Consider the following 57,671-nt stretch of genomic DNA (forward strand, 5'->3'; position numbering starts at 1 on the left):
CTTGGATACACTTCCCGTCTCGCTTTTGAAATGCCGTTTGTTGGTAGCCTGTTACGCCGAGGTCTTTGACGAAGAGCTGGCAGCGGAGGCACACGCAATAATAGACGGTTGGAAGGAGCGGGAATTGACGAGGGAAGAGTTTGAGATGGTGGAGCACTTAAAGAGTTTGGAGGAAAATCCGTATCCGAATATGGATATGGAATAATATCATTTGTGAAGTATTTATCTCGTTGAATAGTGAAGTCACGTTTTGGCTGAGGCCTCGCCATAAGTGATTTATCTATATAATTATCTTTGTTTCTTAACTATTAAAATTCAGCATTATGAAAAAACAATGGTTTGTATTTACTTCTCTTGAGAATCCACAAGAGACGAAAACAGCTTCTCCGTATCTTGATTATCTGACTTGGAATACTAAAGGCCGTTGGACGGCGGAGTACAAAGATGGCAAGTTCTATCATTATGAAAATGGTGCTAAGGATAAATGCCATACAGATTCCATCTTGAATTACATATCGGATGCGGGTGAGAACTGGCAGATGAAGATAGAGGGTGATCATTTTGTCCATGCTCCCAATGGTGACTATTCACGTGCGCATACAGACACGGTAATGCATTATATTGGTTGGGATGGCCGTAAGTGGCGTGCTGAACTTCTGACTTTGATTGACAATCTTCATCCAGAACTGGCTTCCGACTGTCCGGAAGGCATGCTCCTCAAAGCTGACAATGCGGATGCGGTTTATTTGGTTCAATTCGGTAGCCTCCATCACATTCCCAATCCGGATGTTTATTTTGCCTTATTTCCTGCCTGGGATAAAATCACGGTGAAAAGTCCGGAGGAAGTGAATGCTATTCCTTTGGGTATTCCTCTCTCTTTGGATGCTTGTCTGATTAAAGCCAATGACTCTGATCCGGTGTATCTGAGTACGAATGGTGTGAAAAGTCACATTAAATCTGTAGAAGATTTTAATAAGGTCGGTTTCGATTGGGATAAAATCAAGGTGATGTCTCCGGCAGAAGTGGATGCAATCCCTACTGCTCCGGAATATGAGATCGCTAATTGGTAATTCATTCGGTTGAAAATAAAATCATAAGGGGGAGGATGTTTTCTTTCCCCTTTTGCGGATTCTCGTAACCACTCGAAAAAAAGCTTAGAATTCTAATTTTACCTTTGCTACGAAACATTAAAGTCAATATGTAGTAGTGAAGAGTTTGAAAGATTCTGCTTTCAATGTTAAGTCGAGGCTTTACCTTATGGAACGTCTATTGAGACATTCTGCTTGAGGAAACTGAAATGCATCCTTGACTAAGGATGTCGTTACCAATTGTGATGAGATTTGGTGCAAGGTGCGCTAATATGATAGAAGTAGTTACTGTTGATCACAGCGCCATTAGTAAGGTAAAATTATGAGGTAAACAAATGTGATCTTATCTGGACAAATCTTTTGCGGAAGTTTTTAACGTGTGCAGATTTTTTTTTGGATCTTATGTCACATAATATTGACTTGGCTTTATGCTGAGTGTTAAATTGCAAACTAAATTGTGCGTACTTTCTTAGTGTAGAACCTTTGAGGTGTTCTACAAAAGGAATATGCTTTAAATTGAATGCTTACTCTGGAATACTATTCTATATAACTAAGAATTCTCATAAATAATTAAATAATCAATGAAAAATTTTGCATTAATCGGAGCAGCTGGCTATATTGCTCCTCGTCATTTACGTGCTATTAAAGATACTGGAAACCGTTTGGTTGCAGCTTATGATACTTTTGATAGCGTCGGAATCATGGATAGTTTCTTTCCGGAATCTTCCTTTTTTGTGGAACAAGAACTTTTCGACCGACATTGTACAAAATTAAAAGGTACTGACAAACAGATTGATTTTGTATCTATTTGTACTCCGAATTATTTACATGATGCACACATGCGTTATGGGCTTCGATTGGGTGCTGACGTAATTTGCGAAAAGCCTTTGGTCTTGAATCCATGGAATGTTGATGCACTTCAAGAAGTCGAAAGAGAAACAGGGCGTCATATTTATACTATTCTCCAACTCCGTTTGCATCAATCTATCATAGGTTTAAAGAAGAAGATAGAGAATGGCCCTCAAGATAAGATTTATGATGTAGATCTAACTTATATTACTTCTCGTGGCAATTGGTATTATACAAGTTGGAAAGGGGATGTGCATAAAAGTGGTGGTATTGCTACTAATATCGGTGTTCATTTTTATGATATGCTTTCGTGGGTCTTCGGTCCTGTGAAAAAGAATATAGTTCATGTATATACACATGATCGTGCTGCTGGTTATCTTGAATTGGAAAAAGCACGTGTTCGTTATTTTTTGAGTATCAATTCTGAAAATCTTCCTGAAAATGCAGTACAAGGTGAGAAACTTACCTACCGTACTATTAATATTGATGGAGAAGAGTTTGAGTTTAGTAAGGGATTTACTGAACTACACACAGAAAGTTATAAAGATATTTTGGCAGGTAATGGCTTTGGCATTGAAGATGCACGTAATGCTATTAATATTGTTTACGATATCCGTCATGCTGAGCCAATTGGTTTAAAAGGAGATTATCATCCTTTGGCAAAACTTCCTTTGTCAAAGCATCCGTTTGGCTGGTAATAAAGTACAGATATAATTATGAAACTTCAAATGGTTGATCTTCACGGTCAATATCTTAATATTAAATCGGAAGTGGATGCCGGTATTCGGCAGGTTATTGAAACTTCCGCTTTTATCAATGGTCCGCAGGTCAAGGAGTTTGCGAAGAACCTGAAGGCTTACATGGGTAGCAAGTATGTGATAACTTGTGGTAATGGTACAGATGCACTTCAAATAGCTTTAATGGCATTGGATTTGAAACCCGGTGATGAAGTGATTGTTCCTGCTTTTACCTATGTTGCTTCTGCCGAGGTGATCGGATTATTAGGGCTGATTCCTGTGATGGTGGATGTGGATTATGCTACCTTCAATGTAACGGTTTCCAATCTGGAAAAGGCTTTGAGTCCTAAAACTAAAGCGATTATTCCGGTGCATCTGTTTGGCCAGTCTTGTGATATGGAACCTATTATGCAGTTTGCCAAACAGCATGGTATTTATGTGATTGAAGACAATGCTCAGGCCATTGGAGCAGTATATACTTTCTCTGATGGTAGAAAGAAGCATACGGGAGCTATCGGTCACATAGGCTGTACTTCTTTTTTCCCTTCTAAAAATCTGGGATGTTATGGTGACGGTGGAGCTATTTTTACGGATGACGATGAATTGGCAGAACGTTTGCGCATGATTGCTAATCATGGACAACAAGTGAAGTATCATCATAAAGTCATCGGATGTAATTCCCGTTTGGATACTCTTCAGGCTGCGATACTCAATGTTAAATTGAAACACTTGGATGAATATAGCCATGCCCGTCATGAAGCGGCACAATATTACACTTTCCAGTTGCAGGGGGTGAAAGGGATTATTACTCCCGAGGAACTTCCTTTAAGTACTCATGTCTACCACCAATATACTTTAAAAGTACTGGATGGCAAACGTGACGTGCTAAAGCAGCATCTTGCTGATGCGGGTATTCCGAGTATGATTTATTATCCGTTGCCTTTGCAGCAACAGGAGGCTTTTCAGACTATCGCACGTGCAGCAGAACCATTAGATACTGCTGAAAAACTGGCATATTCAGTTCTTTCTCTCCCCATTCATACCGAACTATCTACTGAACAACAGGATTTAGTCATCAATAGTATAAAAGATTTTTTTAAATAAATATTCCATGCAAGATTATTTTGCTCATGAAACAGCAATTGTCGATGACGATTGCCGGATCGGTGCGGGCACAAAGATATGGCATTACAGCCATATAATGACGGGATGTGTGCTTGGTGAACGATGCAATATCGGTCAGAATGTGGTAATTTCTCCAGATGTGGTTTTAGGAAATAATGTCAAAGTACAGAATAATGTATCGGTTTATACAGGTGTTACTTGTGAAGATGATGTTTTTCTCGGTCCTTCTTGTGTCTTTACCAATGTGATAAATCCCCGTAGTGCTGTCAATCGTAAATCAGAATATGCAAAGACTCGTGTTGGTAAAGGAGCTACAATAGGTGCTAATGCTACTATTGTATGCGGACATGATATAGGTGAGTATGCTTTTATCGGTGCCGGTGCAGTGGTTACTAAAACAGTTCTTCCTTATGCTCTCTTGGTGGGCAATCCTGCCCGTCAGATAGGTTGGATAAGTGAGCATGGTCATCGACTGGAATTTAATGATATGGGTATTGCTGTGTGTGCTGGAAGTAAAGAGCGTTATCAGCTAAAAGACGGTAGGGTCATAAAGATATAGTTTGTAATTCATAATTAGTAATAAATCAATCATGTACAATAAATTAGTAAACAAAAATGCTAAATTGGCTTTGGTAGGTCTAGGTTATGTAGGGCTTCCTATAGCCTTGGAGTTTGCCAAGAAAATATCAGTTATAGGTTTTGATATAAACGAGGACCGCTTGGCGAAAATGCGTGAAGGAATTGATCCATGCGGTGAATTGGATAGTTCTGCTTTTGAGAATGTAGATATCGAATTTACTTCCTCTATTGAAAAGTTGAAAGAAGCTTCTTTCTTCATAGTGGCTGTTCCTACACCAATTGATAAATATAATAAACCGGATTTAACTCCATTGCTGGGTGCTTCCCGTTCTGTAGCCAAAGCTTTGAAGCCGGGAGATTACATAGTTTATGAATCTACAGTTTATCCGGGTTGTACGGAGGAGGATTGCCTTCCTGTTTTAGAAGAGGTTAGTGGCTTGAAAGCTGGTATTGATTTTAAATATGGTTATTCTCCTGAACGTATTAATCCTGGTGAGAAAGTACATACACTTCCTAATACTATTAAAATAGTTTCCGGTTGTGATCCAGAGGCTTTGGATATAGTTGCTAGAGTTTATGAATTAGTTGTAAAACCAGGAGTTCATCGTGCTCCAAATGTAAAAGTTGCTGAAGCTGCTAAAATCATTGAAAATACTCAGCGTGATGTCAATATTGCTTTGATGAACGAACTATCTATTATTTTCAGTCGTATCGGAATTAATACTTACGATGTATTAGAGGCAGCCGGTACTAAATGGAACTTCTTGAAATTTTATCCAGGATTAGTCGGAGGACATTGCATTGGTGTTGATCCTTATTATTTGGTTCAAAAAGCCAGTGAACTGAAATATCATTGTCAGATAATCAGTGCAGGACGGTATATCAATGATAGTATGGGAGGATATATTGCCAAGAAGCTTGTGAAACGTTTGATTTCTTTGGGTAAAGGTATATTAGGTGCTCGTGTTTTAGTGATGGGAGTTACTTTTAAAGAAAATGTAGCAGATATTCGTAATTCTAAGGTTGTAGATATTGTCAATGAATTGAAAGATTTTGGTTGCGATGTGGACGTTGTTGATCCATATGCAGATAGTGATGAAGTACATAGAGAGTATGGATTTCGTTTAGTAGAGAAACCGAGGGATAATTATGATGCGGTAATTGTTGCCGTAGCACATGATGAATATAAAAATTTAGAGGAGAAGTATTTTAAAAATATGACCTATGATCATGCTGTACTTGTAGATATTAAGGGGATGTATCGGGAAAAAATACATGAGTTAAAATATTGGAGCTTATAATATTATTGAGATGGATAGGGGAAAGAAAGGGAGATTGGAATATTTGAAATCATCATTCGTGAAAAATGTCTTTACGCTGGTTTCTGGAACAGCTGTCTCTCAATTAGCACCTATCCTTTTTTCTCCTATTCTGTCAAGAATATTTTCTCCTCAAGAATTTGGCTCATTAGCATTCTTTATAGCATTAGCAACTTTTTGTTCAAATATATCAATGTTTCGATATGAAGTTGCAATTGTATTACCTAAAAGTGATAATGAAGCTGTAAAATTAGTCTCTTTATCTTTTATCTTATTATTTACTACTACTGTATTATTCTCTATAATAATTGGTTGCTTTTGTAACCAAATATGTGTGCTTTTGTCTGCTAATGATTTGATAAATTGGATTTTTCTTATTCCATTTTATATATTGATTCAAGGTATATATGCAATTTTGTATAATTGGAATAATCGGAAAGAGAAGTATAAAATAAGTGCTTTTGGAGGAATTGTTCGTACATATAGCAACTCTATTATATCTTTGTTGGTCGGTTCTTTTAAGATAGTTCAAAATGGTGGATTAATAATAGGAAGTGTTGTCGGGCAATTATTGGAGTCTGTTTATTTGTTGTTTGCAGGAAAGAAAATGCTGCGAGTAGCGTTTAAAAGATTAGATATTGTTACATTAAAAGAATATGCATATAAATATAGAAATTTTTTTCTTGTTAATACTCCACATATTTTAATTGATAGTTTAAGAAATCAAGTCTCCCCTTTAGTTATTGTTTATTATTTTTCGAATGAGATCTTGGGACTTTATTCTTTTGTATTAAGAATAATAACTCTACCTGTTTCAGTGCTGGGATCTGCTATTTCACAAGTTTTTTATAGTAAAATTTCATATAAATATTCTCATGGAGAACCAATAGGGAGTTTTGTTAATAAGATCATTGTGTTAACTACATTAATAGCTTTATTTCCTGCTATCTTACTATATTTATGGGCTCCCCAGTTGTTTGGTTTTGTTTTTGGAGATGAATGGGTTATTGCAGGGCAATATGCTTCAAGCCTTTCATTATATATGTTTTCATACTTTGTTTCATGTAGTATGGCATTTGTTCCCTATGTTTTAAATAAGATGAAGGTTGCACTTGTTTTCAGTGTCTTGTATAATTTTTCATTTATAGCAATAATAATTATAGGTGGATTATATTCTGTTTGTTTTGAACTAGTCCTGTCCTGTATTAATTATATTATTTCTTTTTTGTATATAAGCTTTATTTTTTGGGCAATAGTTGTTTCGAATAAAATTAAATAAAAATAATTTATGGAATATTGCATTTGTAAACGTTGCGTAATGGACAATGCATCAGATAGTACAATAATATTTGATAAAAATGGATATTGTGATTATTGTACTGATGCATTGCAAAGAGCTGCTGCGGTATACTTCCCAAATTCGGAAGGAGAAAAAAAACTGGAATTAATGATTGCTGATCTGAAAGAAAAAGGTAAGAATAAGAGCTATGATTGTTTGATGGGAATTTCTGGAGGACTGGATTCTTCGTATTTGGCGTATTTAGGAGCTATTCAATGGGGATTACGTATTTTGGCAGTACATGTTGATGATGGGTTTGATACCCCATTAGCGGTATCTAATATTGAAAAATTGTGTAAATCGTGTGGAATAAATTTAATAATTGAACGTCCTGATTCTGAACAGTTTTGTGATTTAACGAAGTCTTTTATCTTGGCAGAAGTTCCTAATATAGCTATACCACAAGATAACGTGTTATTTGCTTCTCTTTATAAATATGCGAAGCAGTATCAAGTGTATACCTTTTTATCAGGAGGTAATTTTGCATTAGAGTCTATATTACAACGAGGACATACATATATGGTATATGATATGATACATAATAAAAATATACACAATGTTTTCGGAACTAAACCTGTTGATAATTTGCAGTTCTTATCCATTTATCAACGATATTGGGATTTATATATTCATAAAATTAAAAGTCTACGGCCATTAAACTATCTCAATTATAATCGGGATAATGCGATAAAGCAATTGTCAGATTTTTGTGGATATGAATATTACGAAGCTAAACACTTGGAGAATTATTTAACAAAAGTGGCTCAATTATATTGGTTCTATAATAAATTCAAAGTAGATAAACGTAGATCTCATCTTTCTAGTATGATTGTTTCTGGTCAAATGACTCGTGATGAAGCTATAACATTATTGGAAAAACCTATTTATGATGAAGTGTCAATTCAGGATGATCTGAAATTAGTTTTAAATAAGTTGGATCTGGATATGAACGTTTTTGAAGAGATAGTGAGAAGGCCAGGGAGGGAGCATTCTTATTATAAACAGGATAGATTAATTCCAATTTTGTTAAGGCTAAAGAAAATGCTAAGTTTTTAGAAAAATGAAAAAAATATATTTATTTTCTGATGTGTGTGACAATTTTATTGAAAATGAAATACCGTATTTATCTGAATACTTTGATTCGGTAATTATTGTTCCTTTTTGGAGTATTTCTTTTAATAAAAAGTTTGTGTTACCATCAAATTGTGAGTTATTATTGCCTGTTTGTAAGTCCAAGATTGCATTTGTAGCAAATAGCTTTTTCGTGTGGAATACGTTACCTGGCTTTTTGAAAGAATTTTTTTCTAATAGATTGTGGCTGAACAAAAATAGGTTAAAGCGTTTTTTAATATCCTGTTTAACTATAAATTATTATTGTAATTCGTCAGTTGTTAGAACGATAGTTCGCAATGTATCTGATGAAGATATTTTTTATTCTTATTGGGGAATGGGGGCAGCAGAGTGGTTTCCATTTGTTAAATATTTGAATGTGAAAAAAATAGTAAGATTTCATAGAGGAGACTTGTATGAAGAGTACAATTATGGCTATTTACCATTTAGAAAGCGTATTTTTATTTCAATTGATTTAGCTGTTTTTATATCTCTAAATGGAAAGCAATATTTAAATAATAAATATATTGAATTAAAAAACAAATCTATTGTTAGTAGGTTGGGAACCTTTGATCATGGACTGGCTTTACAACGAGGTAATGGAGATATTTTCCATTTGCTGAGTTGTTCTTATGTACACAGTATCAAAAGAGTCCATTTGATATTTGAAGCATTACAATGTGAGCATGTCAGAGTAATTAAGTGGACTCATATTGGTGGTGGAGAAGATTTTGAAGATCTGAAACATTTAGTAAAACAAGCGAATAGTAATTTACAAATTAGTTTACTTGGTGATTTATCCAATGAAGAAGTTTATGAATTTTATAAAACAAATTATGTGACTGCTTTCTTGAATGTTAGTTCTTCAGAAGGAGTTCCAGTTTCGATTATGGAGGCTATCTCTTTTAATATTCCTGTAGTTGCAACTAATGTTGGTGGTACTTCTGAAATTGTAACAGATGAAACTGGTATATTGCTTTCTTCTGATCCAACAGCTGAAGAAATTTTGAATGCATTATATTCTATTGAAAGTATCAACGTACAACCTAGAGAGTTCTGGAAACAAAAATATAATGCTGATACTAACTATAAAGAATTTGTGAAAGTGCTAAACTCTTTGTAATGAGGTGTAAACTGGATGTGATTCTTACTCGGGTGAGTATCTTTTATTTTATTTCATTATGTTTTGGTAGTGCTTTTTATTTAGGAGTACCTACATTCTCTTTAATGAACTTATTACTTCCATTCTCTTTGATTATTAATTTTTATTATGCGGCAAATGGGATTCCTAAAAAGATTGGGTATTTATTGTGCCTTTGTCTATTCTTTATAATAGGATTGGTTCTTCCTTTTTTAATGTTACAAACATCTGAAGAGCAAATTAAAGACTTTGTTTATTTAGTGCATTTTATGAATGTAATTCTTTTATCTGCAAATTTCTCAAAGAATCAATTGAGTTATATTCAAATTATAAAATTTATATTTTTTGCATGGGCAATACTAGCTATTTTGCAATTTGCTTTTATTATAGGTGCTTTACCAACATTTTTTGAATTTCTTTTCTACCAAAAAACAGATTCTGTATCTTTTTATCAGGTAAATGGTATATTTGCTAACTCTAATGATTTTTCATGTGTATTTTTTTTGTTTTACTTTGTGATTGTGTATTATAATGAAAAGTCTTTTAAATTATACTCTTTGATTACAGCTGTTGTTTTGTTGTTATCTTTGTCTAGGAGTGCTATTGTCTTTTTTATAATATTTCTTTTTTATAGAAAAGCAATAATTGAGAAAAAACTGAGTAAAGTATTGAGAGGGTGCATTTGTATGTTTATAGTAATAGGAATCACATTACTTTCTAAAATAGATTTTATAGAATATAGTAGTTCGAATTCTGAATTTGTCATAAGAAATGTAAATCGTTTAATTTCAATTATTAATATTGCACAGGAAGGTTTTGAGAGTGACAATTCATCTTCAATGAGGATTGATTCATATTTATATGCTGCAAAGAATCTTCCTTGTCATTGGCTGGGTACAGGTGCTAAAAATTATGCTTCATTTTATAATAATGCTTCTGTTGATTTAGGAGTATTGAAAGAGAATCCACATTCTTTTATAATTGAGATTGGTATTTCTTATGGTATATTTGCTATTATAATTTTCAATTTTCTTTTTGGCTATTTATTGTTTGCAAAAAAAAGAAATCTAGCTACTGTTGAAAAGAAGTTATTCTTTTTTTTATTATTTACTACTATATTATTTAGTAATATTCCCTCATCTGTTATACGCTTACCTGTTTTATGGATGCCTGTCTTTTTTTTATTTGTCAGTGATAGGCGAATTATTAGAACATTTAATAGTTGATATATTTTAATGTATGAAAAAAAGGAAAATTTGTCATATTACAAGTGTGCATTCGGTATTTGATGTTAGAATATTTTATAAGGAGTGTGGCTCTTTAAGCAATGCTGGTTACGAAGTTTATCTTGTAGCTCCTGAGATATTGAGTCAGATTAAAAATGGAATTCAAATTATAGGAGTACCTAATAAGCCTGCAAATCGATTTTATCGTATTTTGTTCTATACTAAACATATCTATAAGAATGCTTTATTGGTTAATGCTGATATATATCATTTACATGATCCAGAATTAATTCCTTTTGGCTTAATGTTAAAAAAAAAGGGTAAAATTGTAGTTTTTGATTCTCATGAGGATGTTCCAAATCAAATATTGAGTAAGAAATGGATTCCTCTGTTTTTACGTAAATCAGTTTCATTTTTGTATACAATGTTTGAGCATAGCGCACTGAGTAAATTCGATGCTTTGGTTTCTGTGACTCCTATTCTGACAAAACGTTTATTAAGAATAAATTTGAATACATATCAAATTACAAATTATCCCATTATAAATGAATACATTGATAATAGAATATGGAATAGGAGTTTATGTTTTGCAGGAGGAATAACAAGACAATGGTTACATGAAAATGTAATTTCAAGTTTTAATTATTTACCTAAAGATATTTCTTATAATTTAGCAGGTAATATAGATCCTATTTATATGTCCCATTTATCAATGAATCCTAATTGGAGATATGTTTCTTATAAGGGATGTTTGCCTCAAAAGGAAGTGAATGCTTTTTTGCAAAAATCGTCAATAGGTATGGCTTTAAATGAATATTCTCCTAATGTTGGGTATAAAACAGGATCTATTGGAAATACAAAATTGTTTGAATATATGAGTGCAGGTATACCTGTTGTCTGTACGGATTTCGTGTTGTGGAAGGAGATTGTATACAGGTATAAGTGTGGAATTTGTGTTAATCCTTATAATACTTTTGAAATAGCAAATGCTATTAAGTATTTATTAGATAATCCGTCAGTCGCTCGTGAAATGGGAAATAATGGGCGTAAAGCTGTGGAGAAAGAGTTTAATTGGAAAATGCAAGAAGAAGTTCTTTTGCAAATGTATAAGGATTTATGAATATACTTCTTATTAATCATTATGCTGGATATCCAAATTTAGGAATGGAATATCGTCCTTATTATCTTTCTAAAGAATGGGTAAGGATGGGACATCAGGTTAGAGTTTTGGCCGCTAATTATTCTCATTTAAGGATTAAGCAACCTTTAGATAGCTTTAGTGTAATAGATGGCATACATTATCGTTGGATATCAGCAGGAAGGTATAGCGGAAATGGTGTTAAGCGTGTATGTTCAATGTTTTGTTTTGTTCTTAAATTAAGGTTGTATTTCCGGAACTATCTCGATGGCTTTATTCCAGATCTTGTAATTGCATCATCTACTTATCCATTAGATATCTATCCAGCTCATAAAATAGCCCAATATTATCATGCAAAACTTATTTATGAGGTACATGACTTGTGGCCATTATCTCCAATTGAAATAGGAGGATATTCTAAATATCATCCTTTCATTGCACTGTTGCAAAAGGCAGAAAATGATGCATATAAATTTAGTGATAAAGTTATATCGTTACTTCCAAATGCATGTTCACATATGGTCTCTCATGGAATGGATGCAAATAAATTTGTTTATATCCCCAATGGGTATGATCCGGAAGAGTGGACATCTCAATGTGATCTTTCGCCTTTACATATGCAATTTATATCCGAATTGAAAAATAAGGGGAAAAAGGTTATTGGTTATGCAGGTGGCCATGCGAAATCGAATGCATTGGATTATTTGTTGGATGCAATGAAAATAGTCTTTGATAAAAACCAGAATATAGTATGTCTTTTGGTTGGTAATGGGCAAGAAAAGGCACGTTTAGTAGAACGTGTTCAAAAAGAATGTATTAAGAATGTTTATTTTCTGGATCCAGTACCTAAAAAAGAAATACCTGAATTATTAAATCAGATGGATATATTATATATTGGTTGGGAGAAAAACCCATTATATCGTTTTGGTATATCTCCTAATAAGTTAATTGATTATATGATGTCTAGGAAACCGATATTGCATTCGGTTTGTGCCGCAAATGATTGGGTGAAGGAAGCTGACTGTGGAATTACAGTGGATGCAGAGTCGCCACGAGAAATAGCAGCAGGTATTATAAAAATGTTTTCATTTACAAATGCAGAGTTAATTAGTAAAGGGTGTAGAGGGAGAAAATTTGCAGAAGAAAATTTAAGTTATCCTTTTCTTGCAAAAAAAATTGTAGAAGAATATATAAATAATAGAGTATGAAAATAGTGACAATTATAGGGGCTCGTCCTCAATTTATAAAAGCAGCTGTTGTTAGCCGGATGTTTTTGGTGTCTAAAAATGTGGAAGAAATTATTATACATACAGGTCAGCATTTTGATGCTAATATGAGCGATATCTTTTTTTGTGAAATGTGTATTCCTAAGCCACATTATAATCTAAATATAAATAGTTTGAGTCACGGGGCAATGACTGGCCAGATGTTGGAGAAAATAGAAAAAATTTTAGAAAAAGAGCAACCTGATTGGGTGTTGGTATATGGTGATACAAATTCTACTATTGCTGGTGCATTAGCTGCGAAGAAATTACATATAAAAGTTGCTCATGTAGAAGCAGGACTTCGTTCTTTTAATATGAATATGCCTGAAGAAATAAATCGTATTTTGACAGATCGCATCAGTGATATTCTTTTTTGTCCTACAGATAAAGCAATGGAAAATTTGTTGAGCGAAGGGTATGCTAATATAAAATGTAAAATGATAAATAATGGAGATGTAATGCAAGATGCAGCAATATTCTATGCGAGCAAATGCAAAAAACCTTCAATAGGTTTGCTGGATAGGTTTATATTATGTACCGTTCATCGTGCTGAAAATACAGATAGCCCTGAGCGTTTAAAAAGCATTTTTGCTGCTTTAGAAAATATATCTCAGAAGTGCGAGGTCGTTTTACCACTTCATCCGCGTACCAAGAGTAAATTGATTAAAATAGGGTATGATTTCTCTCATTCTAATATATGCTTTATTCAACCTGTCGGATATTTGGAGATGGTATGGCTATTGAAGAATTGTGAAATAGTAATGACTGATAGTGGAGGACTTCAGAAAGAAGCTTATTTCTTTGGGAAGTATTGCGTTACAATGCGTGATGAAACTGAATGGATAGAGTTGGTAGATAATGGTTTTAATTGTTTGGTAGGCAGTGATAAGAAACAAATAGAAGAAAGTTGCTTTTTATTGATGACTACACCTAAAAAAGGATTTGAAAATCGCTTATATGGAAATGGTGATGCTGGGAATAAGATATTAGAAGCCTTGTTGTTAGCGTAAATGATAAGAATCCTATAAATGATTATGTGTTTGTAGTATAATATCTTTATAATAACTTAGATGAATTTTCAAAATTTACATATACTCGGTGAACTAAAAGAAGAGTTGCTTTATCGCATTCTTTATTCAACTGATGCCTCTGCTTACAGAGAGATGCCTATTGCCGTTGCATATCCTAAGGATTCTTCTGATGTGCAGAAGATTAGTGATTTTGCCAGGAAAAATCAAATTAATTTGATTCCTCGTGCTGGAGGAACTTCTTTGGCGGGACAAGTCGTTGGCAAAGGACTTGTTGTTGATATTTCCAAATATATGAACCATATATTGGAAATCAATCAGGAGGAACGTTGGGTAAGAGTACAACCGGGAGTTGTATTGGATGAGCTAAATCTTTATTGTAAGCCTTATGGGTTGTTTTTCGGGCCGGAAACTTCTACTTCTAATCGTTGTTGCTTAGGAGGAATGGTTGGCAATAATTCGTGCGGTTCTCACTCTTTAGTATATGGTAGTACACGTGATCATTTGCTTGAAGCTAACGTCGTTTTAAGTGATGGTTCTGAAGTAGTATTGAAAGGAATGACTTCTAAGGAGATAAACGAGAAATGTAAATTAGACTCATTGGAAGGACGTATTTATAGCCAAATTATTACGTTATTATCGAATTTTGAAAACCAAAAAGAAATCGTCGATAATTATCCTGATGTATCTTTACGAAGACGTAACTCAGGATATGCTATTGACGAATTATTGCGTAGTAACTATTTTGATAAGAATTGTTCTGAGCCTTTTAATCTTTGCAAATTGTTAGCGGGTTCGGAAGGTACATTAGCTTTAATCACAGAGTTAAAACTAAAATTAGTTCCTCTTCCTCCTACGGAAAAAGCCGTGATATGTGTACATTGTTCTACATTGGAAGAATCTTTTGCTGCAAATCTTGTGGCTTTGCGACATGCTCCGGTTGCAATTGAGTTAATGGATAGTACAATACTGGAGTTGAGCAAACAGAATATTTCACAAAATAAGAATCGCTTTTTTATTCAGGGAGATCCTGCTGCTATCCTCATTATTGAGTTAGCTGAGCAAACAAGGGGTGAGGTTGATAAAAAGGCTAATGAAATAATTGATGATTTAAAAATACATCATTATGGAACTCATTATCCTCTTGTATATGGGAAAGATATTAGTCGTGTATGGGCTTTAAGAAAATCTGGATTGGGGTTGCTTTCTGGTATGCCCGGAAGTGCTAAGCCCGTTTCATTGATTGAGGATACTGCCATTGCTCCTGAGCGTTTAGCTGCTTTTATCGCTGATTTGAAAGTTATGTTAAGTAAATATGGTCTGGACTGTATTTATCATGGACATATTAGTACTGGGGAGTTGCATTTACGCCCGGTACTCAATTTGAAAAAGGAGAAAGATAAGAAACTATTCCGTTTAGTTGCTACGGAAACGGCTGAGTTGGTGAGGAAGCACAGAGGCTCATTAAGTGGTGAACATGGGGATGGTCGTTTGAGAGGCGAGTTTATCCCTTTGTTGTTGGGTGATAAAATTTATAGTTTTCTGCGAGACATAAAGGAGACATGGGATTTACCTCATATATTTAATATTGGTAAGATTGTAGATACACCTTTTATGGATATTAATTTACGTTATGAACAGCACAATCTTGGGGTTAAGACATATTTTGACTTTTCTAAACAAAAGGGTTGGTTGTGCGCCATAGAACAATGTAATGGTTCTGGAGATTGCCGGAAATCAAATCTCTTTGGTGGTACAATGTGCCCTACTTATCGGGCTACCAGAGAAGAAAAGAATACGACACGGGCACGTGCCAATACTTTGAGAGAGTTGTTGATACATCCTGCACATGATCGAATATTTAGTCAACCGGAAATTTTGGAAGTATTGGATACATGCGTTTCGTGTAAAGCTTGCAAATCGGAGTGTCCATCGAATGTGGATATGGCTCGTTATAAGGCTGAATATTTGCAGCATCACTATGATGAAACATTTGTTTCTTTACGTTCCAGATTAATAGCTAATTTGACTAAGGTGCAAAAATTGGGGATGGTTGCTCCTTGGCTGTATAATGCTTTTGTTACTGCCCAATTTACTTCCTCATTACTAAAACGTATATTAAAGTTTGCACCTCAACGTTCTATTCCCAGACTTTATAAAATAACATTGAAGAGTTGGTTATACAATAATCCAGATATGAACAAATGTAATAGAAAAGTGTATTTGTTTGCAGATGAATTTACCAATTATATGGATGTAGAGATTGGTGTAAAGTTCATCAAATTATTGCGTACATTGGGCTATGAGGTTATTATACCAAAGCACTTGGAAAGTGGGCGTACTGAAATATCGAAAGGACTTTTGAAGAAAGCTAAGAAAATAGCAGAAAAGAATATATTATTTTTAAAAGATATAGTGACAGAAGAAATTCCTTTAGTTGGAATTGAACCTTCATGCATACTTTCGTTTCGTGATGAGTATCCGGATTTGGTGGATGAGGAATTACAAGGATATGCTCGTAAATTATCGGTAAACTGTCTGTTGTATGATGAGTTTATTGTTCGTGAGATGCGTAAGGGTAATATTAAACAGGAACAATTTACTCAATCATATCTTTATATAAAATTACATGGGCATTGCCATCAGAAGTCGTTAGCGTCTATAGAGCCTTCTAAAGAGATGCTTTCACTCCCTAAAAACTATCAAGTGGATATTATACCGTCAGGGTGTTGTGGTATGGCAGGAGCTTTTGGATATGAAAAAGAGCATTATGACTTATCAATGCAAATAGGTGAGCAGGTCTTGTTTCCAGCAATTCGTCAAGCTAAAGAAGATATATGTATTTCTGCTCCAGGAACCAGTTGTAGGCAGCAGATAAAAGATGGTACGGGAAGGCGAGCTTACCATCCAATTGAAGTATTATATAATGCTTTAATTTAAAATAGATTAGTTGCTATTTTCTTTTTATTTAAATATTTGTGGAAGGAATATGAACAGGGAAATAAAAAAGACAAGTCATAAAAATGTTATCGACTGTTTATTCTGTATATCACAAATCAAAAATATAATTAATTTTTAAACAATAAATCTACTCAAAGTGGAATACAAGCCTCTAAAAGGTTGGGTAATTTCATTATGAGTCTTTTGATAGATTTTCATGTTTTTCAAAAATTTGTTTGACCGCAGTGTATCTTTTCTCGGTCTCCTTTTTCTTTCTCCAATTTTATTAGTAACAGCTATTCTTATTCGTGTTAAGATGCCTGGAGGTCCTGTTATATTCAGACAGAAAAGAGTTGGGCGGTATGGTAGATTATTTACCATGTATAAATTTCGTTCTATGACGGTTGGGCATTCCGGTAGTTCTGTTTCTGTAAAGGGAGAAAGCCGGATCACGCCATTGGGGGCCAAATTGAGAAAATATAAGATTGATGAACTTCCGGAACTGTGGAATGTGCTGATAGGAGATATGAGTTTGGTCGGTCCTCGTCCTGATGTCCCGGGATATGCTGACAATCTGCTGGGAGACGATAGGAGAATGTTGCTTTTAAAACCGGGTATTACCGGACCTGCCAGTTTGAAATATCGTAATGAAGAAGAATTGCTGGCGGGGCAGGATAATCCTCAAAAATATAATGATGAGGTTTTGTTTCCTGACAAAGTGCGAATAAATATAGAGTATTTGGATAACTGGTCATTTGGGAATGATATTAAAATCATCGTTTATACCGTTTTGGGAAAAGATATATAGAATTTTACTTTTCCTCTTGATTCCTTACTACGTAAGAAAATGAAATTATAATAAAGTTTATTATGAACAAACGAATCTGGCTTTCGCTTGCTCACATGGGTGGCCGTGAGCAAGACTTTATAAAAGAGGCCTTTGATACGAACTGGGTTGTGCCTTTGGGACCTAACGTGGATGCTTTTGAGCAATCTTTGACCGAATATTTGCATGAAGATCGCCATGTGGTGGCCTTGAGTGCGGGAACGGCTGCACTTCACTTGGGCTTGATTCTTCTGGATGTAAATCCCGGCGATGAAGTGATCTGCCAAAGCTTTACTTTTGCCGCCTCTGCCAATCCGATTTCTTATCTGGAGGCCAAACCTGTTTTTGTGGACAGTGAGAAGGATACGTGGAATATGGATCCGGTATTGCTTGAGGAGGCTATAAAGGACCGTTTGCGCAAGACGGGTAAGCTTCCGAAGGCTATTATCCCTGTTCACCTTTACGGTATGCCTGCCAAGATGGACGAGATCATGGATATTGCGGGTCGTTATGGTATTCCCGTATTGGAGGATGCCGCGGAGGCTTTGGGTTCGGAACTGAACGGACGGAAGTGTGGCACATTCGGTGAGTTGGCCGCTCTCTCTTTCAATGGCAACAAGATGATCACGACTTCCGGTGGAGGTGCTCTGATCTGTCGTACGTCTGAGGAGGCCCGACAGACAAAGTTCTATGCGACGCAGGCTCGTGATGCCGCTCCGCATTACCAGCATACCCATATCGGCTACAATTACCGTATGAGCAACATCTGTGCGGGTATCGGCCGTGGGCAGATGTACGTTCTGGAAGAGCATATTGCCCGTCGCCGTGCTATTCACTCTTTGTATGTTGATTTGCTGAAAGATGTGGCAGGTATTATGGTTATGGAGAACCCTGATTTGCGGTTTGCTTCCAACTTTTGGCTGACTTGTATCCTGGTTGATCCGAATCTTGCGGGCAAGAGTCGTGAAGATATCCGTTTGAAGCTGGATGTCGAAAATATAGAGACTCGTCCTTTGTGGAAGCCGATGCATCTTCAGCCTGTGTTTACAGATGCTCCGTTTTACGGGAACGGTACGAGTGAGAGGTTGTTCGATATTGGTCTTTGCCTGCCTTCGGGACCTACATTGACAGATGAAGATATCAGGAGGGTGGTAGATACTATTCAATCGGTATAGTTTACGTTAATCTACTTGCTGGTAAAAGGTTGTTTTTGTTAATTGAGATTCTGTTTTGGGGAACTATTCTTTTCTATCTTTGTTTTTAAAGAAAAACGTATAGAACACAATTTCCTCAATATCTATGTTGACATTTACCGATAACTTTGAGAATGATAAAGAGTTGATACTCCGTGATCATTTGGCACTTGAAAGAACAAAGTTGGCCAATGAAAGAACTTTGTTTGCATATATTCGCATGGCACTTTATCTCCTGACTGTAGGAATAGGGATCTTTCAAGTTGAAAGTATCTCACGTTTGCATGGGCTGGCGTGGGTGTGTATTATGGCCGGGATCATTTTATTCTTTTTAGGCTTTGTCCGCTTCGGGCAGATGAGAAAGCATCTGAAACAGTATACGAAAACATGTCGTGAGGCTGAGAGTAAGTCATTGCAGGAGAAGTAATCCCTGTTCTCAATCATCCAATCCGATTGGTTTGTTTTCGTGTATTTCTATGGTTTTGGTGGCTACCGCATATTCATCGGGAAAAATCTTACCACCCATTTCGTTTGCCCATGCTTTGGTGAACTCTGCGCCTGTATATATGATGATGGAAGAATAATAAATCCACGTAACGAAAACGACCATGAATGCTGCTGCTCCGTAAACGGTTCCTACGTTTGCAATCCCTATATAAAATGAGATTCCCCATTGACCTACCAGTAGCAGTAATGTGGTCACAATCGCTCCAATAAAAACATCTCTGCTTTTTATTTTGGCATCGGGCAATATTTTGAAAATCAATGTGAAAATGATGGCCGTTACACCTATATTTATAATGATTCCTACTACCTGAACCAATGACCCGGCTATTTCGGGATAATTAACCATAAACTTTTTACTCAATTCTCCGATGATGCTGGTGATGGTAAATGTAATCAGAAGGATGAAAGCAAATACAAGTATTATGGAAAAAGAGAGTATTCTGTTTTTGATAAACTTGAGCCAGCTTTTTTTAGGAACAGCTTTTATTCCCCAAATTGTGTTCAATGAACTTTGTATCTCTGCAAAAATAGTGGTAGCACCGAAAATAGAAATGCCTAAGCTGACAATGGCAGCAGATCTGGAAGAATCTGTATTTTCTGCATTTTCTATAATGGAGCGAAGTGCTTCGGTGATTTCCGGTCCTACAATGGGTTGTAACTGGACATAAAGCTGGTTGGCCAAATCCATGTGGAAAAAGACTCCGACAGTGACCAGGAGAGAAAGAAAAGGGATAATTGAAAACAATGTCGCATAAGCCAATGAAGCGCTCAGCCTCATAACGCTGTCGTCTATAAATCCCCAAACTGTATCTTTTATTATTTTGAACAGTAGGGGTAAGCTAAGCTTTTTCTTTCTCTCCGAATGAATTTCCATTTTAACTTTTCTTTATCCAAACGGCAATATTACGGGCATTAACAGAGAATTTTCCGTTTCCTTTCTCATCTAAAGTGACCTCTTCGGGAATGCTTCCGGTGATTTCATGCCATACTTCCCCTTTATGTTCCTCACCCGGATTCATCATTTTGCTACCGGCTTCATCATTTGACATTAAGAAGACCAGACCGGAACCAGTGTGTTCTTTATCTCCCGTACGGATGAAACCAATGGTAGAAGGATGATCGAAATATTCGATCTGATCACCGTAGGCATATTTTCGCCTTGCATTCAGTAAAGTATCAATGATCGGGGCATGGGGAGACTTTTCGCCTTTTACACCATAATAGTCTCCATAGAACAGGCAGGGATAACCGTTTTTCATCAATAATATCAAACCATAGGCCAGTGGCTTGAACCAGTCCTCTATTTGTGATTCTAACGAACTGCCCAATTGTGAATCGTGATTGTCGACAAAGGTGACTGCTAAATCGCAATGATGTTCGACCAATGTGCCCTTCAAGATATTCTGCAAATCATAATTTTTGCCTTCTTGTGAAGCCTGAAACATATTGTAATGTAACGGAACATCAAATAAGTTGACTTTATGGTCCACAGATTCTATGTATGCATCGAGTGTTTTCAGATCTCCGTTCCAGTATTCACCTACAGCGTAAAAGTTGTTTCCTCTTTCACTCCTTACCGCATCCAGAAATTGTGCGATGAACTTATCCTTCATGTGCTTGATGGCATCCAAACGCATTCCGTCAAGGTTCAGTTCTTTGGAAACCCATTTTCCCCAGCGATTCAGTTCGGCAATTACTTCCGGATGATCCAGGTCGATATCGTTACATAACAGGAAATCATAGTTTCCATTTTCGCTATCTACACCCTCGCTCCATGCTTTACCTTCTCCTTGTATCTGGAAGATGCCGCTCCGCTTTTTGGCATCGTCAAAACCGGTTCCGGAGAAGTGATACCAATGCCAATTGAAATCAGAATATTTATCCTTGCGTCCATGGAAACTATATCCGGTCCAGCTTTGTATCTCGAACGGCTTTCCCAATCCTTGGGTTCTGTCATGGGGATCGACTTCCACAACCATAAATTTTTCAGTGAAATCACCTCCGGCTTTATGGTTGAGTACTACATCCAGATATACTGAAATATGGTTTTTATGTAACTCGTCGATCGCTTCTTTCAATTCATCTTTTGTGCCATACTTCGTTCTTACGGTTCCTTTTTGTTCGAACTCGCCAAGATCATACAAGTCATAGGTTGCATAACCTTCATCTTGCTGCTCGTCGGCTTTATAAGCAGGCGGAATCCAAACTGCTGTCACACCGATTTTATGTAGATGTGATGCGTCTTCTTTTAATTGTTTCCACAACTTTCCATCGTTTGGCAGATTCCATTCAAAATACTGCATCATTACGCCATTTTCCATCATCTTAATGCATTTAATTATCAGCAAATAACAAAAAAAGCGGCATAAGGTTCCTTTGTATTTGCCAAAAAGCACTTTGGGCTATTTTGCTTTAAAAAGCTATCTGATGTTGACGGTGGCGTGATTATGACTTTCTGTGGCTAAGCTTGTGTGCTGGTGGCGTTATTTATCTTTCCGTCATATCCCCATTTCACGTAGACGGCTCCCCAGGCAAATCCGGCTCCGAAAGCGGTAAAGATCAAATTATCACCTTTTTTGAGCTTATCTTCGAAATCCCATATACATAACGGAAGTGTGCCGGCACTGGTGTTGCCATAGTGTTCGATATTGATCATGACTTTTTCTAATGGCATATCCAGGCGTTGGGCGACAGCATTGATAATGCGTTGATTGGCTTGGTGGGGAATAACCCAGTCGATTTGGTCTTTCGTTAGCTGATTTCTTTCGATAATCGATTCACAAGCATCTGACATATTGGCTACAGCATATTTGAATACTGTACGGCCTTCCTGATAAAGATAGTGCATGTGATTGTCTATCGTAAAATAAGAAGGAGAACATACGGAGCCGCCGGCTTTCATATGTAAAAAAGGGAGTCCTTTGCCGTCTGTTCTTAAAACAGAATCTATAATGCCTAAATGATCCGTAGTAGGTTCCAGTAAGAAAGCTGCTGCACCATCACCAAAAATAGGACAAGTGGCGCGATCGGTGTAATCTATCACCGATGACATCTTATCGGCACCAACTATGATGACCTTTTTGTATCTTCCCGAACGAATAAAGTTGGCTCCGGTCTCCAGAGCATATAAGAAACCACTGCATACTGCCTGCATATCAAAGGCGAATGCATTTTTCAATCCCACTCTTTCACACAGAATGGAAGCTGTTGAAGGAAGCCGATAATCGGGAGTGGTTGTAGCGACAATTACCAGATCGATGTCATCCGGATGGCTTTTTGTACGTTGCATCAATTGCTTCACAGCCTTACGTGCCATGTATGAAGTGCCAAGACCTTCTTCATTCAGAATACGTCTTTCCTTGATGCCGATACGCCCCATGATCCATTCATCGGTGGTATCTACAATTCTGGATATCTCATCATTAGTCAGGATGTAATCGGGTACATATCCTCCAACTCCTGTAATTACTGCATTGATTTGTTTCATTAACTTTGTCTAAATAAGTAAGTTCTTAAGTGGGGGAAGTATAAAATGACTCCGAAAACTTACGACTTTTCGGAATTGCATCTAAAATACCGGGCGCAAATATACAGAAAAGAAAGACTTATTCTATATTTTGTAATCTAAATGCATTGATTTTCGTAGTGAGATTAGGATAAGTTATAATACTGAAAATAGAATTAGGGAAATGATAGAGAAAAGGAGAGGTGTTTTTTGTTTAAAAAAGGAAGAAATAATCTATTCTGATTTATACAATAAAAAACTCCTGCAATCATATGACTGCAGGAGTTTGTCAATATAGAATGGCTTAATTTACTTTGCCAAAGCCTGAGCTACGTCAACTGCACAAGCTACTGTACAACCTACCATCGGGTTGTTACCAATTCCCAGGAATCCCATCATTTCTACGTGAGCAGGAACTGAGGATGAACCGGCGAACTGAGCGTCTGAGTGCATACGACCCATTGTGTCGGTCATACCATAAGAAGCAGGACCAGCAGCCATGTTGTCCGGGTGAAGAGTACGACCTGTACCACCACCTGAAGCTACTGAGAAGTATGGCTTACCGGCCAATACACGTTCTTTCTTGTAAGTACCTGCAACCGGGTGCTGGAAACGAGTCGGGTTAGTAGAGTTACCTGTGATAGATACGTCCACGCCTTCTTTCCACATGATGGCTACACCTTCACGTACATCATCTGCACCATAGCATTTTACTTTTGCACGAGGACCGTCAGAGTAAGCAATTTCACGTACTACTTTCAGTTCGCCTGTGAAATAGTCAAACTGTGTCTGAACATAAGTAAAGCCGTTGATACGAGAGATGATCTGAGCAGCGTCTTTTCCAAGACCGTTCAAGATACAACGCAGAGGTTCTTTACGTACTTTGTCTGCTTTTGCAGCGATTTTGATAGCACCTTCGGCAGCAGCGAAAGATTCGTGACCTGCCAGGAAAGCGAAACATTTAGTTTCTTCACGCAACAACATAGCAGCCAGGTTACCATGACCGATACCAACCTTACGGTCGTCGGCTACAGAACCCGGGATACAGAATGCCTGCAGACCGATGCCGATAGCTTCGGCAGCGTCAGCTGCATTTTTGCAACCTTTCTTGATAGCGATAGCAGCACCTACTACGTAAGCCCACTTAGCATTTTCAAAACAGATCGGTTGAGTTTCTTCACACGTTTTATAAGGATCAACTCCAGCAGCTTCGCAGATAGCGTTAGCTTCTTCGATGTCTTTGATACCGTTAGCGTTCAAGGCTTCGATGATGCCTTTGATACGGCGGTCCTGACTTTCAAATTTTACTTCTCTAATCATAATTTCTTTTCCTCCTTATATTATTCGTGACGTGGATCAATGTGTTTAACAGCTCCCTGTTCTGCAGTGAAGCGTCCGTAAGTACCGGTAACTTTCTTCAATGCTTCATTCGCATCAGTACCCTTCTTGATTTCGTCCATGAATTTACCCATGTGGACGAATTCGTATCCGCAGATTTCATCGTTTTTGTCAAGAGCAATTGTCTTGATGTAACCTTCAGCCATTTCAAGGTAACGCGGACCTTTAGCCAAAGTACCGTACAATGTACCTACCTGGCTACGCAGACCTTTACCCAAGTCTTCCAGACCTGCACCGATGATCAGACCACCTTCTGAGAAAGCTGACTGAGTACGTCCGTAAACGATCTGCAGGAAGAGTTCGCGCATAGCAGTGTTGATGGCATCACAAACTAAGTCTGTGTTCAATGCTTCGAGGATAGTTTTTCCCGGGAGGATTTCAGCAGCCATAGCAGCTGAGTGAGTCATACCTGAACAGCCGATAGTTTCAACCAGAGCTTCCTGGATGATACCTTCTTTTACGTTCAGAGTCAGCTTACATGCACCCTGCTGAGGAGCACACCAACCCACACCGTGTGTCAGACCTGAAATATCAACAATTTCTTTTGATTTTACCCATTTTCCTTCTTCGGGTATGGGAGCCGGTCCATGGTTAGGACCCTTCTTTACAACACACATGTGTTCCACTTCGTGTGAATAAGTCATAATTAGCTCTTTTTTTAAGTGATATAATTAAAAATACGTAGTCACGATTCTCAAATCGCTCACAAAGGTAGTCGTTTTATTTGTTTTTGCAAATCGGGTTTTATTACTTTTTTATGAAAAGGGAAAAATAGAAATTTCAGTTTCGTTAGATTGTAATGTGGAGATGACATTTTAGATAATCTTTATTTTGTTGAACTATTACTCTGATTCTTTGTTTCTTTTGAGAAAAATTGATCGGTTATGAATTTGAATGAAGTAGATATACATTATTTAATAGCAGCCATTTGTGTGATAACTTCTGCATTGGTGTTTTACACAATAGGAGTGTGGGGAGAGCGGTTGCAGGAGAAACTGAAATTTTGGCATCTGGTCTTTTTCTTATTGGGGCTATTGGCCGATTCTGTGGGAACAGCTTTAATGGAGAATATTGCGCGACTCACACACCTGCATGATGAAATACATACTGTGACCGGCATTATCGCTATCTTGTTGATGTTTGTTCACGCTATGTGGGCTATCTGGACGTATGTAAAAGGGAGTGAAAAGGCTAAAGAACATTTCAATCGTTTCAGTATTGTTGTGTGGTGCATTTGGTTGATACCCTACTGTATAGGCGTATATCTTGGTATGTCGTTGCATCATTGAAAATAACCTTATTTGAGAAAGTAATAAAGCTTCATCTCAGCCGCTAAGATGAAGAATTATCCCGTAAGAGAACCATTGAAGAACTCAGGAGATATATTCCAAAGCGATTGGGGAATTTTTAATTATGGGCTTTAAAAATAGGACAGTTTCTAAAAAACTCTTCAAAAAGCCTTTCTGAACCATATATTTCCGTATTTTTGTTTCCTGATATTTATAAATGTAGAATTTACCTTATTATATATAGTGGAAATGATAGAAGTTACGGATGCCTCCTTGCAAAAAGCTGCGGGCGAGGGAATGGATGAATTTATCCAGGTGTTTACAGATAAGTATAAAGAAGTGATTGGCGGGGAGCTTACTGCCGAAACAATGCCACTATTGACAGGAGAGCAGCACTCTTTGTTGGCCTATCAGATTTTTCGGGATGAAGTCATGTTTGGTGGTTTTTGTCAATTGATTCAGAATGGGTATGGAGGTTATATCTTTGATAATCCTTTTGCAAAAGTGATGCGTTTGTGGGGAGCCGAGGATTTCTCGAAGTTGGTTTATAAAGCTAAGAAGATATACGATGCCCATCGCCAGGATCTGGAGAAAGAGCGTACGGAGGATGAATTTATGGCGATGTACGAGCAATACGAGGCCTTTGATGATCTTGAAGAAGAATATCTGGATATTGAGGAGGAGGTTACAGCACTGGTAGCAAGCTATGTAGACGATCATTTGGAGTTGTTTGCAAAAATAGTTAAGTGATGGATGCAGTATTTTTTAAGTCTCTGCATTTACTTATTGTGAATTAGAATTTATATCTTTGCAAACTCTAAAAAATAGATTTATGAAACAATTGAAATTAATGGTGTTGGCCTTAACCCTGTTGATGGGTACTATGTTTACTTCATGTATGGATTCCGGAGAAAACGGTCCTCAGCAGTGGGCTGGTGTGGTGAAAGTTAATGATAGAATGGGTTATGTTACGTTTACAGATGCCGCCGGTACGGAACTTATCCCCACTAACACAGTTCCTGTTACTTTGAGTGCAAGAATGGCCTATATTTATTGTCAGGTTGATGAAGGTCAGGACCTCTCGACAAATCCTAAACAGATTAAGGTTACACTTTTAGCAGATCCGACTGGAATCGATGCTCCTGCAGTTACTACTACGGCTGTCGGTGGTTCGGGAGATGTGACTACTAATGCACCAATTGGTTCATTGAGTTTTGCATCAGGATATTCAACGGTAGCTCCATTCCAGTTTAGTGAAAATACAATTGTATTGCCGGTACTTTACCGTGTGAAAAATGTAAGTACTCCGGAAGATATTAAGAATGAACTCGCTAAACATTCTTTTACTCTGGTTTGCTATACAGATGATATTACTTCAGGTGCTACAGAACTGAAACTCCATTTGCGTTATGCTGTTAATGATGAAACTACTGCTATAGTAGAACGTGCGACACGTACTTCCAGCTTTAAAGCTTATGATATCACTGAATTTTTGAGAGAATATAAGCAGAAGAGTGGACAAGATAAACCAGCCAAAATTATTGTGGTGGCACAGCAGAATGAATACAACAATAAAATAGAAGATTCTTCTACTACAGAGAAGGCGTATGAAATAGAATATAAAACCGCTAAATAATTTGAATTACAAAGCATTATTTCAAATAGCAATGTCATTGATTTCCTCTCCGGCCAAGGCCTGGGAGGAAATTCGTTTAGAGGATAGACGGGCAGTTCTTACTGTTTTTGTCTATCCTATGATTGGTTTATGCGGTTTATCCGTATTCATTGGTGCTTTGTGGACCAATGGATGGGGAGGACCGCAAAGTTTTCAATTGGCCATGACGCAGTGTTGTGCAGTGGCGGTAGCTTTGTTCGGAGGCTATTTTCTGGCAGCTTATGCCATCAATCAGATGGGGATAAAAATGTTTGGCATGTCCAATGATATCCCTTTGGCACAGCAGTTTGCAGGCTATGCATTAGTTGTCACCTTTTTGTTGCATATAGTGACCGGATTGCTTCCGGATTTCAGTATTATCGGTTGGTTGCTCCAGTTTTATATCGTTTATGTGGTATGGGAAGGAGCAAGAGTCGTGATGCTGGTGGAAGAAAAGAATCGGTTGCGTTACACCATTTTCTCGTCGATTTTGTTAATACTATGTCCGGCGGTAATACAAGTTGTGTTCAACAAGCTAACAGCTATATTAAATTAAGAAGATAAAATGAAACTGGCTCCTATAAATATAAAGAATAAACGTGCTACTTTCGACTATGAGTTGATCGATACTTATACAGCAGGTATTGTGCTGACAGGAACGGAGATTAAGTCCATCCGTTTGGGAAAAGCAAGTCTTGTAGATACGTTTTGTTATTTTGCGAAAGGTGAATTGTGGGTGAAGAACATGCACATTGCCGAATATTTTTATGGTTCGTATAATAACCATGCGGCCCGACGTGACCGTAAATTGTTATTGAGCAAAAAGGAGCTGAATAAGTTGGAACGAGGGACGAAAGACGCCGGATTTACCATTGTCCCGGTTCGTTTGTTTATTAATGAAAGAGGTCTGGCCAAAGTAGTTGTGGCTTTGGCAAAAGGTAAAAAGCAATATGACAAGCGGGAGGCTTTGAAAGAAAAAGACGACCGCCGCGATATGGACAGAATGTTTAAACGATGATAGGTTTGTACCTTTAGCAATGAAAAGAACTATTCAACAGCTGGTACCCGAACGTATCCTTATATTGGATGGCGCTATGGGTACTATGATTCAGCAATATAATCTTAGAGAAGAGGATTTCCGCAGTGAGCGCTTTGCGCATATTCCCGGTCAACTGAAAGGGAATAATGATTTACTTTGTCTCACACGCCCTGACGTGGTTCAGGATATACACCGTAAATATCTGGAAGCCGGTGCCGATATCATTGAGACGAATACATTTAGTTCCACCACAATTTCTATGGCCGATTATCATGTACAGGAGTATGTGCGTGAAATCAATCAGACGGCCGTGAAGCTGGCACGAGAAGTAGCCGATGAATATACGGCACTCAATCCCGATAAACCTCGTTTTGTGGCCGGTTCGGTTGGTCCTACCAATAAAACATGTTCCATGTCTCCGGATGTGAATAATCCGGCCTATCGTGCCGTGACTTATGATGAAATGGCCGATGCTTATCAACAGCAAATGGAAGCGATGCTTGAAAGTGGGGTAGATGCTTTGTTGATAGAAACTATTTTTGATACGCTGAATGCAAAAGCTGCTATTCTGGCAGCGGAGCGTGCTATGCAGGCAACCGGGCTTAAAGTACCGGTTATGTTGTCGGTGACGGTTTCTGATACAGGGGGGCGTACCCTTTCCGGCCAGACACTGGAAGCTTTTCTGGCTTCGGTACAACATGCCGATATTTTTTCTGTCGGTCTGAACTGTTCATTTGGTGCAAAGCAATTGAAGCCGTTTTTGGAGCAACTGGCCGCACGTGCTCCTTACTATATCAGTGCATATCCGAATGCAGGTTTGCCTAACAGTCTGGGAAAATATGACCAGACCCCGGCGGATATGGCACATGAAGTAAAAGAATATATCCATGAAGGTTTGATTAATATCATTGGCGGATGCTGTGGTACTACCGATGCTTATATTGCCGAATATCCCGCGTTGATTGCCGGTGCCAAACCGCATGTTCCGGCTCGTAGGCCGGATTGTATGTGGCTTTCGGGATTGGAACTGCTGGAAGTAAAGCCTGAAATTAATTTTGTCAACGTTGGTGAACGTTGCAATGTAGCGGGTTCCCGTAAGTTCCTCCGTCTTATAAATGAAAAGAAATACGATGAAGCATTGTCTATAGCCCGGCAGCAGGTGGAAGACGGGGCGCTGATTATCGATGTCAATATGGATGACGGACTGCTGGATGCGAAAGAAGAGATGACAACTTTCCTGAATCTGGTGGCTTCGGAACCTGAAATAGCTCGTGTCCCTGTGATGATCGATTCTTCAAAATGGGAGGTTATCGAGGCCGGCTTGAAGTGTCTCCAGGGAAAATCAATTGTGAATTCCATTTCGTTGAAAGAAGGAGAGGAAAAATTCCTTGAACACGCTCAAACAGTTCGCCAGTATGGCGCGGCTGTAGTAGTGATGGCTTTTGACGAAAAAGGACAGGCTGATACGGCTGCCCGTAAAATAGAAGTTTGTGAACGTGCTTATCGTTTACTTGTAGATAAGATTGGGTTTAACCCGCACGATATCATTTTCGATCCGAACGTGCTGGCTGTAGCAACAGGTATTGAGGAACATAATAATTATGCGGTAGACTTTATAGAAGCAACTGCCTGGATTAAAAAGAATCTTCCCGGAGCACATATCAGCGGAGGAGTAAGTAACTTATCGTTCTCATTCCGTGGAAATAATTATATTCGTGAAGCTATGCATGCCGTATTCCTTTACCATGCCATTCAGAAAGGTATGGATATGGGGATTGTAAACCCTGGTACTTCTGTGCTGTATACGGATATTCCGGCGGATGTGCTTGATAGAATAGAGGATGTGGTATTGAACCGGCGTCCTGATGCTGCCGAACGACTGATTGAACTGGCTGATAAATTGAAGGAGGCTTCGGCAGGTAATACTTCAGCAGGACAACCGGTGAAGCATGATGCGTGGCGGGACGGGACGGTAGAAGAACGGTTGCAATATGCTTTGGTAAAGGGGATCGGAGATTTTCTGGAAGAAGATCTTGCAGAAGCCTTGCCCCAATATGATAAGGCGGTAGATGTGATTGAGGGACCGTTGATGGATGGAATGAATCATGTAGGCGAGTTGTTCGGTGAAGGTAAAATGTTCCTTCCGCAAGTGGTGAAAACAGCCCGTACGATGAAGAAAGCCGTTGCAATCTTACAACCGGTCATAGAGTCGGAAAAGGTGGAAGGAACCTCTTCTGCCGGAAAGGTTCTGTTGGCTACAGTGAAGGGAGATGTGCATGATATCGGTAAAAATATTGTTTCGGTTGTGATGGCTTGTAACGGCTATGATATCATTGACCTGGGAGTGATGGTGCCGGCTGAATCGATTGTTCAAAAAGCCATAGAGGAAAAGGTAGATATGATAGGCCTTAGTGGATTGATTACTCCTTCGTTGGAGGAGATGGTGCATGTGGCTATGGAGTTGGAGAAAGCCGGACTGGATATTCCATTATTAATAGGTGGAGCAACCACATCCAAACTACATACTGCGCTGAAGATCGCTCCGGTATATCATGCACCGGTGGTTCATCTGAAAGATGCTTCACAGAATGCCGGTGTCGCTGCCCGGTTGATGAGTCCGAAATTGAAAGAAGAACTGGCGCAGGAGCTGTCTGGTGAATATCAGGTACTCCGTGATAAGAGTGGTCTGATGAAGCGGGAAACTGTTTCATTGAAAGAAGCTCAAGAAAAAAGGTTGAAACTATTTTGATAAAAAAGAATCTATGGGAACAAAGAAAGTGATTTATGCATGGGCGATTGGATTGCTTTGGATGATTTCATTCACTGCTTGTTCATCTTCTTCCCCAAAAGAAGTCCCGTCAACATCCAATGCTGCTTTGGATAATATTTTTGCGCGTAAGAGTGTACGTGCTTATCTGGATAAGGAAGTAGAGAAAGAGAAAATAGACTTGATGTTATGTGCCGGTATGGCTGCTCCGTCAGGAAAAGACCTTCGTCCCTGGGAGTTTGTGCTGGTCACTGATCGGGTTGCTCTCGATTCTATGGCTTCTGCATTGCCTTATGCAAAGATGTTGACTCAGGCTCGTTATGCCATTGTTGTATGTGGTGATGTAGCCCGTTCTTCTTATTGGTATCTGGATTGTTCGGCTGCTGCGCAGAATATTCTGTTAGCTGCTGAGGCTCAGGGATTGGGTGCAGTATGGACAGCTGCTTATCCTTATGAAGACCGCATCCGGGTTGTCCGCAAGTATACGGAGCTTCCGGGAAACATAGTGCCCTTATGTGTGATTCCTTTCGGGTATCCGGCTGCTCTGCAGGAACCTAAGCAGAAATACGATGAGAAGAAGGTTCATTACGAGAAATATTAAACCGTAAATTGATTTTTCTGAAAGCTGCCCTGATAAAAAGAGGCGGCTTTTTTATTTTTGTTCCTTTTCTTTTTTTATAAATTCTGCCTTTTGTTTTTTCATTTCAATAAATTCCTTACATTTGCACCAATATTAATCGAAATCTAATACAAGAATGTTTGGAATAAGCGACTCTCTTATCATTTTGCCATATCTGCTTTCGGTAGTATGTGTGCTTTTTGCTGCCTGGTTTGGTCTTAAATATTGGAATAAAGACGACGAAAAAGATAAAACACGATGAATACATTTACACTTGGACTGATTGTGATAGCTTATCTGCTATCATTGGCTTATCTTGGTTTTTTAGGTTATAAAAAGACAACTTCCGCCAGTGATTATCTGGTAGGGGGACGACAGATGAATCCATTTGTCATGGCACTTTCTTATGGTGCTACTTTCATATCTGCTTCTGCCATTGTCGGTTTTGGTGGGGTGGCTGCTGCCTTCGGTATGGGTATTCAGTGGCTTTGTTTTCTGAATATGTTTATCGGGGTGGTGATTGCGTTTATCTTTTTCGGCCTCCGGACACGCAGGATGGGAGCCAGACTGAATGTCAGTACATTTCCACAATTGTTGGGCAGGCATTATCGTTCACGGGGGATACAGGTGTTTGTGGCCGCAGTTATTTTTCTTGGAATGCCTTTGTATGCGGCAGTGGTAATGAAGGGAGGAGCAGTTTTTATCGAACAGATTTTTCAGATTGATTTTAATGTCTCGCTTTTGATATTCACCCTGGTGATAGCAGCCTATGTGATAGCTGGAGGTATGAAGGGGGTGATGTATACGGATGCTTTGCAGGCGGTTATTATGTTTGGCTGTATGCTGTTCTTGCTTTTTTCATTGTATCGGGTACTGGATATGGGCTTTACGGAAGCTAATCAGGCGCTGACAGATATTGCTCCTTTGGTTCCGGAGAAATTCAAGGCGTTAGGACATCAGGGATGGACTGCCATGCCTGTTACCGGTTCACCTCAATGGTATACATTGGTCACTTCTTTGATTCTGGGAGTTGGGATCGGTTGTCTTGCTCAACCTCAACTGGTGGTTCGTTTTATGACTGTAGAGAGTAGTAAACAACTGAACCGGGGAGTCTTTATCGGATGTTTTTTCCTGATTATCACCGTAGGTGCTATTTATCATGCAGGGGCACTAAGTAATCTTTTCTTTCTTAAAACCGAAGGTGTAGTGGCTACAGAAGCAGTCAAAGATATGGATAAAATTATTCCATACTTTATAAATAAAGCAATGCCGGACTGGTTTGCCGCACTTTTCATGCTTTGCATTCTTTCTGCCAGTATGTCTACACTGAGTTCACAGTTCCATACGATGGGTGCCTCGGTCGGTTCTGATATTTATGGTACTTACAAGCCTCGTTCACGTGGCAAACTGACTAATGTAATTCGTCTGGGAGTGCTGTTCTCAATATTAGTGAGTTATATCATTTGTTATATGTTGCCTAATGATATTATTGCCCGTGGAACTTCTATTTTTATGGGTATCTGTGCAGCAGCTTTCCTTCCTGCATATTTTTGTGCCTTATATTGGAAACGCGCTACTCGGCAGGGAGTGATGGCAAGCCTTTGGATAGGAACTATAGGAAGTTTATTTGCTTTAGCCTTTCTTCATCAGAAAGAAGCGGCAGCTATGGGGGTATGCAGATGGCTTTTCGGTAAGGATGTGTTGATTGAAACCTATCCTTTTCCGATGATAGATCCTATATTGTTTGCATTACCATTGTCAGTGGCAGCTGTTATCATTATAAGTTTGCTGACAGGAAAAGGAAAAAAATAAAAATGCGTTGTCAAGAGTCTGCAATTTTTTTGATTGCAGACTTTAGAAGCATTTCAGCTTTTTATTTTTTTCTTGTACGATTCGTACCTCGAATTGATATCTCTCACAAAATTATATGTTTCTATTCCACGAAAATATCCGTTTTTACACACCGGATCGGTGAAGTACTCTTCATTGCTTTTCAGTAGGATGTAATTTTCTACATTATCGGTCCATACCGTTTTATTTTTGCCATATTTATCTGCCAGTGCAATAGCGTCAAAAATATGTCCCAATCCGGCATTATATGAAGCGAGGATAAATTTAATCCGCTCCTGTTTATCCGGAACTATACTCAGACTACGGTCTGTGGCTGCAATATATTTTACGGCAGCTTTGATACTTTCTTCCGGATTTTGTTCTTTTCCCGGTGGGACTCCCATTGCACGTGCGGTAGCAGGCATTAATTGCATCAATCCCTTTGCTCCCGCCCATGATACGGCAGTAGTATCGAAATTGGATTCTGTATAAGCTAAAGATGCCAGCAGGCGCCAGTCCCAGCCAATCTCTTTGGCGTATTTTTTGAATAAGTTATCGTAGTGAGAGATTTTGCCTTCTTTTAAGGACAAGATGGGAGAGTGGGGCATTGCCTTGCTGATTTCGAAATATCTTTTCATACTGGCTGTATACGCAGGTGAGGTCATATTTTCTTTATGCCATTTGTTTGCTGCTTCTGCCAGTTGCGGGCAATCTTTACGCACTGCCCATGCAGCCCGTTGGTCAAAACTGATAGAAAGGCCGGTATTCAGATTGGGATAATAAGTAGCATTCAGTTTGGCTACATCATTATCCGCAACTGTATAGGGGATTTTACCTTGTGCAACCTGAGTTATCAGATCTTCAGCGGTAATGCTGTCATTGGTTACTTTATGAATATGAATACCTCCGCCAAGCTCTTTATCCAGATTGACCAACCGCTCGTAATATTTGCCAGGTTTCACGTATATATCTTTGCCGATCAATTCGGTTACATCCTTCAGTGGTTTTATTTTTCCGGTGTTTCGTTGAACAATCACCTGGTGGGTGATCACTTCTTCACCGCAATAAATCAGACTGTCTTTTAATTCTTTGGTAATTGGAATATTATATGCGATAAGATCTCCTTCACCATTCAGCAATTTCCGGATTAATTCCGGTACATTCTTGGCAACCTCTATGCGTAATTTTACGCCTAAATTTTTAGCGAATTGTTCACTGAGCTCATACTGGAAACCCATGTCTTGCCCACGGTAAATGAAATAAGATGTTGAACTGTAAAGAGTGAGAACGACGAGTTCGCCACTATCTTTGATTTGCTCCAGATCGTGTGCAGAAGTATCTTCTGTAATGATTACCTGCTTATTACGGCAGGACAGTATACAGAAGAGCAGGAAAAAGAGAGAGTAAACTACGAGGTGCCGTTTCATGACTAACCGATGTGTTTTTTGATGTACATGGTCAATATATCGATAGCTACTTGATTGCTTCCCCCTTCAGGGACAATCAGGTCGGCATAACGCTTACAAGGTTCGATGAACTGCAAATGCATGGGTTTCAGGACGCGTGTGTATCGCTCCATTACAGCTTCTGCCGTACGGCCCCGTTCCACTACATCACGTTGGATGACGCGTATCAGCCGTTCATCCGGATCGGCATCGACGAATATTTTCAGGTCCATCATATTACGCAGTTTTTTGTCGCATAGGGCCAGGATACCTTCGATAATGACAACTTCACGTGGCTTAATATGTATTGTTTCGGGCTGACGGGTACAGGTCAGATAGGAATAGGTGGGCTGCTCAATGCACTTGCCTTCTTTCAGCATGGAAACATGTTTAGACAAAAGGCTCCACTCAAAAGCGTCCGGATGATCAAAATTGATGTTCTGCCGTTCCTCCACCGGCACATGACTGCTGTCTTTATAGTATGAATCCTGTGGCAGTAATACTACTTCGCCAGCCGGCAGACTCTCAATGATTTTCCGTACGACGGTGGTCTTTCCTGAGCCTGTTCCGCCTGCTATTCCTATTATTAACATCCTTTTATAGTGTATATTTGAAACAAATAGAGTAATTTTGCAACTGTAAAAAACAACTTTGGCTGACAAATATAAAAACAAATAATTAAAATAACAACGTAATGGTAAAACACATTGTATTATTTAAGTTAAGAGACGATGTTTCTGTAGAAAAGAAACTCGTTGTGATGAATAGTTTTAAAGAGGCTATCGAAGCATTGCCTGCTAAAATCTCTGTGATCCGTAAGATTGAGGTGGGGCTGAATATGAACCCGGGGGAAACTTGGAATATTGCGTTGTATAGTGAATTTGATAATCTGGATGATGTAAAGTTCTACGCTACCCATCCCGAACATGTGGCTGCCGGTAAAATTCTGGCGGAAACGAAAGAGAGCCGGGCGTGTGTAGATTATGAATTTTAGTTATAAAAAATGATAGCTATTTAAGATTTGCCGAAAACTCAAACCCGGAAATTTGGATAGCTGTTATATTTTTAGAAACATCATAAACAATTTAAAGAATGAAGAAATTATCCTCTTTTCTGCTTTTACTGCTGGTTGTGTTTACGGCACAGGCGCAGATACAAGAGCCTGTAAAGTTTAAAACAGAGCTGAAAACCCTGTCGGGAGCTGAAGCGGAAATCGTTTTTACTGGTACGATTGATGCCGGTTGGCACGTATATTCTACCGATCTGGGTGATGGCGGCCCTATCTCTGCAACTTTTAATGTAGAGAAGATATCAGGTGCCGAAGTGGTTGGTAAATTGGCCCCGAGGGGAAAAGAAGTTTCGAGCTTTGACAAACTGTTCGAAATGAAAGTGCGTTATTTTGAAAAGACGGCCCAGTTCGTACAAAAGATAAAGTTTACCGGCAGTGATTATTCGATTGAAGGTTATCTGGAGTACGGAGCTTGTAACGATGAGAATTGCCTGCCTCCTACACAAGTCCCTTTCAAACTTTCGGGTAAGGCGGTTGCGACTTCTGCAGCTTCGGTAAAAGAGACTCCTGCAGCACCGGTTGAAGAGCCTGTCGCATCAGTTTCTGATAGTATTATAGAACCGGTAGCTACTGCTGTAACTTCTGCTGTAGGCAGCATTGATTTATGGAAGCCGGTTATTAATGATTTGAAGAAGTTCGGAGAAGCAAATTCTCAGGAAGATATGTCCTGGATCTATATCTTTATTACAGGATTCCTGGGAGGTTTGCTGGCCTTGTTTACTCCTTGTGTATGGCCTATTATACCGATGACGGTAAGCTTCTTTTTAAAAAGGAGCAAAGATAAAAAGAAAGGTATCCGTGATGCATGGACTTATGGTGCATCTATCGTTGTGATCTATGTGGCATTGGGACTTGCCATTACTTTGATATTCGGTGCCAGTGCGTTGAATGCTCTTTCTACCAATGCGGTCTTCAATATTCTGTTCTGTCTGATGTTGATCGTATTTGCCGCCTCTTTCTTTGGAGCTTTCGAACTGACACTTCCTGCAAAATGGAGTACGGCTGTAGATAGTAAAGCAGAAGCTACCAGCGGATTACTGAGTATTTTCTTGATGGCATTTACATTATCGCTTGTATCTTTCTCTTGTACAGGCCCTATTATCGGATTCCTGTTAGTACAGGTTTCTACTACCGGCAGCGTAGTTGCTCCTGCGATTGGTATGCTCGGTTTTGCCATTGCGCTGGCTCTGCCGTTCACTTTATTCGCCTTATTCCCGTCTTGGCTGAAATCAATGCCTAAGTCAGGAGGCTGGATGAATGTGATTAAAGTAACATTGGGCTTTTTGGAATTGGCTTTTGCTCTAAAATTCCTGTCTGTTGCCGATTTGGCATATGGATGGAGAATTCTGGATCGTGAAACTTTCCTTGCTTTGTGGATTGTGATTTTTGCTTTGCTTGGTTTTTATCTGTTAGGCAAGATCAAGTTTCCACACGATGACGATGATACGAAAGTGAGCGTTCCTCGTTTTTTCATGGCACTGATCTCTTTGGCTTTTGCCATTTATATGATTCCGGGCCTGTGGGGAGCACCTTTGAAGGCTGTCAGTGCGTTTGCACCACCTATGAAGACTCAGGACTTTAATCTTTATACCAATGAGGTACATGCTAAGTTCGACGATTATGACTTGGGTATGGAATATGCCCGCCAGCATAACAAACCGGTGATGCTCGATTTTACAGGATATGGTTGTGTGAACTGTCGTAAGATGGAGCTTGCCGTATGGACTGATCCGAAGGTAAGTAGCATTATCAATAATGATTATGTATTGATTACCCTTTATGTTGATAACAAGACTCCACTTACCGAACCGGTGAAGATTACAGAGAATGGAACAGAACGTACTCTGCGTACGGTAGGTGATAAGTGGAGTTATCTGCAGCGTGTGAAATTTGGTGCCAATGCCCAGCCTTTTTATGTTCTGATTGATAATGAAGGTAAGCCGCTGAACAAGTCATATGCTTATGATGAAGATATATCCAAGTATATAGACTTCTTGCAGACCGGACTTGAGAACTACCGGAAAGAAAAATAAATAATGTGTTCAATAAATGAAAAGAAAGGCTGCCTTCGCATAAAGCGGGGTAGCCTTTCTTATGTTTTATTATTGCTTTATCGCATTGGTACTTCCATTAACAATAAAGTTGCTTCTTGGATTACCTCCACTTTAAAGTTCTTCGTATCCCAGAGTCCGATACCGTCACGCTTTGATAACAGATTATCTGCAACCTTCACATCCCCTTCGATGATGAAGATATAAACTCCGTTGCCTTCTTGGTGCAATTTGTATTCAAAGCTTTTTCCGGCATCAAATGTTCCCATGGAAAACCAGGCATCTTGTTTGATGGAAGCAGGTACCTTACCGTCAGGCGAGATAATCAAGACCGGTTCGTTTCTTTTCAGTAAGGGGCGGATATCGTAGTTGTTATATTCCGGTTCTGTATTCTCGATTCTCGGAAATATCCATATTTGTAGGAATTCTAACTGTTCTTTATCGCTGCCATTATATTCGCTGTGAAAGATACCTTTACCCGTACTCATTACTTGGATATCGCCGGGAGTGATGGTTTGGGTGTTTTTTACACTGTCACCATGTCTCAGATAACCTTTCAAGGGAATAGAAATCACTTCCATATTCTGGTGAGGATGTGTATCAAATCCCATTGATGGAGCTACACTGTCATCATTCAGCACCCTCAATGCGCCAAAATGCATTCTCGATGGGTTGTAATAGTTTGCAAAGCTAAATGTATGGTAGGTTTTAAGCCAGCCATGATTGAAATAACCTCTGGAGGAGGCTTTGTCTACTACTGTTTTCATATTTTTCCTTTCTTCAATAGAATATTCGTATAACAAATGAATGATAGATAAAGTTCTGGTAGCGAGAATTGTGCATTTTACAAAAAGATTTATATCTTTGAGCAATTTAAAATAGGAAAGTATGAAAAAGATTATTAATCCTTGGAAGGGAATGGAAGGATATAATTGCTTTGGTTGTGCTCCCAACAATGAAGCCGGTGTGAAAATGGAATTTTATGAAGAGGATGATGAAGTGATAAGTATCTGGCGTCCGCGTCCCGAATACCAAGGATGGATTGATACGTTGCATGGAGGCATTCAGGCGGTACTTCTCGATGAAATCTGTGCCTGGGTGGTTCTCCGGAAGTTACAGACGACAGGAGTGACATCGAAAATGGAAACTCGCTATCGTAAGTCGATCAATACTAATGATTCGCATGTAGTACTCAAGGCACATATTAAAGAGGTGAAACGCAATATTGTACTGATAGAGGCACGTCTTTATAACAAAAATGGAGAATTGTGTACGGAAGCGATCTGCACTTATTTCACTTTTCCGAAGGAAAAAGCTAAAGAAGAGATGCACTTTTTATCATGTGGAGTAGAAGATGAAGAGATACTCCCTTTGATTTGAAAGAAAAACGGAAGTTTTTCTGATAATTGTTTGGTGATTCGGAACTAATAGTTTATTTTTGTCGCATAAAGAATGAAGATATGAACATTACTATTACACATCGCCATCATCATTACTCGATCGAATAACTCGGTGGGCAGGATGATATTGTGTATATATATGATAGAATACGAGGCTTACCGATAAGGTGGGCCTTTTTTATTTTCCGGATATTGAATTTAAATTGTAAATTAAGATATTGTAATTATGTTAAGAATCGCAGTACAAGCCAAGGGGCGCCTTTTTGAAGAAACTATGGCCCTTCTTGAAGAATCAGACATCAAACTGAGCACAACTAAACGTACTTTACTCGTACAGTCGTCCAATTTTCCAATTGAGGTGCTTTTCCTCCGTGATGACGATATTCCACAATCTGTGGCTACGGGAGTTGCTGATCTTGGTATAGTGGGAGAAAATGAATTCGTAGAAAAACAAGAAGACGCAGAAATTATTAAGCGTCTTGGATTCAGCAAATGTCGTTTATCTCTGGCTATGCCCAAAGATATTGAATATCCCGGTCTAAGTTGGTTTAATGGAAAGAAAATTGCTACTTCATATCCGGGAATTCTGGATAATTTCATGAAAAGTAATGGAGTTAAAGCCGAGGTTCATGTCATTACCGGATCTGTAGAGGTTGCTCCAGGCATCGGACTGGCGGATGCCATTTTTGATATTGTCAGTTCCGGTTCTACGTTGGTCAGCAATCGTCTGAAAGAAGTGGAGGTTGTGATGAAGTCGGAAGCTCTGCTGATAGGCAATAAGAATATGAGTAAAGAGAAGAAAGAGGTATTGGACGAATTGCTTTTCCGTATGGATGCCGTGAAAACAGCCGAAGATAAAAAATATGTATTGATGAATGCACCTAAAGATAAGCTGGACGATATTATTGCCGTATTGCCGGGGATGAAGAGTCCTACCGTAATGCCATTGGCACAGGAAGGCTGGTGCTCTGTGCATACAGTACTTGATGAAAAACGATTTTGGGAGATTATAGGTAAACTGAAAGCACTGGGAGCAGAGGGAATTTTAGTATTGCCTATTGAAAAGATGATTATTTAGGCGAGTCTGTTTGTTGAACTTTTAATTAGAAAAATAATGAAACTGATTAAATACCCCGATAGATCGCAGTGGGATGAAATTCTGAAGCGGCCCGTACTCAACACAGAAAGCCTTTTTGATACTGTACGTGATATTATTAATCGTGTAAGAGTTGGTGGAGACCGGACGGTGATGGAGTATGAAGCTATGTTTGATAAAGCCGAACTCACTTCACTGGCCGTTACACTCGAAGAGATTGAAGAAGCTGAAAAAGAGGTTCCTATAGAATTGAAAGCTGCCATTTATCTGGCTAAACGCAATATTGAAGCTTTCCATGCTGCACAGCGTTTTGAGGGAAAAAAGGTAGATACTATGGAAGGGGTTACTTGTTGGCAGAAGGCAGTAGCCATTGAAAAGGTCGGCTTATATATCCCCGGAGGAACGGCCCCTTTATTCTCTACCGTGCTTATGCTTGCAATTCCTGCCAAGATTGCCGGCTGCAAAGAGATCGTACTTTGCACACCACCTGACAAAAATGGGAAAGTGCATCCGGCAATCCTTTTTGCTGCCCATCTGGCCGGAGTCAGCAAAATATTTAAGGCGGGTGGAGTACAGGCCATTGCTTCCATGGCATACGGAACAGAGAGTATTCCTAAGGTTTATAAGATATTTGGTCCGGGAAACCAGTATGTTACAGCAGCCAAACAACTTGTCAGCTTGAGGGATGTAGCCATTGATATGCCGGCCGGACCTTCAGAAGTAGAAGTGCTGGCTGACGAATCTGCTAATCCAGTGTTTGTTGCCGCTGATCTTCTGTCTCAGGCGGAACATGGAGTGGATAGTCAGGCTGTGTTGATTACGACGTCTGAAAAATTGCAAACGGAAGTCGTATATGAAGTTGAGCGACAGTTGGGCTATCTGAACCGTCGCGACATTGCCGAGAAATCTTTGGCCAACAGTAAGTTGATATTAGTGAAGGATATGGATGAGGCGCTGGAATTGACTAATGCTTATGCGCCAGAACATCTGATTATTGAGACTAAGAATTACATGGAAGTATCCGGACGGATCATTAATGCCGGTTCTGTATTCTTGGGAGCCTTCTCTCCCGAAAGTGCAGGTGATTATGCTTCGGGAACTAATCATACCCTGCCAACGAATGGTTATGCCAAAGCTTATAGTGGGGTAAGTCTCGACAGTTTCATCCGTAAAATTACCTTTCAGGAGATACTTCCTGATGGAATGGCTGCTATTGGTCCGGCTATCGAAGTAATGGCTGCAAATGAACATTTGGATGCACACAAAAATGCAGTAACCGTTAGATTAAAGGAGATAAGAAAATGAGAACATTGCAAGAATTAACCCGGTCGAATATCTGGAGGCTAAAACCTTATTCTTCGGCTCGTGACGAATATAACGGAGCGGCTGCATCCGTCTTTTTGGATGCTAACGAGAATCCCTATAACTTACCGCACAATCGTTATCCCGATCCGATGCAGCGGGATCTGAAATCGGAGTTATCCAAAATCAAAAAAGTACCTCCCGCCCATATATTTCTCGGGAATGGCAGTGATGAAGCTATCGACCTGGTATTCCGTGCTTTCTGTGAACCGGGTGAAGATAACGTAGTAGCCATTGATCCTACATACGGCATGTATCAGGTTTGTGCCGATGTCAATGATGTGGAATATCGCAAAGTGTTACTCCACGATGATTTCCAGTTTTCGGCTGAAGAGTTGTTGGCGGCGGCGGATGAACGGACAAAGATGATTTTTATTTGTTCTCCTAATAATCCCACGGGAAACGATCTGCTTCGTTCTGAGATAGTAAAGGTCATTGGCGGATTCGAAGGATTGGTTATTTTGGATGAAGCTTACAATGACTTCTCTGACCAACCGTCATTCTTATCCGAGTTGGATAAATATCCGAATCTGGTTGTTTTACAGACCTTTTCCAAGGCATTTGGGTGCGCAGCCATTCGTTTGGGAATGGCCTTTGCTTCCGAAGGGATTATCGCAATCCTGAACAAAATTAAATATCCGTATAATGTGAATCAGTTGACCCAGCAGCAAGCTATAGAGATGCTTCACAAATATTACGAGATAGAACGTTGGGTAAAAACGTTGAAAGAGGAGAGGGGATATCTGGAAGAAGCTTTTATTGAGCTGCCTTGCGTGTTACAGGTGTTTCCGTCGAATGCGAATTTTTTCCTGGCGCGTGTAACCGATGCGGTGAAGATTTATAACTATCTGGTGGGAGAGGGAATTATTGTACGTAACAGAAATTCCATTTCATTGTGTGGTAATTGCCTTCGCGTAACTGTAGGTACACGGGCTGAGAATGCCAGACTGATTGGAGCACTGAAAAAATATCAATAGGAAAAATGAAAAAAAAAGTACTGTTTATAGACCGTGATGGCACCCTTGTCATCGAACCTCCCATCGACTATCAACTCGATTCTTTGGAGAAGCTTGAGTTTTATCCTAAAGTCTTTCGTAATCTGGGCTTTATCCATAGTAAACTCGACTTTGAGTTTGTTATGGTGACTAACCAGGATGGACTGGGTACTTCTTCTTTTCCGGAGGAGACATTCTGGCCGGCCCACAATCTGATGCTGAAAACTTTAGAGGGAGAAGGTATTACGTTCGATGATATATTGATAGACCGTAGTATGCCGGCAGATCATGCACCTACGAGGAAGCCGCGTACCGGTATGCTGACTAAATACATTTCTAATCCGGAATATGATCTGGAAGGCAGTTTTGTCATAGGTGACCGTCCGACAGATGTCGAACTTGCCAAAAATTTAGGTTGCCGTGCTATCTATCTTCAGGAGAACACTGACTTATTGAAAGAAAAGGGGTTAGAATCCTACTGTGTCCTTGCTACTACAGACTGGGATCGGATAACTGAATTTCTTTTTGCAGGAGAACGAAAAGCAGAAGTGCATCGTACGACAAAGGAAACGGATATTTGGGTAGCTCTCAACTTGGATGGTAATGGTGCCTGTGAAATTTCTACCGGATTGGGCTTTTTCGACCACATGCTTGAGCAGATCGGTAAGCACTCTGGCATGGATCTGAGCATTCGGGTGAAGGGTGATCTGGAGGTAGACGAGCATCATACCATAGAGGATACGGCCATAGCTTTGGGCGATTGTATTTATCAGGCGCTGGGCAGTAAACGTGGAATTGAACGTTATGGCTATGCTTTACCCATGGATGATTGTCTTTGCCAGGTATGCCTTGATTTCGGAGGTCGTCCTTGGTTAGTATGGGATGCCGAATTCAAACGTGAAAAAATAGGAGAGATGCCCACTGAGATGTTTCTACACTTTTTTAAGTCGTTGAGCGATGCTGCCAAGATGAATTTGAATGTCAAAGCCGAGGGACAGAATGAACATCATAAGATAGAAGGCATTTTCAAAGCTTTGGCCCGTGCACTGAAAATGGCATTGAAACGGGATATTTATCATTTTGAATTGCCATCCAGTAAAGGGGTACTGTAAAGAATCAAGGATTATCTTTGCTTTTTTAATTATAAATCCCCCTTTTGTAATAAATGCACGTTTATTATAAAAGGGGGATTTATGAATAACTCTGTAACTTTCCTTATAGAACGTTTTGTGTAAGCTGAAAAAGAAGGATCTCTATTTCTTTTTCACGAACGAGTCCGGATAGGTGCAGACATTTAGCTTTTCCGTATTTTCTTTCTCACGAAGCCAAGTGTCGAATTCCCGTTTACCTTCTTTAAGAACGATCATACGGCTGCCGGGTGTTTTGTCACCATAAGTGTTTTTACCGCCCGAAGCGCGTCCGTACCCCAAAGCGATATTATAAAGTGTAGCGATGTAGTCGTTCACATGGTCATGACCGGCAAAAATTCCCATCACATCACCGCATTCCAGCATCTGGGTAAACATTCCGCTATTTATGTTTGGGCTGCATTCTTTCTCGTTGCGGTCGCCGTATCGTTTGGTATCAAATGACTCCCATGCCTGAGTATATTCCGGCAATGGAATATGGAGGAAAGCTAATGCGGGCAGAGGTTGTCCTCCGTTCTGCTCGGTATACTTTTGGCTTTCATGGGTATACCAGTTGATTTGTGATTGTCCGATCCAATCATATCCTTTCACTGTTTTGAGTTTTGAGTAGGCATTCGTGTCCAGACAGTAGAGCAGTGCAGCTACTTTTTTGTTATCTGCCGAACCATAGATTGGGATAATGTGATTACCTTCTCCCTTAATACCTTCAGCGATGTTTTTTATCATACAATAAGGTTGTTGCTGGATGATACGTATAATCTCATCCCGTTTTACTGCATATTCATCATCGTGGTTACCCAAGACGGCAGTCCAGGGGAGCCGGCGAGTGGCGAGTTCGCCGGCTATGGCTTCCCATGCCTGGCTGACCTCGTCCATCGTGGTAATGTCTCCTGTGAAAACCACAAGATCCGGCTTTTCAGAGTCAAGTACTTCTTTTATCATGTCTGCTACAATCATGTTTTTTTCCTGGTCGTGTCCCAGGTGCATATCGGTAAACTGTGCAATCTTGAATTCTCCGTTCTTATTGAAGTTTATTTTTTCTGGAGCCTGTTGTGCCTGTCCGCATAAGCTTGCCAGTAGCAGTGCACTGCTTAGAATTATTTTTTTCATTGTTATAACTTTTTTGAATTTGGGTTAGTCTTTTTTTTGCCACCAGGTGGTTTGATTGATTTTATCATTTCCTGTACCAAACTGCCGTGTGATGGCCGCTTCTACGTTAGCTCCATTGTTGTCGTACTCACCTTGCGGATACATCCAACGTTTGGGGATCTCTGTTCCGGCAGGCCGGCGGAAGTCCGGGTAACCGGTGCGCAATTGTTCGTAGAAAGAATCCCAGTTGCCTTGATAGAAGGTTACAAGGTACTTTTGCATAATGATGCGCTCTATCTGTTCGTCTACGTTGGCAGCTTTGCCGAAGGCGACCAAAGGTTCCTGTAAGTATCGGTTGACCGCATCGGCATTGAGATAAGAGGCGTAGGCTTTGGCATGTGTTTCATAAAAGGAGAAAGAGGCACGGATACCATTCTCATAATATGTTTGCGCATTGCCATTGATCCATCCTCGTACGACAGCTTCGGCGAGAATCTGTTGCAGTTCTGCATACCCCATTAACATGGTTGGTTCTACAATAGGGTCTGTGCGGAAACGGTCATTGATAGGTGATATGGTTCCTTCACTTACTTTAATGATAGCATCACTGTAAGGAGCTGCCGGGTCACCTCCTTCGTAAGAGCTGAAATCGTCGATGGCCTTTCCTTCAGTCTTTCCTTTATTGGTTTGTGCGCTGAAGATAAAAAGCCGTGGATCCCGACGTTCACGCATTCGTTGGATAAAAGTATCATCCATGTAATAGCCAGACCATTGTGCGTTAAACTGGGGGTATCGATTCCCTTGTTGATCCAGATAAACCAGCTGCCCGTTGTCGGTCAGGCTTTCCATTAGTGGGCTGCCTGTTGCAATGGCCTTGAATTCGGAGGGAATATTAAGATTCCCCACAGTCGTATGGTTCGAAAGAGTCATCAGTACTTTCAACCGGAAAGAGTTGATCAGCTTTCTCCATTGATTGCCATTACCATTGTAAATAATATCACCATCAATTACAGAGGCGTCATTTGCCAGTATTTCATCTGCCTCTTTCAGCTCTTGAAGGATGCCTGTGAAAACATCTTCCTGAGTATCGTATTCAGGAGTATAGATCTCTTCTTTTTCTCCTTTTAAGGCTTGGCTGTAAGGAATGTCCCCAAAGCGTAAGGTCAGTTCGTAGAAGTAATAGGCACGGAAGAATTTGGTAAGCGCCGTATATACCGGAGCGTTCACACGTTCGGCTTCTTCACCCATTTTTTGTACATTTCTCAGGTTATCGTAGTAGCCAAAGCTTCCCCGTGTCCATTTGTAGTATTGGTCGGCACTTTCCCCGTCAGTTTGAATCACTTTTTTAGTGGCATACATTCCGTCGGTTCCTCTTTTGAATGCATTCATACTGATTTGTGTCAGCAAAAGTTTGGGATGGGTTTGAGTGGCGTTGTCCGGATCTATATTCATCTTTTCCAGGTTTCCGCAGGATACGCACATCCATATGGATGCCATAAATAATAATATATTTTTCATTTTATAAATTCTTATTGGTTTCATAACATGTTTAGAATTTTATGTTGACTCCCATACCGATATAGCGTGCAGTAGGATCGTTGGCCCCTCCGTCATTGCTGTCTCCCGTATAGTCAGGATCGACGAAAGGAACTTTCTTCCATACAGCAAGATTGTTGCCGAAGACTGTGGCAGTCAGTCCTTTCACGGGACTTTGTTTTGAAAGTAATTTAGTGAAGTTGTAGGTCAGGGCTACCCGGCGCAATTTAATGTAACTACGGTCGAATACATTGGCAAACTTCGCATTCTCTTTGGATGACACATAAGCCTGATAAGGGTAATTCTGACACCATTGCTGCCAATCGACGGCTGTTGTATTACGTCTGTATGTACGAGTATCCGAGATGACATTTCCGTCAATGTCACGTTTCAGTTCACCTCCGGTTACCACTACACCGTTGGGCACATATACCGGATGTCCGGCTGCGTATTGTGCATCTCTGTATTCAACAGACTCCGGATGTTTACCACCCCACCATAACTTTTCGCTCAGTACGGAATAGATAACTCCTTTGTACGCACCATCCAGATCGACAGACAGGGTGAAGTCTTTATAACGGAACGTATTTTGCATACCCATGCGGAAGTTGGGGTCCAGATGTCCCAGATATTGCTTGTAGGCATCTTTGGTCGGCATGCCATTTTCATCGAGAATCAGTTCTCCATCAGCACTTTTTTGCCATTGTGAACCGTAGAATGCGTCGGCACGGTCGCCTACTTTCAAGTCACCGAATTTTTTTTGTCCACCATATATTTCTGTCAGCTTCTTTACGCTTTTGCTCCAGTTCAGGGCAAATTCCCATTGGAAATCTCTATTTTGGATTGCCTGTACGTTTGCCATGATTTCCCATCCGTTAGTGGTATATTGATTACCGTTCACTTTACGGCTGGTGAAACCCGAAGCATTCGATATGTTCAGGTCGATGATCTGGTTCTCGTCAATCGTGTGATAATATGTCAGGTCGAAGGAGAGACGGTTCCGGAAAAAAGAAGTTGATAAACCTGCTTCCCAAGAGGTCGTTTTCTGGGGTTTGATGTAATAGTTCACCAGAGACGAGGGATAGGAGATAGATGGGTTTGAACCATAGTTGGTATCTTTAGTGTAGGTAGATATAATCTGGTATGGAGACAAGTCGGTAGAAACGACTGCCCATGAGCCATACATTTTAAGATAATCCATGAGTGTAGGTAGTTTGACATATTCAGACACCATTGTACTGATTGCTACGGAAGGATAAAAGTAAGAATTGCTGCCTTTTGCGAGAGTGGATGACCAGTCATTACGTCCCGTCAGGGTCAGGTAAGCATATTTATAAAGGTCGAGGTTGACAGAGCCATAAATACTGCGGATGGATTTCTCGTTCCGGTTGGCATCGGTAATGGATGGTCCTTGGGTGTTTTTGATACTGTATACGAAAGGAACGATCAAACCGTCGGTAGACTGGTACTCTTGACGGTAATTTCGGTAAAATACAGAGCTACCCGCATTCAGTGTAAAAAGAATATCGGGAGTAAGGTCTTGTGTATAGGTAGCCAGTACATCAGCATCCACATTGGTCTGGTGGTCATTCCAGACTTTGTAGTCGCCTTCACGTGAGTCACCATAGTTCATGTAAGTTTTGGGAACTTTCATTTCCTGTAGAATTGTCTTCTGACGTAAGGCTGCGCGTCCCTGAATGTTCAGGTTGGGCAGGAGTTGATAATTGAGACGTAGCTGACCGTTCACTACATCACGGTTTTCCGACTGCTGAAGCTCTTCGGCGGCAAAATAAGGGTTGTTGTACCATGCGTAGTTATAGCTGGCCTGGCGATATCCCTCCTGTCCCGGAACATATTTATGTTTACGGAGTTCTTTACCGTTCACATCGTCTCCCATCCATACAACAATGGTGTACATATGGTTTTTAGGTCCGTATCCATAGCGTGGATAGCTTGGAGAAACCACCTTGTTATACGCCAGATTGGCGTCAAGTTGCAGGTTTTGAGCAAGATCGAAAGTGGAGTTGAAGTTGACCCCTCCGCTGTGCATTTGTGTAGAGGGTACCTGTCCTTTTTGATAAGCATACTGTCCGGTTACAAAGTAGCGTGCTTTCTCTCCTTTATAGGCGATAGAGATGTTGTTGTTGGTTACTAATCCTGTTTGCAGGAAGTCTTTCAGGTTATCATGAGATACCCAGTCGATAGGAACTCGTTCGTAGCGTGATTTGTCATCATATTGAGTCCCTTTCACATCTCCCCACCAAGGAATTTCTTTCCCGGTCACTTTGTCTCGGATGGGGCTGTTCCATTGGGCTACTTTGGTCCCGACGTTTAGTTTGGGACCCCATGTCATATCACCATCTGAGATACCACCGTCGGCACCGTCCCAAAATTCGTATTTGCCGTTCGAACCACTACCATATTGATGCTGTGTTTCGGGTAGTACGGCAAAACCGGCAGTAATCATATTGTTGGTGGAGAAGTTGATTTCCAACCCTTCTTTCTTGGCTGTTTTGCTGGTAATTAAGATAGCTCCGTTTTTTCCGCGTGAACCATATAACGCCGAAGCTGCTGTACCTTTCAACACGTTGACACTTTCGATGTTTTCACTCGATATATCGAAAAAGTCCGTTTCTACCGGAACACCGTCTAATACAATCAAGGGAGTATTACCGCGTAATTTGAAACTTGGTGCCTGAAAAATACCGGTCGGATTGGCTACCAATAAGCCGGCTACTTGCCCGGAAAGTGCAGAACCGACATTCAGGCTGGGAGTTGCATTCAATACGTCACTGTTGATTTGCTGGGTGGTGTAACCGATCTTTTTCTTTTGTTGTTTGATACCGATAGCAGTTACTACTACTTCATCTATAGCCTGTACATCGTCTGTCAGTTCAACGTTGATCATAGGATTATTGCTTTTCACTTCTTTTTCTACCGTATTGTATCCGACGAAAGAGAAAGTCAGGATATCACCTATGGAGGCCTCGAGACGGTAACGTCCGTCTATGTCGGTGACCGTACCGTTCGTTGAGTTTTTTACCATGATTGTGGCACCGATTACCGGTCCCATTTTGTCTGTTACTGTTCCTGTTACTTTGATTGTCTGTGCAAAAGCAAGTGATGTGCACAAAAACATACAACAAAGAAACAGATAAAATTTACTGTTCATAAGTTATGTACTAATTTAGTGTTTGGGCATAGCAGATGCTGGGACAAGAGATTTACCATTGTCCGAGGCTTGCTACAAGTATAAGTTTACCTATTGAAAAAGTTTAAATATCGGTTAGTTTTACGTTTTGGAAAACGGAAAGAAGGGCGGCTGCATTTTTGCGATTTTGTTGTAAAGCGTCTTCGAATGATTCGGTTTCAGAGTCGAAAGCAGAGATGGCTATTTTGAGTACATTTGTAAATTCGGCAGTTACTTGTTCCTGCCCCATTTTGTTACTTTTGAGTTCTCTGTTCAGTTGTTTTTCGATAGAACGTACGGCATTGTAGATAGTAGGTTTCCGAATGACGGTACGACGGGTAGGATCACCCGGAACTACTTCTTCCCTTACCACATAGATATTCATGAACTGGTTATAGAGATAACCGGCTTCTTGTCCGAATTTGTAATTAGTTACATTGGCCAGTGCTTCTGCCGATGGCTGTTTAATGGCAGAGTAGAACTCCCATGTTGTTTTTACGACTGAGCTTACTTCCGCTTTATTCTTGTTGTCGGATTTGTCATCATCCGGCACTGAATTTGCAGCGTTCAGGGCAATACTGGATACAAATAGTACAAATGCTAAAATAAATTGTCTTTTCATAACTTTACCTCTTTTTAATATGACGTTGCAAAGGTCGCGACATCATATTAAAAAGAGGTATCGTCATTGTTACAATTCGGATACTTCTTTCAGCCATGCAGCCGAACTGGCATCGCTTGGCATACGCCAGTCACCTCTCGGACTGATGGAGACACTTCCTACCTTTGGACCATCGGGCAGACACGAACGTTTGAATTGTTGATTGAAGAACCGGCGGAAAAAGGTTTGCAGCCATTTTTTGATGGTTTCAGCATCGTATATTCCGTTAAATACGGTTTGTGCCAGAAAGTATATTTTCGACGGGCGGAAGCCGAATCGCAGAAAATAGTACAGGAAAAAGTCGTGGAGTTCATAAGGACCTACCAGATCTTCCGTTTTTTGTTTGATTTCTCCATTCTCATCTGCCGGTATCAGTTCAGGACTGATAGGAGTGTCTACAATGTCCAGCAGGGTTATTTTAGATTCCCCGTCAACTTCATTTTCAGCTACCCATTGTACAAGATGTTGTACCAGTGTCTTGGGTATGCTTGCATTGACGCCATACATCGACATGTGGTCACCGTTGTATGTGGCCCATCCCAATGCAAGTTCAGAGAGGTCACCCGTCCCGATTACTAATCCACAGATTTGGTTGGCTACATCCATCAGGATTTGCGTGCGTTCGCGCGCTTGTGAGTTTTCGTATGTTACATCATGTACGTTGAGGTCATGTCCGATGTCCTTGAAGTGCTGGATACATGCTTCCCTAATACTGATTTCGCGAATCGAAATCCCCAACGAGTTCATCAAAGCGATGGCGTTATGGTAAGTGCGGTCGGTCGTTCCGAACCCTGGCATGGTTATACCTAAAATGTCTTTACGGGATAATCCCAGCTTGTCGAATGTTTTGACGCATACTAATAATGCCAGTGTAGAGTCGAGCCCTCCGGAAATTCCCACTACAGCTGTTTTGGCTCCTGTGTGTACTAAGCGTTGTGCCAGTCCGGCGACCTGTATGGAGAAGATTTCTTCGCAACGATTGTTGAGTTCAGCTCCTTGTGGAACAAAAGGGTGTGGGTTGAATGTACGGGTAAGATTCAGATCTTTACTGTTGGTATATTCCGTAGAGACTCTGATTGCTTCTTTACCTGGGCAATTGGCTTTGTTGGCAGCAAAAGTTGTATTAATACGGCGTTCGGCACGGATACATTCTACATCTATTTCGCTGATAACTAATTGTTCTTCCAGGCAGAACCGTTCACTTCGTGCAAGCAGGCCACCGTTTTCGTATATGAGTCCGTTTCCTGCAAAAACCACATCCGTCGTTGATTCGCCGAAACCACTGGATGAAAAAACATAACCGGAGAGGCACCGTGCGGATTGCTGGCTGATCAGAGAACAAAGATAGCTATGCTTGCCGATCCCTTCATCGTCGGCAGAAAGATTAAAAATGATTTCAGCCCCTTGCAGCGCCAGTGAAGAACTTGGAGGAACCGTAGACCAAAGGTCTTCGCATATTTCTATTCCAAAAGTTGTTTCTGCTGTTTCAAACAACAGGTTGTTGCCCATCGGAACAATTTGTCCACACAAACGTACACTGGTTTCCGAGACCTGCAAGGCAGATGTAAACCAACGCTGTTCATAAAACTCTTTATAATTAGGTAGATAGGTTTTAGGTACTACTCCCAGTATTTTGCCTTTTTGGATAGCGACTGCGGCATTGATAATCGTGGAATTGACTACTACCGGCATACCCAATATAGAAATGATGTCCAACTGGCGGGTATTGTTCAGAATCTGCATTAACGCCATTTCTGCTTGTTCAAGCAGAAGTTGCTGGGCGAACAAATCTCCGCAGGTATATCCGGTAATACACATTTCGGGAAAAGTAAGGATCTGCACCCCTTTGCCTTCGGCAATGGCAATAAGACCCTCCAGTCTTTCTGAATTAAATTTGCAATCTGCAACCTTTACGCGGGGAACAGCCGCCGCAACTTTTACGAATCCGTAGTTCATTTTCTATCAGGGTTTATCATTTCTACCGGCAAAAGTAGGCATTTTAATCGAATCTTTGTATTTTTGTCAAATTTGAATTGATACATTATAATATTAAATCGCACAAAAACATGAAGAAGATGCTTATGGCTGCCGGAATGGCTGCCGTGATGACTGCTTGCGGCACAAGTGCACAGAAAGCAGCCACCGATGCCGGAAACCCTTTTCTGGCTGAGTATTCAACTCCTTTTGGTGTTCCACCGTTCGACCGGATCAAAGTAGAGCATTACAAAGAGGCTTTCCTGAAAGGGATGGAAGAGCAGAAAAAAGAAATCGATGCTATTGTAAATCAACGTTCGGTTCCGGATTTTGATAATACTATTGCTGCATTCGATCAGAGTGGAGAGTTGTTAAATAAGGTGAATACAGTATTTTATGGGTTGAACAGTTGTAATACGAACGATGAAATGCAGGCCCTAAACAAAGAGCTTACCCCATTGCTTTCGGCACACCGTGATGATATTAGTCTGAACCCTGCTCTGTTTGCTCGTGTGAAAGAGGTTTATGAACGACGCGAGCAATTGGGTTTAGATAAAGAACAGAATAAATTACTGGAAGAGACTTACAAGAAATTTGTTCGTGGAGGTGCTAATCTCGATTCTGTTGACCAGGCAAAGTTGCGCCAGTTGAATAGCGAGATTTCAATGTTGCAGTTGACTTTTGGGCAGAATCTGCTGAAAGAAACCAATGCCTTCCGGTTGGTTATAGATAAGGAAGAGGACCTTGCCGGATTGCCGGAAAGTCTCGTGGCATCTGCAGCCGAAGCAGCTAAGTCAGAGGGGCTGGAAGGAGAGTGGCTTTTTACTTTACACAATCCGAGTGTGATGCCTTTTTTGCAATATGCAGATAATCGTGAGTTGCGTGAAAAGATATTTAAGGGATACATCAATCGTGGCAATAATGGTAACGAGACAGACAATAATGAAATTGTGAAGAAATTGGTTACTTTACGTCTGGAGAAAGCTAAACTGATGGGATATGCCGATTATGCTTCTTATGTTTTGGAAGACCGTATGGCGAAGAACGAGGAGAATGTGTATCGTTTACTGAATCAGATCTGGACTCCTGCAGTTGCGAAAGCTAAGGAAGAGTTAGCTGACATTCAGGCTGAAATTAAAAAAGAAGGAGCTAACTTCACCCCTGAAGGATGGGACTGGCGCTACTATTTTGAGAAAGCAAAGAAAGCAAAGTTCAGTCTGGACGAAAATGAAATACGTCCCTATCTTGAATTGAATAATGTTCGTGACGGCGCCTTCTATGTGGCTAATAAACTTTATGGTATCACTTTTTCCGAAATAAATGACATACCAAAACCGCATGAAGAAGCACAGGCTTTCGAGTGCAAAGATAAGGACGGTAGTCATCTGGGGGTGCTTTATATGGATTTCTTTCCCCGTTCAAGCAAGCGAGCAGGTGCATGGTGCGGGACTTACCGCTCTCAAACCTATCGTGACGGCAAACGTTTGGCACCGGTAGTAACAATTGTGTGCAACTTCACCAAACCCTCTTCGGGTCAGCCTGCTTTGCTCAGTGCAGATGAAGCCAGCACTTTATTCCACGAGTTTGGGCATGCATTGCACAATTTGTTTAAAGATGTACGTTTTTATGGAGTATCCGGAGTGCCGCGCGATTTTGTAGAGCTACCGTCCCAAGTTATGGAACATTGGGTATTTGAGCCGGAAGTACTGAAGGTATATGCAAAACATTACCAGACCGGTGAGGTGATTCCTTCTGCTTTGATTGAAAAACTTGATAAGAGTGGCAAGTATGGACAAGGATTTGCTACGACCGAATATCTTGCTGCTTCTTTGCTTGATATGGATTATCATGTGCTCAAAGAAATTCCCGGAGATATGGATATCGTTAAATTTGAAACAACTGTACTTAAAGAACGAGGGTTGCCGAATCAGATACCTCCCCGTTATCGTACTACTTATTTTAACCATATTATGAATAGTGGATATACGGCTGGTTATTATAGCTATATTTGGGCTGAAGTGCTTGATAGTGATGCTTTTGAAGCCTATAGGGAGACTGGAGATCTTTTTAATCAGGAAGTAGCATCCAGATTCCGTCGCTATATTCTCACTCCGGGAGGAATTGACGATGCTATGAATATGTATAAGAACTTTCGCGGAAAGGAACCAGGTATAGAACCTTTGTTACGGAACAGAGGATTGTAGATTGGCTTATACAGGGCTTTTACACTGTACTATAGGGGAAGAAACAATCTTCCCCTTTTATTTTTTTGCTAAAAATAAACGCAGAAAATATAAAAAATACAAATAGTAGTTATTATATTTGCAGCAGTTTATTGAAATAAACACAAAATACCAACAATTATTAACTATTAAAAGAATTAGAAAAATGAAAGAGTACATTGATGTTTTGAAGAAGTGGAAAGACTTTGACGGAAGAGCCAGGAGACGTGAATACTGGATGTTTGTCTTGTTTATGGCTATTTTCGCTATTGTTGCAGGTATTATTGATGGCATTTTAGGTACAGTTTGTGTATTTGTAGGGCTTTATTATCTGGCTATGCTCCTGCCAATGATTGCTGTTAGCGTACGTCGTATGCACGATATTGGTAAAAGTGGATGGTGGTTGTTTATCACTTTTGTGCCGGTAATCGGTAGCCTTTGGTATCTCTTCCTGACTATCCAGGATGGACAGCCGGGCAGCAACCAATATGGTGAAAACCCCAAAGGAGTTTAATACGTACATATTATTGTCATAAGAAACGGCATGCAAAAGTCATTTTGTATGCCGTTTTTCTATTTTATCAAAAAAATATCCGTATTTTGTTTGCGAAAATAAAAGAACTCTTTATCTTTGCATCAGATTTAAAATTGTAATGAATACAATTTTGTAAAAGAGGAAGAAGATGGAATCATACAACCGATTATTAGAGCATAACATCAAACCGTCCATGCAGCGTATTGCTATCATGAACTATTTGATGGAACATAGGACACATCCGTCGGCTGATGAAATATACACTGCATTATCTCCCTCTATGCCAACACTTTCGAAGACAACGGTTTATAATACTCTTAGACTGTTTTCGGAACAGGGAGCGGCACAAATGCTTACTATCGACGAACGGAATACCAATTTTGACGGAGATACTTCACAACACGCTCATTTTTTGTGTAAGCGTTGCGGACGTATTTATGATTTGAAGTGCCAGGTTGAAATGAAACAAGTAGAAGGGCTTCAAATGAATGGACATGAAGTAAGTGAAATGCATTACTATTATAAAGGTATTTGTAAGAATTGTTTAAATGATATACGTATTGACTAATTAATTTAAAATTAAGACGAAATGAAAAAGTTTAGATGTACTGTCTGCGGTTATGTTTATGAAGGTGACGCAGCTCCTGAGAAATGTCCTTTGTGTAAAGCTCCTGCAAGCAAATTCGTAGAAGTTGTTGAAGAAGAAGGTGGTGCACTCACTTTTGTTGACGAGCACGTAATCGGTGTGGCTAAGGGTTGTGACGAAGAAATGATCAAAGACTTGAACAATCACTTCATGGGCGAATGTACTGAAGTTGGTATGTATCTGGCTATGAGCCGTCAGGCTGACCGTGAAGGTTATCCTGAAGTAGCTGAGGCTTTCAAACGTTACGCTTGGGAAGAAGCTGAGCATGCTTCTAAGTTTGCCGAACTGCTGGGAGATTGCGTATGGGATACTAAGACAAACCTTGAAAAGAGAATGAATGCTGAAGCCGGTGCTTGCGAAGATAAAAAGCGCATTGCTACACGTGCTAAAGCTTTGAATTTGGATGCTATCCATGATACAGTGCACGAAATGTGTAAAGACGAAGCTCGTCACGGTAAAGGTTTTGAAGGACTTTATAACCGTTATTTCGGTAAGAAATAAATCATATAGATGATTATAGAAAAAGGCTTGTATCTATACGGATACAGGCCTTTTTTGTTAAACTTTCTTTTGAAATGGGGCCGTTAACTGATGATTTTTTTATATTTGTATTTCACTTAAAAGGAAAAGGATTATGAAAAAACTACAGTCTTTAGTGTGCTTTCTTCTTTTGTCAATGACAATTTATGCTGCCGATCAGGTGATTCAGCTGCCCAAGCCCAACATAAATCGTAGCGGACAGTTAATGAAAGCGTTATCCGAACGCCATTCTGTCCGTGAATATGCTTCCCAAGCTCTGAGCAACACCGATTTATCCGACCTGTTGTGGGCCGCCAATGGAATTAGTCGTCCGGCAGAGGGCAAGCGCACTGCTCCGTCGGCCATGAATCGTCAAGATGTCGATATCTACGTAGTCCTTCCGCAAGGTACTTATTTGTATGATGCTAAAGGACATAAGCTTAACTTGATTTCTGAGGGCGATTATCGTTCGGCAGTTGCAGGGGGACAGGCTTTTGTCAATAGTGCTCCGCTATCATTGGTACTGGTCAGTGATTTATCAAAATTGGGAGATGTGAAAAATAATCGCACTCAAATGACAGGAGCTATGGATGCAGGGATTGTTTCTCAGAATATTTCATTATTTTGTTCCGCAGCGCGACTGGCTACGGTTCCACGCGCAACAATGGATACAACCCGGCTCAGAAGTGCCTTGAAATTGAAAGATGGTCAGATTCCGATGATGAATCATCCGGTTGGATACTTTAAGTAATTGATAAAAGGGTATGGTTTGCCAAAGACGACACCATACCCTTTTATCATGTTTTTTATTAAAACTTTATTTCTGTTTCAGCAAAAATTCGTCTATTGCTTTTTTATAAGTGGCTTTATCTGCTGCTCCACGGAACAATTGAGGTTCGCCTTCCATGGGAATAAATACAAAAAGAGGAATGCTTGTTGCATTGAACAGGGCAGCCAATTCTTTTTCTTTATCTACATTCACTTTATATATCACGATCTTCCCGTCATACTCTTTAGCGAGCGATTTCATGATAGGGGCTGTCATGCGGCAAGGACCACACCAATCGGCATATAAGTCGATGATAGCTGGTTTATCACCTTTGTATTTCCACTCTTTTGAGTTTTGGTAATCAAACACATCGTTGATAAACATCTCTTTATTCATCACAATGACTTCACCGCTTTTTGCTTCCTTTTTGTTTTGATTTGTCTTGGCTCCATC

51 protein-coding genes and 1 pseudogene (1 of these 52 running past the window's edge) are annotated in these 57,671 nt (G+C 39.9%); 38 read left to right on the forward strand and 14 right to left on the reverse strand.

Going from position 1 to position 57,671, the window contains the following annotated elements; translation table 11 throughout:
* From JZY04_RS04915 to JZY04_RS04995, 17 genes and pseudogenes are all read left to right on the forward strand, one after another.
* Positions 1–205, forward strand: a pseudogene (locus tag JZY04_RS04915) (UpxZ family transcription anti-terminator antagonist); the annotation flags it as partial.
* A gap of 118 nt (positions 206–323) precedes the next feature.
* Positions 324–1,070, forward strand: a complete 747-nt coding sequence (locus tag JZY04_RS04920; protein ID WP_217737948.1) for a DUF4751 family protein — start codon at positions 324–326, stop codon at positions 1,068–1,070.
* A gap of 599 nt (positions 1,071–1,669) precedes the next feature.
* Entirely contained in the window at positions 1,670–2,635 is a 966-nt protein-coding gene (locus JZY04_RS04925) for a Gfo/Idh/MocA family protein (RefSeq protein WP_122143702.1), read from the forward strand.
* An 18-nt stretch (positions 2,636–2,653) separates the two neighbouring features.
* Positions 2,654–3,778, forward strand: a complete 1,125-nt coding sequence (locus tag JZY04_RS04930) for a DegT/DnrJ/EryC1/StrS aminotransferase family protein (RefSeq protein WP_032540048.1) — start codon at positions 2,654–2,656, stop codon at positions 3,776–3,778.
* Between the two features lie 7 nt (positions 3,779–3,785).
* The gene (locus tag JZY04_RS04935) at positions 3,786–4,358 is read left to right on the forward strand and encodes an acyltransferase (RefSeq protein WP_122143701.1); all 573 of its coding nucleotides are present in this window, start codon (positions 3,786–3,788) and stop codon (positions 4,356–4,358) included.
* 31 nt (positions 4,359–4,389) lie between these two features.
* Complete coding sequence (locus JZY04_RS04940; RefSeq protein ID WP_122143700.1) at positions 4,390–5,679, forward strand: nucleotide sugar dehydrogenase; 1,290 nt, start codon at positions 4,390–4,392, stop codon at positions 5,677–5,679.
* 10 nt (positions 5,680–5,689) lie between these two features.
* On the forward strand, positions 5,690–6,976 hold the full coding sequence (locus tag JZY04_RS04945; protein WP_220575487.1) for a lipopolysaccharide biosynthesis protein: 1,287 nt from the start codon (positions 5,690–5,692) through the stop codon (positions 6,974–6,976).
* A 9-nt stretch (positions 6,977–6,985) separates the two neighbouring features.
* Complete coding sequence (locus tag JZY04_RS04950; RefSeq protein WP_122141829.1) at positions 6,986–8,092, forward strand: N-acetyl sugar amidotransferase; 1,107 nt, start codon at positions 6,986–6,988, stop codon at positions 8,090–8,092.
* A 4-nt stretch (positions 8,093–8,096) separates the two neighbouring features.
* On the forward strand, positions 8,097–9,269 hold the full coding sequence (locus tag JZY04_RS04955; protein WP_122141828.1) for a glycosyltransferase: 1,173 nt from the start codon (positions 8,097–8,099) through the stop codon (positions 9,267–9,269).
* Entirely contained in the window at positions 9,269–10,513 is a 1,245-nt protein-coding gene (locus JZY04_RS04960) for an O-antigen ligase (protein ID WP_122141827.1), read from the forward strand. The genes JZY04_RS04955 and JZY04_RS04960 overlap by 1 nt, the downstream gene beginning before the upstream one ends.
* A 13-nt stretch (positions 10,514–10,526) precedes the next feature.
* The gene (locus JZY04_RS04965) at positions 10,527–11,633 is read left to right on the forward strand and encodes a glycosyltransferase (RefSeq protein ID WP_122141826.1); all 1,107 of its coding nucleotides are present in this window, start codon (positions 10,527–10,529) and stop codon (positions 11,631–11,633) included.
* Positions 11,630–12,859, forward strand: a complete 1,230-nt coding sequence (locus JZY04_RS04970) for a glycosyltransferase family 4 protein (protein WP_122141825.1) — start codon at positions 11,630–11,632, stop codon at positions 12,857–12,859. The genes JZY04_RS04965 and JZY04_RS04970 overlap by 4 nt, the downstream gene beginning before the upstream one ends.
* On the forward strand, positions 12,856–13,926 hold the full coding sequence (wecB, locus tag JZY04_RS04975) for a non-hydrolyzing UDP-N-acetylglucosamine 2-epimerase (protein ID WP_122141824.1): 1,071 nt from the start codon (positions 12,856–12,858) through the stop codon (positions 13,924–13,926). The genes JZY04_RS04970 and wecB overlap by 4 nt, the downstream gene beginning before the upstream one ends.
* Positions 13,927–13,986: 60 nt before the next feature.
* Positions 13,987–16,884 carry an FAD-binding and (Fe-S)-binding domain-containing protein gene (locus JZY04_RS04980; protein ID WP_122141823.1) on the forward strand — a complete coding sequence of 966 codons (2,898 nt, stop codon included), beginning with the start codon at positions 13,987–13,989 and terminating at the stop codon, positions 16,882–16,884.
* Positions 16,885–17,101: 217 nt separating this feature from the next.
* On the forward strand, positions 17,102–17,692 hold the full coding sequence (locus JZY04_RS04985; RefSeq protein WP_122141822.1) for a sugar transferase: 591 nt from the start codon (positions 17,102–17,104) through the stop codon (positions 17,690–17,692).
* A gap of 62 nt (positions 17,693–17,754) precedes the next feature.
* Complete coding sequence (locus JZY04_RS04990; RefSeq protein ID WP_122141821.1) at positions 17,755–18,885, forward strand: DegT/DnrJ/EryC1/StrS aminotransferase family protein; 1,131 nt, start codon at positions 17,755–17,757, stop codon at positions 18,883–18,885.
* 124 nt (positions 18,886–19,009) lie between these two features.
* Positions 19,010–19,330 (forward strand): DUF202 domain-containing protein, encoded by a 321-nt coding sequence (locus JZY04_RS04995; protein ID WP_005780368.1) that lies wholly within the window; start codon positions 19,010–19,012, stop codon positions 19,328–19,330.
* A 9-nt stretch (positions 19,331–19,339) separates the two neighbouring features.
* On the opposite strand, the gene JZY04_RS05000 is transcribed toward JZY04_RS04995, so the two are convergent.
* The 5 genes from JZY04_RS05000 to JZY04_RS05020 form a co-directional block, all read right to left on the reverse strand.
* Positions 19,340–20,284, reverse strand: a complete 945-nt coding sequence (locus tag JZY04_RS05000; RefSeq protein WP_032531334.1) for a YihY/virulence factor BrkB family protein — start codon at positions 20,282–20,284, stop codon at positions 19,340–19,342.
* A gap of 1 nt (position 20,285) precedes the next feature.
* Positions 20,286–21,731: an alpha-amylase gene (locus JZY04_RS05005; protein WP_122141845.1), complete on the reverse strand. Its 1,446-nt coding sequence runs from the start codon at positions 21,729–21,731 to the stop codon at positions 20,286–20,288.
* 140 nt (positions 21,732–21,871) lie between these two features.
* Positions 21,872–22,897: a beta-ketoacyl-ACP synthase III gene (locus JZY04_RS05010; RefSeq protein ID WP_032531336.1), complete on the reverse strand. Its 1,026-nt coding sequence runs from the start codon at positions 22,895–22,897 to the stop codon at positions 21,872–21,874.
* 327 nt (positions 22,898–23,224) lie between these two features.
* Positions 23,225–24,235: a GGGtGRT protein gene (locus JZY04_RS05015; RefSeq protein ID WP_005780364.1), complete on the reverse strand. Its 1,011-nt coding sequence runs from the start codon at positions 24,233–24,235 to the stop codon at positions 23,225–23,227.
* Positions 24,236–24,255: 20 nt separating this feature from the next.
* Positions 24,256–24,957, reverse strand: coding sequence for an iron-sulfur cluster assembly scaffold protein (locus JZY04_RS05020; protein WP_005780363.1), 702 nt, complete (start codon positions 24,955–24,957; stop codon positions 24,256–24,258).
* A 240-nt stretch (positions 24,958–25,197) separates the two neighbouring features.
* On the opposite strand from JZY04_RS05020, the gene JZY04_RS05025 reads away from it, so the two are divergent.
* The 9 genes from JZY04_RS05025 to JZY04_RS05060 all read left to right on the forward strand — a co-directional run bounded on the left by JZY04_RS05025 (position 25,198) and on the right by JZY04_RS05060 (position 33,493).
* Positions 25,198–25,602 carry an HsmA family protein gene (locus JZY04_RS05025; RefSeq protein ID WP_122141820.1) on the forward strand — a complete coding sequence of 135 codons (405 nt, stop codon included), beginning with the start codon at positions 25,198–25,200 and terminating at the stop codon, positions 25,600–25,602.
* 249 nt (positions 25,603–25,851) lie between these two features.
* Entirely contained in the window at positions 25,852–26,352 is a 501-nt protein-coding gene (locus JZY04_RS05030; RefSeq protein ID WP_005780361.1) for a DMP19 family protein, read from the forward strand.
* A gap of 82 nt (positions 26,353–26,434) precedes the next feature.
* On the forward strand, positions 26,435–27,238 hold the full coding sequence (locus tag JZY04_RS05035; protein WP_032530717.1) for a hypothetical protein: 804 nt from the start codon (positions 26,435–26,437) through the stop codon (positions 27,236–27,238).
* Between the two features lie 31 nt (positions 27,239–27,269).
* Positions 27,270–27,812: a Yip1 family protein gene (locus JZY04_RS05040; RefSeq protein ID WP_005780359.1), complete on the forward strand. Its 543-nt coding sequence runs from the start codon at positions 27,270–27,272 to the stop codon at positions 27,810–27,812.
* Between the two features lie 9 nt (positions 27,813–27,821).
* Positions 27,822–28,274 (forward strand): SsrA-binding protein, encoded by a 453-nt coding sequence (smpB, locus tag JZY04_RS05045; RefSeq protein WP_005780358.1) that lies wholly within the window; start codon positions 27,822–27,824, stop codon positions 28,272–28,274.
* Positions 28,275–28,293: 19 nt separating this feature from the next.
* The gene (metH, locus tag JZY04_RS05050; RefSeq protein WP_122141819.1) at positions 28,294–31,044 is read left to right on the forward strand and encodes a methionine synthase; all 2,751 of its coding nucleotides are present in this window, start codon (positions 28,294–28,296) and stop codon (positions 31,042–31,044) included.
* A gap of 13 nt (positions 31,045–31,057) precedes the next feature.
* The gene (locus tag JZY04_RS05055; RefSeq protein WP_122141818.1) at positions 31,058–31,663 is read left to right on the forward strand and encodes a nitroreductase family protein; all 606 of its coding nucleotides are present in this window, start codon (positions 31,058–31,060) and stop codon (positions 31,661–31,663) included.
* A 154-nt stretch (positions 31,664–31,817) separates the two neighbouring features.
* A complete protein-coding gene (locus JZY04_RS21450; RefSeq protein WP_005780350.1) occupies positions 31,818–31,943 on the forward strand; it encodes a symporter small accessory protein in 126 nt (41 codons plus the stop codon).
* Positions 31,940–33,493, forward strand: a complete 1,554-nt coding sequence (locus JZY04_RS05060) for a sodium:solute symporter (RefSeq protein ID WP_005780348.1) — start codon at positions 31,940–31,942, stop codon at positions 33,491–33,493. Before JZY04_RS21450 ends, JZY04_RS05060 begins: the two co-directional genes overlap by 4 nt.
* A 53-nt stretch (positions 33,494–33,546) precedes the next feature.
* Here the strand turns inward: JZY04_RS05060 and JZY04_RS05065 are convergent, their stop codons facing one another.
* Positions 33,547–34,938 (reverse strand): transporter substrate-binding domain-containing protein, encoded by a 1,392-nt coding sequence (locus JZY04_RS05065; protein WP_122141817.1) that lies wholly within the window; start codon positions 34,936–34,938, stop codon positions 33,547–33,549.
* Positions 34,939–34,940: 2 nt separating this feature from the next.
* The gene (udk, locus tag JZY04_RS05070; protein ID WP_005807461.1) at positions 34,941–35,549 is read right to left on the reverse strand and encodes a uridine kinase; all 609 of its coding nucleotides are present in this window, start codon (positions 35,547–35,549) and stop codon (positions 34,941–34,943) included.
* A gap of 101 nt (positions 35,550–35,650) precedes the next feature.
* Here udk and JZY04_RS05075 point away from each other — a divergent pair, with 101 nt between their 5' ends.
* Together JZY04_RS05075 and JZY04_RS05080 are read left to right on the forward strand one after the other, a co-directional pair.
* Positions 35,651–35,950, forward strand: coding sequence for a Dabb family protein (locus tag JZY04_RS05075; protein WP_005780342.1), 300 nt, complete (start codon positions 35,651–35,653; stop codon positions 35,948–35,950).
* A 98-nt stretch (positions 35,951–36,048) separates the two neighbouring features.
* Entirely contained in the window at positions 36,049–38,058 is a 2,010-nt protein-coding gene (locus JZY04_RS05080) for a cytochrome c biogenesis protein CcdA (protein ID WP_005807459.1), read from the forward strand.
* Positions 38,059–38,135: 77 nt separating this feature from the next.
* On the opposite strand, the gene JZY04_RS05085 is transcribed toward JZY04_RS05080, so the two are convergent.
* Positions 38,136–38,843 (reverse strand): pirin family protein, encoded by a 708-nt coding sequence (locus tag JZY04_RS05085; RefSeq protein WP_005780336.1) that lies wholly within the window; start codon positions 38,841–38,843, stop codon positions 38,136–38,138.
* Between the two features lie 121 nt (positions 38,844–38,964).
* Between JZY04_RS05085 and JZY04_RS05090 the strand changes: the two genes are divergently transcribed.
* From JZY04_RS05090 to hisB, 5 genes are all read left to right on the forward strand, one after another.
* Positions 38,965–39,456, forward strand: coding sequence for a PaaI family thioesterase (locus JZY04_RS05090; protein ID WP_005780335.1), 492 nt, complete (start codon positions 38,965–38,967; stop codon positions 39,454–39,456).
* Between the two features lie 246 nt (positions 39,457–39,702).
* The gene (hisG, locus tag JZY04_RS05095; RefSeq protein ID WP_005807457.1) at positions 39,703–40,554 is read left to right on the forward strand and encodes an ATP phosphoribosyltransferase; all 852 of its coding nucleotides are present in this window, start codon (positions 39,703–39,705) and stop codon (positions 40,552–40,554) included.
* Between the two features lie 36 nt (positions 40,555–40,590).
* Positions 40,591–41,877: a histidinol dehydrogenase gene (gene hisD, locus JZY04_RS05100; RefSeq protein ID WP_032540763.1), complete on the forward strand. Its 1,287-nt coding sequence runs from the start codon at positions 40,591–40,593 to the stop codon at positions 41,875–41,877.
* The gene (gene hisC, locus JZY04_RS05105; RefSeq protein ID WP_005780328.1) at positions 41,874–42,911 is read left to right on the forward strand and encodes a histidinol-phosphate transaminase; all 1,038 of its coding nucleotides are present in this window, start codon (positions 41,874–41,876) and stop codon (positions 42,909–42,911) included. The genes hisD and hisC overlap by 4 nt, the downstream gene beginning before the upstream one ends.
* Before the next feature lie 5 nt (positions 42,912–42,916).
* On the forward strand, positions 42,917–44,041 hold the full coding sequence (gene hisB / locus JZY04_RS05110; protein ID WP_005807455.1) for a bifunctional histidinol-phosphatase/imidazoleglycerol-phosphate dehydratase HisB: 1,125 nt from the start codon (positions 42,917–42,919) through the stop codon (positions 44,039–44,041).
* Positions 44,042–44,182: 141 nt separating this feature from the next.
* Here hisB and JZY04_RS05115 read toward each other — a convergent pair whose 3' ends face one another.
* The 5 genes from JZY04_RS05115 to JZY04_RS05135 all read right to left on the reverse strand — a co-directional run bounded on the left by JZY04_RS05115 (position 44,183) and on the right by JZY04_RS05135 (position 52,509).
* Complete coding sequence (locus JZY04_RS05115; protein ID WP_122141816.1) at positions 44,183–45,187, reverse strand: metallophosphoesterase family protein; 1,005 nt, start codon at positions 45,185–45,187, stop codon at positions 44,183–44,185.
* Positions 45,188–45,211: 24 nt separating this feature from the next.
* Positions 45,212–46,684, reverse strand: a complete 1,473-nt coding sequence (locus tag JZY04_RS05120; RefSeq protein WP_122141815.1) for a SusD/RagB family nutrient-binding outer membrane lipoprotein — start codon at positions 46,682–46,684, stop codon at positions 45,212–45,214.
* 31 nt (positions 46,685–46,715) lie between these two features.
* Positions 46,716–49,874: a SusC/RagA family TonB-linked outer membrane protein gene (locus JZY04_RS05125; RefSeq protein WP_122141814.1), complete on the reverse strand. Its 3,159-nt coding sequence runs from the start codon at positions 49,872–49,874 to the stop codon at positions 46,716–46,718.
* A 103-nt stretch (positions 49,875–49,977) separates the two neighbouring features.
* Positions 49,978–50,514, reverse strand: coding sequence for a hypothetical protein (locus tag JZY04_RS05130; RefSeq protein ID WP_005780318.1), 537 nt, complete (start codon positions 50,512–50,514; stop codon positions 49,978–49,980).
* 69 nt (positions 50,515–50,583) lie between these two features.
* On the reverse strand, positions 50,584–52,509 hold the full coding sequence (locus JZY04_RS05135; protein WP_005780316.1) for an NAD(+) synthase: 1,926 nt from the start codon (positions 52,507–52,509) through the stop codon (positions 50,584–50,586).
* Positions 52,510–52,619: 110 nt separating this feature from the next.
* On the opposite strand from JZY04_RS05135, the gene JZY04_RS05140 reads away from it, so the two are divergent.
* The 5 genes from JZY04_RS05140 (at position 52,620) to JZY04_RS05160 (ending at position 57,200) form a co-directional block, all read left to right on the forward strand.
* Positions 52,620–54,731 (forward strand): M3 family metallopeptidase, encoded by a 2,112-nt coding sequence (locus JZY04_RS05140; protein ID WP_122141813.1) that lies wholly within the window; start codon positions 52,620–52,622, stop codon positions 54,729–54,731.
* A 184-nt stretch (positions 54,732–54,915) separates the two neighbouring features.
* Positions 54,916–55,263 carry a DUF805 domain-containing protein gene (locus tag JZY04_RS05145; protein ID WP_005780313.1) on the forward strand — a complete coding sequence of 116 codons (348 nt, stop codon included), beginning with the start codon at positions 54,916–54,918 and terminating at the stop codon, positions 55,261–55,263.
* A gap of 169 nt (positions 55,264–55,432) precedes the next feature.
* Positions 55,433–55,852, forward strand: coding sequence for a Fur family transcriptional regulator (locus JZY04_RS05150; protein ID WP_005780312.1), 420 nt, complete (start codon positions 55,433–55,435; stop codon positions 55,850–55,852).
* Positions 55,853–55,873: 21 nt separating this feature from the next.
* Positions 55,874–56,431 (forward strand): NADH peroxidase, encoded by a 558-nt coding sequence (locus tag JZY04_RS05155; protein ID WP_005780311.1) that lies wholly within the window; start codon positions 55,874–55,876, stop codon positions 56,429–56,431.
* 133 nt (positions 56,432–56,564) lie between these two features.
* Positions 56,565–57,200 (forward strand): SagB/ThcOx family dehydrogenase, encoded by a 636-nt coding sequence (locus JZY04_RS05160; RefSeq protein WP_122141812.1) that lies wholly within the window; start codon positions 56,565–56,567, stop codon positions 57,198–57,200.
* A 66-nt stretch (positions 57,201–57,266) separates the two neighbouring features.
* Here the strand turns inward: JZY04_RS05160 and JZY04_RS05165 are convergent, their stop codons facing one another.
* Positions 57,267–57,671 carry the 3' portion of a co-chaperone YbbN gene (locus JZY04_RS05165; RefSeq protein WP_005780298.1) on the reverse strand. The gene runs 63 nt beyond the window's last position, so the window shows 405 of its 468 coding nt (coding positions 64–468); its start codon lies off the right edge, out of view; the stop codon is at positions 57,267–57,269.

Origin of the sequence: Bacteroides sp. 11BF (assembly GCF_019633765.1) — a bacterium.
GTDB lineage: Bacteria > Bacteroidota > Bacteroidia > Bacteroidales > Bacteroidaceae > Bacteroides > Bacteroides hominis.

Coding starts and splice junctions, on each gene's coding strand:
- JZY04_RS04920 (WP_217737948.1), top strand. CDS start 324: ATGAAAAAACAATGGTTTGTATTTACTTCTCTTGAGAATCCACAAGAG.
- JZY04_RS04925 (WP_122143702.1), top strand. CDS start 1,670: ATGAAAAATTTTGCATTAATCGGAGCAGCTGGCTATATTGCTCCTCGT.
- JZY04_RS04930 (WP_032540048.1), top strand. CDS start 2,654: ATGAAACTTCAAATGGTTGATCTTCACGGTCAATATCTTAATATTAAA.
- JZY04_RS04935 (WP_122143701.1), top strand. CDS start 3,786: ATGCAAGATTATTTTGCTCATGAAACAGCAATTGTCGATGACGATTGC.
- JZY04_RS04940 (WP_122143700.1), top strand. CDS start 4,390: ATGTACAATAAATTAGTAAACAAAAATGCTAAATTGGCTTTGGTAGGT.
- JZY04_RS04945 (WP_220575487.1), top strand. CDS start 5,690: ATGGATAGGGGAAAGAAAGGGAGATTGGAATATTTGAAATCATCATTC.
- JZY04_RS04950 (WP_122141829.1), top strand. CDS start 6,986: ATGGAATATTGCATTTGTAAACGTTGCGTAATGGACAATGCATCAGAT.
- JZY04_RS04955 (WP_122141828.1), top strand. CDS start 8,097: ATGAAAAAAATATATTTATTTTCTGATGTGTGTGACAATTTTATTGAA.
- JZY04_RS04960 (WP_122141827.1), top strand. CDS start 9,269: ATGAGGTGTAAACTGGATGTGATTCTTACTCGGGTGAGTATCTTTTAT.
- JZY04_RS04965 (WP_122141826.1), top strand. CDS start 10,527: ATGAAAAAAAGGAAAATTTGTCATATTACAAGTGTGCATTCGGTATTT.
- JZY04_RS04970 (WP_122141825.1), top strand. CDS start 11,630: ATGAATATACTTCTTATTAATCATTATGCTGGATATCCAAATTTAGGA.
- wecB (WP_122141824.1), top strand. CDS start 12,856: ATGAAAATAGTGACAATTATAGGGGCTCGTCCTCAATTTATAAAAGCA.
- JZY04_RS04980 (WP_122141823.1), top strand. CDS start 13,987: ATGAATTTTCAAAATTTACATATACTCGGTGAACTAAAAGAAGAGTTG.
- JZY04_RS04985 (WP_122141822.1), top strand. CDS start 17,102: ATGTTTTTCAAAAATTTGTTTGACCGCAGTGTATCTTTTCTCGGTCTC.
- JZY04_RS04990 (WP_122141821.1), top strand. CDS start 17,755: ATGAACAAACGAATCTGGCTTTCGCTTGCTCACATGGGTGGCCGTGAG.
- JZY04_RS04995 (WP_005780368.1), top strand. CDS start 19,010: ATGTTGACATTTACCGATAACTTTGAGAATGATAAAGAGTTGATACTC.
- JZY04_RS05000 (WP_032531334.1), bottom strand. CDS start 20,284: ATGGAAATTCATTCGGAGAGAAAGAAAAAGCTTAGCTTACCCCTACTG.
- JZY04_RS05005 (WP_122141845.1), bottom strand. CDS start 21,731: ATGGAAAATGGCGTAATGATGCAGTATTTTGAATGGAATCTGCCAAAC.
- JZY04_RS05010 (WP_032531336.1), bottom strand. CDS start 22,897: ATGAAACAAATCAATGCAGTAATTACAGGAGTTGGAGGATATGTACCC.
- JZY04_RS05015 (WP_005780364.1), bottom strand. CDS start 24,235: ATGATTAGAGAAGTAAAATTTGAAAGTCAGGACCGCCGTATCAAAGGC.
- JZY04_RS05020 (WP_005780363.1), bottom strand. CDS start 24,957: ATGACTTATTCACACGAAGTGGAACACATGTGTGTTGTAAAGAAGGGT.
- JZY04_RS05025 (WP_122141820.1), top strand. CDS start 25,198: ATGAATTTGAATGAAGTAGATATACATTATTTAATAGCAGCCATTTGT.
- JZY04_RS05030 (WP_005780361.1), top strand. CDS start 25,852: ATGATAGAAGTTACGGATGCCTCCTTGCAAAAAGCTGCGGGCGAGGGA.
- JZY04_RS05035 (WP_032530717.1), top strand. CDS start 26,435: ATGAAACAATTGAAATTAATGGTGTTGGCCTTAACCCTGTTGATGGGT.
- JZY04_RS05040 (WP_005780359.1), top strand. CDS start 27,270: ATGTCATTGATTTCCTCTCCGGCCAAGGCCTGGGAGGAAATTCGTTTA.
- smpB (WP_005780358.1), top strand. CDS start 27,822: ATGAAACTGGCTCCTATAAATATAAAGAATAAACGTGCTACTTTCGAC.
- metH (WP_122141819.1), top strand. CDS start 28,294: ATGAAAAGAACTATTCAACAGCTGGTACCCGAACGTATCCTTATATTG.
- JZY04_RS05055 (WP_122141818.1), top strand. CDS start 31,058: ATGGGAACAAAGAAAGTGATTTATGCATGGGCGATTGGATTGCTTTGG.
- JZY04_RS21450 (WP_005780350.1), top strand. CDS start 31,818: ATGTTTGGAATAAGCGACTCTCTTATCATTTTGCCATATCTGCTTTCG.
- JZY04_RS05060 (WP_005780348.1), top strand. CDS start 31,940: ATGAATACATTTACACTTGGACTGATTGTGATAGCTTATCTGCTATCA.
- JZY04_RS05065 (WP_122141817.1), bottom strand. CDS start 34,938: ATGAAACGGCACCTCGTAGTTTACTCTCTCTTTTTCCTGCTCTTCTGT.
- udk (WP_005807461.1), bottom strand. CDS start 35,549: ATGTTAATAATAGGAATAGCAGGCGGAACAGGCTCAGGAAAGACCACC.
- JZY04_RS05075 (WP_005780342.1), top strand. CDS start 35,651: ATGGTAAAACACATTGTATTATTTAAGTTAAGAGACGATGTTTCTGTA.
- JZY04_RS05080 (WP_005807459.1), top strand. CDS start 36,049: ATGAAGAAATTATCCTCTTTTCTGCTTTTACTGCTGGTTGTGTTTACG.
- JZY04_RS05085 (WP_005780336.1), bottom strand. CDS start 38,843: ATGAAAACAGTAGTAGACAAAGCCTCCTCCAGAGGTTATTTCAATCAT.
- JZY04_RS05090 (WP_005780335.1), top strand. CDS start 38,965: ATGAAAAAGATTATTAATCCTTGGAAGGGAATGGAAGGATATAATTGC.
- hisG (WP_005807457.1), top strand. CDS start 39,703: ATGTTAAGAATCGCAGTACAAGCCAAGGGGCGCCTTTTTGAAGAAACT.
- hisD (WP_032540763.1), top strand. CDS start 40,591: ATGAAACTGATTAAATACCCCGATAGATCGCAGTGGGATGAAATTCTG.
- hisC (WP_005780328.1), top strand. CDS start 41,874: ATGAGAACATTGCAAGAATTAACCCGGTCGAATATCTGGAGGCTAAAA.
- hisB (WP_005807455.1), top strand. CDS start 42,917: ATGAAAAAAAAAGTACTGTTTATAGACCGTGATGGCACCCTTGTCATC.
- JZY04_RS05115 (WP_122141816.1), bottom strand. CDS start 45,187: ATGAAAAAAATAATTCTAAGCAGTGCACTGCTACTGGCAAGCTTATGC.
- JZY04_RS05120 (WP_122141815.1), bottom strand. CDS start 46,684: ATGAAAAATATATTATTATTTATGGCATCCATATGGATGTGCGTATCC.
- JZY04_RS05125 (WP_122141814.1), bottom strand. CDS start 49,874: ATGAACAGTAAATTTTATCTGTTTCTTTGTTGTATGTTTTTGTGCACA.
- JZY04_RS05130 (WP_005780318.1), bottom strand. CDS start 50,514: ATGAAAAGACAATTTATTTTAGCATTTGTACTATTTGTATCCAGTATT.
- JZY04_RS05135 (WP_005780316.1), bottom strand. CDS start 52,509: ATGAACTACGGATTCGTAAAAGTTGCGGCGGCTGTTCCCCGCGTAAAG.
- JZY04_RS05140 (WP_122141813.1), top strand. CDS start 52,620: ATGAAGAAGATGCTTATGGCTGCCGGAATGGCTGCCGTGATGACTGCT.
- JZY04_RS05145 (WP_005780313.1), top strand. CDS start 54,916: ATGAAAGAGTACATTGATGTTTTGAAGAAGTGGAAAGACTTTGACGGA.
- JZY04_RS05150 (WP_005780312.1), top strand. CDS start 55,433: ATGGAATCATACAACCGATTATTAGAGCATAACATCAAACCGTCCATG.
- JZY04_RS05155 (WP_005780311.1), top strand. CDS start 55,874: ATGAAAAAGTTTAGATGTACTGTCTGCGGTTATGTTTATGAAGGTGAC.
- JZY04_RS05160 (WP_122141812.1), top strand. CDS start 56,565: ATGAAAAAACTACAGTCTTTAGTGTGCTTTCTTCTTTTGTCAATGACA.